This is a genomic window from Brevibacillus sp. (assembly GCF_003521185.1).
Classification (GTDB): Bacteria; Bacillota; Bacilli; order Brevibacillales; family Brevibacillaceae; genus Brevibacillus; species Brevibacillus parabrevis.
The window spans coordinates 1-42,930 of record NZ_DOTK01000028.1 but is presented as its reverse complement, the minus strand read 5'-3'; the positions used below and the strand labels follow the sequence as shown (position 1 = coordinate 42,930).

General features: G+C 51.2%; 37 protein-coding genes. 27 read left to right on the top strand and 10 right to left on the bottom strand.

The annotated features are described in order from the left end of the window. Positions 1 to 602: 602 nt before the first annotated feature. The 7 genes from DEP07_RS06790 (at position 603) to DEP07_RS06760 (ending at position 10,253) form a co-directional block, all read left to right on the top strand. Positions 603 to 1,010 (top strand): hypothetical protein, encoded by a 408-nt coding sequence (locus tag DEP07_RS06790; RefSeq protein WP_173600014.1) that lies wholly within the window; start codon positions 603 to 605, stop codon positions 1,008 to 1,010. Between the two features lie 359 nt (positions 1,011 to 1,369). Then, on the top strand, positions 1,370 to 1,909 hold the full coding sequence (locus tag DEP07_RS06785; RefSeq protein ID WP_122962727.1) for an RNA 2'-phosphotransferase: 540 nt from the start codon (positions 1,370 to 1,372) through the stop codon (positions 1,907 to 1,909). A 460-nt stretch (positions 1,910 to 2,369) separates the two neighbouring features. Then, on the top strand, positions 2,370 to 2,825 hold the full coding sequence (locus DEP07_RS06780; RefSeq protein WP_280648075.1) for a GNAT family N-acetyltransferase: 456 nt from the start codon (positions 2,370 to 2,372) through the stop codon (positions 2,823 to 2,825). A 294-nt stretch (positions 2,826 to 3,119) separates the two neighbouring features. Next, positions 3,120 to 3,539 carry a hypothetical protein gene (locus DEP07_RS06775; RefSeq protein ID WP_122962729.1) on the top strand — a complete coding sequence of 140 codons (420 nt, stop codon included), beginning with the start codon at positions 3,120 to 3,122 and terminating at the stop codon, positions 3,537 to 3,539. 14 nt (positions 3,540 to 3,553) lie between these two features. Beyond that, on the top strand, positions 3,554 to 8,524 hold the full coding sequence (locus tag DEP07_RS06770) for a DUF4132 domain-containing protein (protein WP_287102294.1): 4,971 nt from the start codon (positions 3,554 to 3,556) through the stop codon (positions 8,522 to 8,524). Positions 8,525 to 9,066: 542 nt separating this feature from the next. Further along, the gene (locus DEP07_RS06765; RefSeq protein WP_229049937.1) at positions 9,067 to 9,651 is read left to right on the top strand and encodes a matrixin family metalloprotease; all 585 of its coding nucleotides are present in this window, start codon (positions 9,067 to 9,069) and stop codon (positions 9,649 to 9,651) included. A gap of 17 nt (positions 9,652 to 9,668) precedes the next feature. Then, entirely contained in the window at positions 9,669 to 10,253 is a 585-nt protein-coding gene (locus tag DEP07_RS06760) for a hypothetical protein (protein ID WP_122962732.1), read from the top strand. Positions 10,254 to 10,320: 67 nt separating this feature from the next. Here DEP07_RS06760 and DEP07_RS06755 read toward each other — a convergent pair whose 3' ends face one another. Further along, positions 10,321 to 11,088 (bottom strand): sulfite exporter TauE/SafE family protein, encoded by a 768-nt coding sequence (locus DEP07_RS06755; protein WP_287102293.1) that lies wholly within the window; start codon positions 11,086 to 11,088, stop codon positions 10,321 to 10,323. A 172-nt stretch (positions 11,089 to 11,260) separates the two neighbouring features. Here DEP07_RS06755 and DEP07_RS06750 point away from each other — a divergent pair, with 172 nt between their 5' ends. Further along, positions 11,261 to 11,725, top strand: coding sequence for a hypothetical protein (locus DEP07_RS06750; RefSeq protein WP_063228442.1), 465 nt, complete (start codon positions 11,261 to 11,263; stop codon positions 11,723 to 11,725). A 103-nt stretch (positions 11,726 to 11,828) separates the two neighbouring features. Here the strand turns inward: DEP07_RS06750 and DEP07_RS06745 are convergent, their stop codons facing one another. Beyond that, positions 11,829 to 12,266, bottom strand: a complete 438-nt coding sequence (locus tag DEP07_RS06745; protein WP_122962735.1) for a Dps family protein — start codon at positions 12,264 to 12,266, stop codon at positions 11,829 to 11,831. Positions 12,267 to 12,381: 115 nt separating this feature from the next. Here DEP07_RS06745 and mobA point away from each other — a divergent pair, with 115 nt between their 5' ends. Then, positions 12,382 to 13,005 (top strand): molybdenum cofactor guanylyltransferase, encoded by a 624-nt coding sequence (gene mobA, locus DEP07_RS06740; protein WP_217364953.1) that lies wholly within the window; start codon positions 12,382 to 12,384, stop codon positions 13,003 to 13,005. Positions 13,006 to 13,042: 37 nt separating this feature from the next. Here mobA and fdhD read toward each other — a convergent pair whose 3' ends face one another. Further along, complete coding sequence (gene fdhD, locus DEP07_RS06735) at positions 13,043 to 13,840, bottom strand: formate dehydrogenase accessory sulfurtransferase FdhD (RefSeq protein WP_173596010.1); 798 nt, start codon at positions 13,838 to 13,840, stop codon at positions 13,043 to 13,045. 397 nt (positions 13,841 to 14,237) lie between these two features. Between fdhD and DEP07_RS06730 the strand changes: the two genes are divergently transcribed. The 5 genes from DEP07_RS06730 (at position 14,238) to mobB (ending at position 20,301) form a co-directional block, all read left to right on the top strand. Then, positions 14,238 to 15,512: an L-lactate MFS transporter gene (locus DEP07_RS06730; protein WP_173596011.1), complete on the top strand. Its 1,275-nt coding sequence runs from the start codon at positions 14,238 to 14,240 to the stop codon at positions 15,510 to 15,512. 52 nt (positions 15,513 to 15,564) lie between these two features. Next, positions 15,565 to 15,930 carry a DUF2294 domain-containing protein gene (locus DEP07_RS06725; RefSeq protein ID WP_122962739.1) on the top strand — a complete coding sequence of 122 codons (366 nt, stop codon included), beginning with the start codon at positions 15,565 to 15,567 and terminating at the stop codon, positions 15,928 to 15,930. Positions 15,931 to 16,122: 192 nt separating this feature from the next. Continuing rightward, positions 16,123 to 18,471 carry an FdhF/YdeP family oxidoreductase gene (locus DEP07_RS06720; protein ID WP_122962740.1) on the top strand — a complete coding sequence of 783 codons (2,349 nt, stop codon included), beginning with the start codon at positions 16,123 to 16,125 and terminating at the stop codon, positions 18,469 to 18,471. A 43-nt stretch (positions 18,472 to 18,514) separates the two neighbouring features. Next, positions 18,515 to 19,774 (top strand): molybdopterin molybdotransferase MoeA, encoded by a 1,260-nt coding sequence (locus DEP07_RS06715; protein ID WP_287102292.1) that lies wholly within the window; start codon positions 18,515 to 18,517, stop codon positions 19,772 to 19,774. A 2-nt stretch (positions 19,775 to 19,776) separates the two neighbouring features. Continuing rightward, positions 19,777 to 20,301 carry a molybdopterin-guanine dinucleotide biosynthesis protein B gene (gene mobB / locus DEP07_RS06710; RefSeq protein ID WP_122962742.1) on the top strand — a complete coding sequence of 175 codons (525 nt, stop codon included), beginning with the start codon at positions 19,777 to 19,779 and terminating at the stop codon, positions 20,299 to 20,301. 33 nt (positions 20,302 to 20,334) lie between these two features. Here mobB and DEP07_RS06705 read toward each other — a convergent pair whose 3' ends face one another. Beyond that, positions 20,335 to 20,877 (bottom strand): histidine phosphatase family protein, encoded by a 543-nt coding sequence (locus DEP07_RS06705; protein ID WP_217021853.1) that lies wholly within the window; start codon positions 20,875 to 20,877, stop codon positions 20,335 to 20,337. Between the two features lie 61 nt (positions 20,878 to 20,938). Further along, positions 20,939 to 21,598, bottom strand: coding sequence for a suppressor of fused domain protein (locus tag DEP07_RS06700; protein ID WP_217021854.1), 660 nt, complete (start codon positions 21,596 to 21,598; stop codon positions 20,939 to 20,941). 186 nt (positions 21,599 to 21,784) lie between these two features. Between DEP07_RS06700 and hmpA the strand changes: the two genes are divergently transcribed. Further along, entirely contained in the window at positions 21,785 to 23,002 is a 1,218-nt protein-coding gene (gene hmpA, locus DEP07_RS06695) for an NO-inducible flavohemoprotein (RefSeq protein ID WP_122962745.1), read from the top strand. A gap of 21 nt (positions 23,003 to 23,023) precedes the next feature. Here hmpA and DEP07_RS06690 read toward each other — a convergent pair whose 3' ends face one another. Next, a complete protein-coding gene (locus DEP07_RS06690; RefSeq protein WP_122962746.1) occupies positions 23,024 to 23,533 on the bottom strand; it encodes a Crp/Fnr family transcriptional regulator in 510 nt (169 codons plus the stop codon). A 268-nt stretch (positions 23,534 to 23,801) separates the two neighbouring features. Between DEP07_RS06690 and DEP07_RS06685 the strand changes: the two genes are divergently transcribed. From DEP07_RS06685 to DEP07_RS06655, 7 genes are all read left to right on the top strand, one after another. Then, the gene (locus DEP07_RS06685) at positions 23,802 to 24,743 is read left to right on the top strand and encodes an MBL fold metallo-hydrolase (RefSeq protein WP_173596015.1); all 942 of its coding nucleotides are present in this window, start codon (positions 23,802 to 23,804) and stop codon (positions 24,741 to 24,743) included. Between the two features lie 139 nt (positions 24,744 to 24,882). After that, a complete protein-coding gene (locus DEP07_RS06680) occupies positions 24,883 to 26,664 on the top strand; it encodes a M3 family oligoendopeptidase (protein WP_122962748.1) in 1,782 nt (593 codons plus the stop codon). Positions 26,665 to 26,885: 221 nt separating this feature from the next. After that, on the top strand, positions 26,886 to 27,848 hold the full coding sequence (locus tag DEP07_RS06675; protein WP_173596016.1) for a metal-dependent hydrolase: 963 nt from the start codon (positions 26,886 to 26,888) through the stop codon (positions 27,846 to 27,848). A 213-nt stretch (positions 27,849 to 28,061) separates the two neighbouring features. Further along, entirely contained in the window at positions 28,062 to 28,994 is a 933-nt protein-coding gene (locus DEP07_RS06670) for an ArsR/SmtB family transcription factor (RefSeq protein WP_274874951.1), read from the top strand. Further along, positions 28,987 to 30,228 carry an MDR family MFS transporter gene (locus tag DEP07_RS06665; protein ID WP_173596018.1) on the top strand — a complete coding sequence of 414 codons (1,242 nt, stop codon included), beginning with the start codon at positions 28,987 to 28,989 and terminating at the stop codon, positions 30,226 to 30,228. Before DEP07_RS06670 ends, DEP07_RS06665 begins: the two co-directional genes overlap by 8 nt. Before the next feature lie 435 nt (positions 30,229 to 30,663). Beyond that, a complete protein-coding gene (locus tag DEP07_RS06660; RefSeq protein WP_287102291.1) occupies positions 30,664 to 31,878 on the top strand; it encodes a bis-aminopropyl spermidine synthase family protein in 1,215 nt (404 codons plus the stop codon). Positions 31,879 to 31,996: 118 nt separating this feature from the next. Beyond that, a complete protein-coding gene (locus DEP07_RS06655; RefSeq protein ID WP_287102290.1) occupies positions 31,997 to 32,341 on the top strand; it encodes a DoxX family protein in 345 nt (114 codons plus the stop codon). 30 nt (positions 32,342 to 32,371) lie between these two features. Here the strand turns inward: DEP07_RS06655 and helD are convergent, their stop codons facing one another. The 3 genes from helD to DEP07_RS06640 form a co-directional block, all read right to left on the bottom strand. Continuing rightward, positions 32,372 to 34,738: an RNA polymerase recycling motor HelD gene (gene helD / locus DEP07_RS06650; protein ID WP_287102289.1), complete on the bottom strand. Its 2,367-nt coding sequence runs from the start codon at positions 34,736 to 34,738 to the stop codon at positions 32,372 to 32,374. Positions 34,739 to 35,018: 280 nt separating this feature from the next. Then, the gene (locus tag DEP07_RS06645; protein ID WP_274874954.1) at positions 35,019 to 35,618 is read right to left on the bottom strand and encodes a DUF6143 family protein; all 600 of its coding nucleotides are present in this window, start codon (positions 35,616 to 35,618) and stop codon (positions 35,019 to 35,021) included. 145 nt (positions 35,619 to 35,763) lie between these two features. After that, positions 35,764 to 36,138 carry a DUF423 domain-containing protein gene (locus tag DEP07_RS06640; protein ID WP_122962755.1) on the bottom strand — a complete coding sequence of 125 codons (375 nt, stop codon included), beginning with the start codon at positions 36,136 to 36,138 and terminating at the stop codon, positions 35,764 to 35,766. Positions 36,139 to 36,212: 74 nt separating this feature from the next. On the opposite strand from DEP07_RS06640, the gene DEP07_RS06635 reads away from it, so the two are divergent. The 5 genes from DEP07_RS06635 to DEP07_RS06615 all read left to right on the top strand — a co-directional run bounded on the left by DEP07_RS06635 (position 36,213) and on the right by DEP07_RS06615 (position 41,964). Beyond that, on the top strand, positions 36,213 to 36,362 hold the full coding sequence (locus DEP07_RS06635; RefSeq protein ID WP_173600004.1) for a hypothetical protein: 150 nt from the start codon (positions 36,213 to 36,215) through the stop codon (positions 36,360 to 36,362). Between the two features lie 279 nt (positions 36,363 to 36,641). Beyond that, entirely contained in the window at positions 36,642 to 36,869 is a 228-nt protein-coding gene (locus tag DEP07_RS06630) for a hypothetical protein (protein WP_173596021.1), read from the top strand. A gap of 375 nt (positions 36,870 to 37,244) precedes the next feature. Beyond that, positions 37,245 to 38,666, top strand: coding sequence for a SpoVR family protein (locus DEP07_RS06625; protein WP_122962758.1), 1,422 nt, complete (start codon positions 37,245 to 37,247; stop codon positions 38,664 to 38,666). A 139-nt stretch (positions 38,667 to 38,805) separates the two neighbouring features. Beyond that, positions 38,806 to 39,741 (top strand): 3-hydroxyacyl-CoA dehydrogenase family protein, encoded by a 936-nt coding sequence (locus DEP07_RS06620; protein WP_287102288.1) that lies wholly within the window; start codon positions 38,806 to 38,808, stop codon positions 39,739 to 39,741. 240 nt (positions 39,742 to 39,981) lie between these two features. Continuing rightward, positions 39,982 to 41,964 (top strand): methyl-accepting chemotaxis protein, encoded by a 1,983-nt coding sequence (locus DEP07_RS06615; protein WP_287102287.1) that lies wholly within the window; start codon positions 39,982 to 39,984, stop codon positions 41,962 to 41,964. Positions 41,965 to 42,078: 114 nt separating this feature from the next. Here DEP07_RS06615 and DEP07_RS06610 read toward each other — a convergent pair whose 3' ends face one another. Beyond that, positions 42,079 to 42,513 carry a hypothetical protein gene (locus tag DEP07_RS06610; RefSeq protein WP_281868977.1) on the bottom strand — a complete coding sequence of 145 codons (435 nt, stop codon included), beginning with the start codon at positions 42,511 to 42,513 and terminating at the stop codon, positions 42,079 to 42,081. Between the last annotated feature and the right edge of the window lie 417 nt (positions 42,514 to 42,930).

Below are 42,930 nucleotides of genomic sequence, written 5' to 3'. Positions count from 1 at the left end.
TCTAGTTTGGTGTTGACAGTCCAACGTCATCTCAAAAACGGAGGGGATGTCCACCCCGTATCAGTACAGCGGTGAGGCGTATCCGTTTATCATATCAAGTCAAAAATTGGGCGACGGAGGATATATTAGACGGGACACTTCCGATTTTGAAGGAGGCTTGTCTTATGTATGTGTAGAGTATGCGAAGAAGATGTGGGGATTCGAAGCACAGTGATAGGTTTAGCAAGCGTAAATAAATGAAAGCTTTAGAAACTCTAGACGAATAGGCTGCTGCTCGCTTGGGACCAACTTTCAAAGGCTTATTCCCACTGGAACGATGAGGTGGAATGAGCCTTCTTTGCATCCCAAATATCAAAGGAAGAATAGGTAATTTGTTAAACAAGTACAAGCAACAGCGAAACGTTGGGTTAGCGATTTTGTATCGGCCAACCGTTCCCCTTCAATATATTACTCAGCAATAGTTGATTAGTTTGGGGGAATGGAAAATTTTCCAAGAAAGAATTGCTTTCGAAAAATAGGTTACATGCCAAGCTATATTTAAAGATAGAGAAATAGTGGCATTGTATCTAAAATTAGGATAATTATCAGGATTGGAGGAAAACATGAATGTTGTAAATCCTCACTTCTTGGATGTTTTTTTAAGACCATTAATAGGTTTGGCTGATGACGACGAGGCGATAGCACATTATAAAGAAGTAGAGCTACAAACAGAGGAACAATATAAAGCAGTAATCAGAGAAACACTTGTTGAGCAGTTTAATAATCTTGAGGAAGTGGAAAAGAGAAAATCAAAACTAGCACTTAGCTACTACTTAACAAAACCAGGAATAGATTTTGAAAGTGTATTTGAATCACTGCTTCCACCATTTGACCTTCCGCCTAATGCACGAGATTTCTTTTTATGGCTTTGGGAAGAATTGTTTATTGGTGAAAGTTATGAGTTAGCTGATGCAGAATCATACAAGGTTGTCGCAGATATGTATGAGCCACTCCGCTCTACAAAAAACTAATCTATACTAAAAATTTTGGATGTTAGGAATAGTTGGCGACCATCTAGTGCCTGGCCCTAAACGAGTAATGAATAGCTCGGATGGGGCTTTTTTTACACTGATTCTATGAAATGAAGTGGCAATATGTTAGGGCTACCTTCGCTTCGGCATTGAGCGACCATGTCAGCTAAGCGAATTGAATACTGTGACTTGCAGCATGCAAAATTTGATAACCGAATGATTTGATCAAAAGGATTTTAGCTGACTCCAAAAGTATCTTACTCATGAAGAAGTACGTACTGTCCGATACGAATAAATAATGAATGATGGCTATTGGACTGTTTGATCACCAAAATTACTCCCCAAAAAGGAGGCCCCACATGGACCTGGACAAACTCAGCAAAGAACTCTCATACGCCCTCAGGCACGCCCCGCACGAATATGAGCTGGAACTGGATGAGAACGGCTGGGTAGACGTGCAGCAGCTATTGGAAGCATTGAGGGAAGCAAAGCGGTGGAGGGAAGTTAAGGAAGAGCATTTGTTTCAAATGATCGAAGCCTCCGCGAAAAAACGTCATGAAATATCGGGAGGAAAAATTCGGGCCTTGTACGGTCACTCCGTACCGCAGAAAATCTCGAAGGAGAAAAAACAACCGCCGGAAGTGCTGTACCACGGGACGGCGACACGGTTTGTAAGTTCCATCATGGAAAGCGGCCTCTTGCCAAAAGGCAGGCAATACGTACATTTGTCAGAGGATACAGAAACTGCGCTGCAAGTCGGGAAAAGAAGAGATGAAAAGCCTGTCTTGCTGAAAATTCACGCGAAAAAGGCATGGGAAGAGGGAACTGCCTTTTATTTTGGCAATGAAAAAGTATGGCTGGCGGACGAGATTAGCGCAAAATATATCACGATTTGCTAGGATGCTCCTGCTGATGCGCGAAAAATCCATCCAGAAGTTCCGACACGAAAAGCTTATTCCCACTCAAGCAACGAAGGGAATAAGCTTTTTGCGTGCTCATAATCAATAGCGAAAAGGGACAAGCGACCATGCCAGCAAGCCCTCAAGCAAGGGAAAAAGAACGGAGCTTCATTACCAGCAAGCAGTCTAAAAGGCAGAGGATAGCTGCCGAGACATGTTCCTGCTGCCAAACCAATGTAATGTGTGGCATTTTTTCTATTCATACGTCTTCTATTAATAGTTCGATTTAGCTTCCGGAACACCAGCCAGCAAGGCCCTTTTCAGCAAACAAGGAGCTATCATGCCAAAAAAATCCGAGGTTGATTAGCAGCACGAACGGGGCGGGATGATGAATGGAACTTCCATTTCGCAAGTGAAAGTAAATAAAAATAGAAGACACAGCAAGGAGAGAAACAAACTCATGCATATCCAGCAACTGCAAGCAGATCAGCCATACCTGTCCCAAATCGTGCGTTTATGGAATGACAACGCCCAAGAAACAGCAGATTGCTCGCTGAGCGAAGAAGAGATGGAGGCAATTGGGCAGCAGCTGGCTGATTACGTACAGTCTCCGTATGGAATGGTACACATCGCTGTTGACGACGAGCAAAAACTGGTTGGCTACGGCCTTGCTTCCCTCAAAAAAGACATGCTCACAGAGGACTATATAGGCCAAGTAGATGAGCTTTACGTCGTCCCAGCCTACCGAAAGCAAAAAGCGGGGCAAGCCATTTTTCATAGCCTGAAAAGTTGGTTGGAAAACCAAAACGTTGTGGCGATCCGGGTGTTTGTCGACGTGGATAACGCATCGGCGCAAGCGTTTTGGGAGCGCACAGGATTCAGCAAGGAATTTTATGTGATGTCGGAAGAGGAGTAAAAATGAAGGAACGAAACTCGCATAGCAGCATCGTAAAAAGGGACTTCCCCAGCAGGATTTGCAAAGACTGGGGAAGTCCTTTTTTTGACAGCAAGCTTTCCACAAAGTGCCTAATGTGAGGTGCTTTCTGTTCCCTCTAGGTCGATCGTTCCAATCCCGCCATTTCCCTATAGTTCGAACTAACGATTCTTGCTGGAAAGCACTCTATCAATTTGGAAAATCAAACCACAATTTAGTAGAATAGCTGTATAGAACATATGTATCCATAATTGGACCGAAAGGAGAACACCGCGTATGCGTCTGGCTGTCACAGTCAAAAGCATTGGCAAGCGCAAAAATGCCCTTAGCCGCATCCCGGTCGAGCTGCTGCCATCTCCCCGGACATTGCGGGAGCTGATTGCCGGATTGGTAGAGTGGAATATTCGGGGGCTGCTCGAAAAACAGCAGCAGGTAGCGCTTGTTCCTTACTTGACCGCCGAAGAAGTACAGGAGCAGGCGGAGATTGGCAAAGTGGGCTTTGGCGCTGTCTACAATGACGGGGTTCCAGATGTGCAGCAAGCTGTCGACACAGCGATTCTCGCTTTTGAAGACGGCTTGTATCGCGTGTTTGTTTGCGAGCGGGAAATCGAGGCATTGGATGAGCCGCTTGCTTTAAAAGAGGACGATGAGATCGTGCTGATCCGGTTCACGATGTTGGCTGGGAGATTATGGTGAGAGGGGAGCACCCAATGAGTCATGAAGAAAAAGAGCAAGCATACGAAGAATTGATCCAGGCTCGAATCCAGGCAATTGCGAAAGAAGATCGGGATTTCGCCCATTTGCTTGTCGAGCTGAGCAAACAGAGATACATCGATGAAGACAACATGAACGAGTGCAGAAGTTTTCTGCTGGAGCGGGCAGCGGGGGAGGAGAGCCGTCTGTTCGAGCCGCTCGTCCAAATCGTGGGACAGTTGCTGGAAAGCGAGCAGGCTGAGGTGTTGCGCCATATTGTAGTGCATGCCTCGGAATATCCGTTCGCCCAAGGCTATGCGCGTCGGCCGTTCCGTACAGCTGAGGCAGCGCCGAAAATGGGACTCATCGTTCAAAAGGCAATCGCGCTGATGGTCATGGACAGGGAGCAGTTCAAAATGTCGGATTATTTGACCACGACAGACTACTCTCCGGCGAGAAACTACCAGATTCGCCATGTTATTGGCGACGTGATCGGCTTCGAGTTGGACCGGGGCAACCAGCAAGTGCGCGAGGCACTCAAAGAGATCATTTACGGGGAAAACCAGACAGCGCTGCTCACTCACGAAATGATCAAAGGGATTGTCATGAGTCACCAGGAAGACATGTACCAAATGCTCGGGGAGCTGTTAAAAGCGGCTCGTCTGCAAGAAGGGCTGCGGCAGAGCATCGTCGAACGGATGGACGAGGGTACACTTGCGGCAAATTTGTACATGCTCAAGCTGATCATCGACGAAGGCTACATACGTTACAGTTCCGTAGTCCGGGCACTGGGCGTCTGGACGGGCATGTCTCTGGAAGCGGCCAATCAACGGGTGGCCGGACAGTTGATCGAGCAGGCGTACCGCGCTTTGACAGAAGCAGATGTGCGCGAGCAGTGGCTGGCGAGCAGCCATGCCAACGAGGTTTACATTGCGCTCTGGGCGACAGCCGTCCATGAGGAAAAAGACTTGTACGAGCAGATTGAGCGGTTGATGCGCGAGGGACAGCGTCACCAGAAGATCGTTGCGCTGTACGTGCTGGCGAACAGCCAAAACCGCGAACTGCGTCTGCGATTGGCTCGCGAGCAGCTTCATGAGACTGATCCCGAGCTGCAATACTGGGTACTGATGAATTACTGCTACCAATACTACCCGCTCTGGCGCAAGCCTGGAACAGAAGCGGACGGCCCGACGATTACGTTTGAGCAGGTAGAGGCGCTGAAGGACAAAAACGAGCGGCAGCGTGATTTTTCACTCTTGCTCGCGATGTTTGACGTAATGGAAAAAGAATACTCGGCTCCGTCCAAAGCTCTCGATTTTGTCCATATCCAGTACACGTCCGATTTGCCTGTGCAGAAAATGTTGTACATAACGGCATACGATATGGACAGCGACTGGATTGCCCAGCTCATCTCGCGCAAAGACAAGATGAGCCCTGACCAGCGCGGCGCCATGCTGTCCCATTTTATGAGCGACAAGGAGCGCCCGGCGCTGCGATCATTTATTTTTGAGAGCCTGACGGACAAAAGCATGAAAAACCGCGAGCACGCGCTGGAACAAGCCAAAGAAATGAGCCTCGCGGACGAGGAACTGCTTCCGATGGAGGAACTGTTGAAGCTCAAGACGGGTTCGCTTCGTCAAAGCACGATTGGGCTGTTGCTCAGCCAGCCGGAAGAGATTTTGAAGTCTTCCCTGACCAGACTGCTTTCGGCCAAAAATGAGTTGCAGCGACTGGGCGGACTGGAAGTTTTGACAGAAGTGAAAAGCGATGCTTCGCGCCAGGAGCAGTTTGAACGTTTGCAACCGTTGGCAGAGCTGATCGCTGAGCCGACGGCAAAAGAAAAAGCCGTTCTGGACAAGCTGGTGCAAACAAGCAGTGCAGGACGAGCGGAGGGCTTCGGGTTGTATGATCCTGAGCAGACAGAGCCGTGGTTGCTGGAAGAAAAGGACACGAGCACGTTTTCTTTTGAAAAAGACGCCTTCACGTTGTCCCTGAATGAAATCAAAGCTTTTCTGCAAGGGCTGGACGAACTCGTGCACAAGCATCGCGATGTGGAGTACGTGTCCGAATACTATTCCGGCTACAAAGACACGCTTTTGATCGGCACGAATTTGCGCGAGCTGTATCCGCATCGTTGGCACCAAACCGGGGAAGAACAAGGCTCGCGTCTGGAGTGCTACCCGCTCGCCGAAGAGTGGCGGGCCTATCTGCTGGAGAGCAAGCTGTCGGCTCATGAGCTGATGCAGCTTCACTACTATACGATACTGGAGCCGTTGGATCGGACGCTGGACGGCTTGTACAGCTATTTTTCCGACGAGATGGAGTACAGCGAATTGCAGAAGCACAAGCTCCTGGAAGGTTGGCGCAAGGAGTTTGTCGAGGAAGCTTATCCGCTTGCGAAAATGCTGGAGATTCAGGAAGCGTTCAAGGCTTTGACTTACAACAATCAGGTCAGGCAGTTGATTCAGGCTTTTTATCATGACAGCGACAAGCAGGAAACGTTCCGTTTGACCGATTCGGCTGTCCACAAGCTGATTGCAAACATGCGTCCATACGAGTCCAAAAACTCCACGGGAGTATTTGAGTTGCTGGCGCAGCCATGGCTGAACATGACCCGGACTCGCGTGTACGACGATGCGTCGTTCAAAGAGTTTTACCATACCGTATTCGCCTATGATCGGATGGTTCGCGACAAAAATGGCATGTCCTCTTACAATCTGGAAGAACGGCTGCGCGCTTTTGAAGCAGGGATGATTGGCGAAGCAGAGCTGTACAAGGCGCTGCTCGGCAGTGGCGACAGCAGCAGCTACCTGTGGACGATGACTTCCGGCAGGATCGATTCGCTGCAGGAGCGGCCGAAGGTGAAAGCTGTCCTCGATACAGTCGTGGATCGGATCGTCAGCATCGAGCTTGGTCGAGGAGACTTGGCTACAGAGGTGAGCTCTTTTGTGACAAGGCTTCAGCGATTCGAGGGCATGGACTACTGGGTGCGGCTTTTGGCCGGGCTTGACCAGGATGCTTTTGTCCGCGGCTACGTCTACAGCTACAATGGCAATTTGACGAAAAAGGAAGCGTTCAGCCATCTCCTGAAAAACTGCCACCCGCGCACAGGCGAAGATGCTGCCCTGCTCGGCAAGCTGCTGAAAGAGCACAAAGGCATTACGGAAAAGCGCCTGCTCGAAGCCGCCATGTATGCGCCGCAGTGGATTGATATCGTAGCCGAGCACTTGGGCTGGGAAGGTTTGCGCAGCGCGGCCTGGTACTTCCACGCCCACATCAATGAAAGCTTTTCGGCGGAAAAGGAGACGGTGGTTGCCCACTACTCCCCGATTACGCCGCAAGAGTTCAACGATGGCGCTTTTGATATCAACTGGTTCCGCGAGGCGTATGACACGCTCGGGGAAAAACGTTTCAAACTGCTGTATGAGTGTGCCAAATACATTTCCGCAGGGGCCAACCACAGACGCTCGCAGCTGTTTGCCGATGCTACTTTGGGCAAGCTGGAGCTTGCAAAAATGCGGGATTCAGCGGCAGACAAGCGCAACAAAGACCATCTGCTCAGCTACAGCCTGATTCCGTTGCGTGATGAGCGCGAGCAAGATTTGCGCCAGCGCTATGATTTCATTCAACAATTTTTGTTGCAAAGCAAAAAGTTCGGTGCGCAAAGACGGGCGAGCGAAGGAGTGGCAGGGCAAATCGCGTTGGACAACTTGGCGCGCAATGCCGGATACAGGGACGTTATTCGTCTGAAATGGGACATGGAGGCACGCAAGCTCGACGAAATGCAGGCGTATTTCGAGCCATATGCACTCGATGAAGAAACGACTGTCCAGCTCGTAGTGGATGAGGAAGGGCAAGCAGAGATCAAATCCATTCGCAAAGGCAAAGAGCTGAAATCGGTTCCTGCCAAGTTCAACAAAGCCGAGCATGTGCTTCTGCTGAAAGAAATGAAGTCCGAGCTGACGGAACAGTATCGCAGGGCGCGCCAGGAGCTGGAGCGTTCCATGGTGTCGGGCAATACCTTTACCGGCAAAGAATTGGCGAAGCTCTACGGCAATCCGGTTATTCGTCCGCTGCTGAGCACATTGGTGTTCAAGTGCGGGGATCATCTCGGCTACTACGAAGGGGAAATCGAGTCGCTCCGCGATCCGTCCGGCAAGCTTGTCGGCCTGACAGACGAAGAGGAACTGCTGATCGCCCATCCGGTGCATCTTTTTGAAAGCGGGCTATGGAGCTTGTTCCAGCGCGATTTGTTCGAGCGCCAGCTTCGCCAGCCGTTCAAGCAAGTATTCCGGGAGCTGTATGTACCGAATGCGGACGAGCTTGCTCATGTGACGCATTCCCGCCGCTATGCGGGCTATCAGGTGCAGCCCAAGAAGACGGTTGCGTTGCTTAAGAGCAGACAGTGGACGGTCAGCTATGAGGAAGGGCTGCAAAAAGTGTTTTACGCGGAAAATCTGATTGCCAGCCTCCAGGCGCTGGCGGACTGGTTCTCGCCAGCGGATACGGAAGCGCCTACGCTGGAACATATTCAATTCCTCGACCGGAAAACGTACAAAAATGTCGGGCTGGATCAAATTCCGCCTGTTCTGTTCTCGGAAGTGATGCGTGACGTCGATCTGGTCGTCAGCGTTGCTCATGTCGGCGGCGTCGATCCAGAGGCCAGTCTGACGACGATCGAGCTTCGCCGTGTCATCGTAGCCGAATCGCTGCGCCTGTTGAAGCTCGGCAACGTGCGGCTGGAAGGCAACTACGCCCGCATAGACGGAAGCCTTGGCGAATTTGCTGTCCACTTGGGCAGCGGCATGGCGTACAAACAGGCGGCAGGAGCGCTGCACGTCGTTCCGGTTCATTCCCAGCACAGAGGACGCCTCTTCCTGCCATTCCTGGACGAAGATCCAAAGACAGCGGAGATTTTGTCCAAAGTCGTCATGCTTGCGGAAGACAGCAAGATCAAAGACCCGCAAATTTTGATGCAGTTGCGTTAGTTAACAATCTTTATAGCAATTCAGCGCATGCAGAGAGCCCCAAGAGCAGCATACTTGGGGCTCTTTTGTTGTAAAAGGATTGAAAGTGCGTGAGCTTATTACAAATTAAGAGAATATTTCTCGAAAAAATTACCTAGTTAGTAAGTCTTAGATAATTAGTGTTGAACGAGGGTTTCGTAAAAGGCCGCTTGTTTTGTATTTAATATATATAAAATAGTAATCTGAAGCTTTTAATACAAGGATATCTAATCGAATGACCACTGCTTGGGTGAAGATAACAGTTATGTATTACTCGATTGTTTAGTTCACAAAAACGTAACAAATGTTACCGTTTTGTGAAGAAATAAACATTTTTCATCCTTTAATGTAAAAATAAGGTATTTTGTTGGTTTCTGATTTATATGCTTATTCATTTAGTGATAGAGAGGAGTGAAAAGGTTACATGCTTGAACACTGGAAGGCAGTGTAGTGCATTTTTTAACTAGGGAAATATCATTTCAAACTTTGTGGGTAGTTATGGAGGTAGAAAATCAGTGAAGAAAATGAAACTGTTATCATTATTACTTCTAGCAACTATATCTTTGTTATCAACAAGTGCTGCAGCCCATGATGATCGTTGCAACGATTCTAGTTGCCACGTGTGGCGAGGTGGATTTAATACTGGGGATAAGGTCAGCGATTTGAAGTATTGGTTGGACTCCTCGGTTTCTAGTAACAACTATACTTCTATTTTAGATTTTGGAGCCTCGTCATGGAATGATATATCAGCAAATGTTTCACTTTCCAAAGTATCAAAAAAAGATGATTCACAGGTCAGGGCATATGTTTCTTATTATTCTCAATTTTGGGATGGACAGTGGGAGCCTTATTATACTGATTCAAAAGGAAAATTAAGTTTTGATAGCAATAACTTCGAAGATTGGAGCGTAGGAAACATTAGACTTAATTTGCAACAAATAGGAACAAGTTCTTCTAGTTTTAAAAAGAAAGTTGCTGTGCATGAATTTGGTCATTCTTTAAGTTTGGCACATAACAATGATGATGTATCAGTCATGAAACCAGGAGACCTTTCTTTTAATGTGCCTCAAAAAGCAGATAAAACCCATTTGAAAAATAGGTGGAAGTAATTTGGAGGGAAATAAACATGTTTGGAAAAATTGTAATGGCTTTAACAGCTTCGCTTGTAGCTGGATATGTCTACCTAGACAATCAGGTAGAAGTAAGAAACTCCCATGCATCCGTTACAGTGTATGAGAGTGTGAAGGATTTGGAAGAAGATGCTGACCTGATTATCATTGGGGAAGCAACTAATAAGACAGAAAACTATATAAGGTATCACGAAGATGGGGAAATTGATGATTATTCGACGAAAAGAATGGTGAAAGTCGAAAAAATATTTAAGAACCAATTGGATGAGAAAATTGCTGTCGGTGATGAGGTCGAAGTTTGGGAACCTAGTATCATCGTGAAAGATGATGTCATTGGAAAACAGCAGCGGACGATTGAAGGCTATCGGCTTATGCAAAATAAAAAGAAATATGTTTTATTTCTAAAGAAAAATACTTACTTTAATAACTTGGCTCCCTTAGGGGTTATTCAAGGTAAGTTTCCTCTCGATGAAGCAAGAAAAAGTTTACACTCTGTATACAAAGACGAATTTCAACATTATAACTTCCCTGAGTTTGACAAGTTGCAGAAAGAAGTTTCAAGTAAGTACAACATTGAATAACACAAGAAAAAGCTGTTGAAGTTGTTCAACAGCTTTTTCCTATTTACTAAAAGTACAACTACAAATTTCACAAAATTTTAATCCCACTAATAATAATCACAATAGAAATAACCCATCGCAAAAACACAGTCGGCACCTTGCAGGAGAGCCTGCTGCCGATGATTACTCCGGGGATGGAGCCAAGCAACAGCTGCATTACAATGAACAGATCAACCGTACCAAAGCTCATGTGGGCTAGACCTGCTGCACTGGTCAGGAAAAAAGCGTGGGCGATATCCGTGCCGACGACTTCTTTTCCGGAAAAGGCGAAAAAATGCATCAGGGCGATGGCGAACAGCGATCCGCTGCCGATGGAGGTCAGGCCGACAAGAAAGCCGAGGAGTGCGCCGACGGCAATCAAGACGAGACGTTTTTGGGCGAGAGGTTTTTGCTGCCACGTATTGAGCTGCGGCTGGCGGCGGTTCAGCAAGCTTTTGAGCAGCATGGCGATCGGTATGAGAATCAAGGCAAAGCCCAGTATCTTTTTAAAAATCTGATCGGCGGAAGTGACGTACAAATGAATCCAGTTCATCACATGGACAGCTGCGATAGCGCTGGGGATGCTGCCCAACGCGAGGTACATCACGATGGAAAAATGGACGGTTTTTTGTCGCCAATGCTGCCATGTGCCAAAGATTTTTGTGATGGCGTTGTACACCAGGTCTGTGCCTACGGCGACGGTCGGCTGGATGCCTAAAAAAATCAGGATAGGGGTCAAAAGGGCAGCTCCGCCAACTCCGGTGAGCCCGACAAGAAAGCCCACCAACAGACCGACAATCGTCAGATGAAAGTCCATCCCGTGCATCCTTTCCTTGTCGCTGCTTACATTCAACCTCTATCTCTAAGATAAGCAAAAGCCCAGTATTGGTGAGCCTAAATTCTCATTTTCAAGGGGAGAGAATTATATTATCATTGGGTATACATTCCACAAAATTCTACTTTTTACGAAAAGGGGAATACATAACGCAATGTTTAATGAACGGAAAGCGTTGCAGATGACATTACAGGCCATGCTGGAGCAAAGGATGGTTTTGCGCCGTCAATACGTAGATCAGGACAAGCAGCTGGGAGCAGACATCAAACAGCTTCTCAACCGGATTCGGGAAATGGACATGGAAGCCGGGATTGAAGCGGTTGAAGCATCTGAAGAAGTAGCGGTGGCTGCAGAGGAACTTCCAGCTGACATGGCAAAACGCATCAAAGTAAGAAAGACGCACATTCGTCATAATTATCAGGAAGTGGCGGACTATATTGAGAACATTTTGCGGGAAAACATGTCGCCCATGTCGCTTGTTGACCTCTGTTCGATCCTGAAAGAAAGACACGATGTTGAATTTGCCAGCCCTTACATCGGTGTACAGAAGTCATTGAAGTACCTGCCGCAAGTAAAGGTGGAAAAAGACGGAAGAAAGCTGATTTTTTCATTGGCCTAATACATTTTTGCGTACACAGCAAAAAGGCGACGTGCTAGCACGATCGCCTTTTTCTGTGAAAAACGTCTCAACGTTTTTCATGGAGTGAGAGTATTTGTATCGTTTACTGGAGGAATGCTTTGAGCATCCAGATATGTTTTTCCAGGCCGCTGCGGATGGACAACAGCATGTCTTCTGTTGCTTCGTCGCCTGCTTGCTCGGCAGCTTCCATCGCCAGTTTCAGTTCGTCTGTGAGAACCGAGAAGTCACGGGTGATGATTTCCACCATTTGCTCGGCGGTTTCATTGCCTTCCGCTTCCGCGATGCTCGCTGTGTTCAAACATGCAGCAAGGGTGCCTACAGGTTTGCCGCCAATCGAGAGAACGCGCTCTGCCAAAGCATCAATATGTCCGGCAGCTTCGGTGTACAGCTCTTCAAATTTCGCATGCAAGGTGAAGAAGTGAGGCCCTTTTACATTCCAGTGGAAGTTGTGCAGTTTTGTATACAGGACAGTCCAGTTCGCAACTTGTTTATTCAAAACGTTGAACAGTGTGTTTTCCATAGTGATGATCTCTCCTCTTTTTTAAATTAATTCCTTGTTTATAATTATTATAAACTAATACTCGTTATTGTCAAGCTTTTCATCCTGAAATCTTCGAGAAAGCAGGGAAAAAATCATGCAGCCAAGCATACACGCCGTCATTTTGGCGGGGGGAAAAAGCAGCAGGATGGGCGTGCCCAAAGAACAACTGCCATGGCGAGAGGGAACATTTCTGACCGAGCTGGTCAAAGAAGTAGCAGCGGCAGGCATGCCTTGCCTGATTGTTTCCAATGAACCGGAGCGTATCCCGGCAGAGGTGGCGGGACGTCCTGGCGTGCGGGTCACCCCTGATCTGGTGCCGTCCGCAGGGCCAGTGAGCGGGTTGGTGACGGCGCTGCGGCTGTGTACGGAAGAGGTACTGCTTGTACTGTCCTGCGACCTGCCGTTTATGGATCGTGAGCAGATTGCGCGACTGGTTGCTTGCGCAGACGATCAGGAAGCGGGCTGGGAAGCCGTCATTCCGTATGCGCAAGACAGGCTGCATCCGCTCTGCGCCTTGTATCGAAAAAGCACGCAGCCTGTCTGGGAACAAGCGCTTGAGCAAGGAGAGTTGCGGCTGATGAAGACGATCCAGAAGCTGGCGGTTTTACAGGTGCCGGATGGTTGGCTCGATCCGTGGGCGCTGTTCAATGCGAACACGCCGGAAGAGTACGACATCGCCTGCCGCGAAGAAAAGCGCAGAACAACAGGACAGCAGTAGGCGCAGCTTTGCTTTGTGCGGGGGCGGACGAAAATGTTCAGGGTAAAATAATCCGCTGCGGCTGCGTGTACACATTCATTTTGTTGTGACGAATGAAGCCGACAGCGGTTATTTGCAGCTCATCTGCCAGTTGCAGCGCCAGATCGGTCGGAGCTGATTTGGACAAGATGATGCCGGCTCCGATCTTGGCTGCTTTCAACAGAACTTCAGACGAGAGACGGCCGCTGAACACGAGAATTTTGTCGGTCGTAGAGATGTTTTCCCGCAAGCATTTTCCATATATTTTGTCCAAGGCGTTGTGGCGGCCGATATCTGAATACTGTAGCAAGATTTGTTCAGGCGAGCAGAGGGCCGCATTGTGCACGCCTCCCGTTTGCCGATGGATGTCAGAGGAGGCTTGCAAGTCCTCCATGAGCCTGATGCACTGATCTGGAGTGACGGAAGTGGTGCCGCTGGCAGGCTTTGCCGTGCGGGCATCGCTGAAAAAGTAAAAAGATTGCCGGCTTTTTCCGCAGCAGGAAGTAATTCTGCGCTTCGAGTAAAAGCTCTGCGACAAAATCGTCGCTTTGTGCAAGTCTACGTAAGCTATGCCTTTTGCTTCATCAATTGTGATTTGTTTGATCTCTGCAAAGCTTTGGATCGCGCCTTCCGCAGCCAGAAAACCGACGACCATCTCTTCCAGATCGGCAGGCGTACAGACGATGGTAGCAAACTCTTCCTCGTTCAAAAAGATCGTGAGCGGGTATTCCGTGACGATTTCGTCGTCTTCCCAGACGTGGTGGTCAGCCGTAATTTTTAGGACGCTTCGGCTCGTTGTTTTGCTAAGCTCCGACATGATAACCTCCTGTGTGCATATAGTCTTAATGGATAGAAAAGCGATAAATAGATTTATAGAGAGGAAAATATTGTCTAGTGAGCGCTTACATGGTAGTATACTATGTAGAACTTTAAGTGTCATAATATTTCGTTCTTTCAGTAATCAGAACGATCCACAAAGCGAGATGGCACGGAACAGCGAACCTGTCACCGAACCTTTCGCAGCGATTTGCCAACCGAATACGAGGGCACGTGCTTGTTGATGCTGATGTAGCGTTCCTGCTGATGATTAACTGCTGTGTTTCATTGAACCGTTTGTTTCTGCATGCTTTGCATGTTGGGAACACAAGGGCTTCGATGAAATCAGCAGTTTTTCTTTTTGCTTTTCCAAAACCATTCTAAAGGAGATGAGTTCGATGGAGCAACAAGTGAAAAACCGCTGGCTGATTGCGCTGGCTGCGGTGGGAATCCATATCTCGATTGGATCGGTGTATGCATGGAGCGTATTTACCAAGCCGCTTACCCAGCAATTTGGCTGGGAACTGCCGGATGTGCAGTTTACTTTTAGCATCGCCATCCTGTTTCTCGGGCTGTCGGCTGCTTTTCTCGGCCATTACGTCGAAAAGCACGGACCGAGAAAAGCGGGAACGCTGGCCTCGATCTTTTTCGGAGTGGGCATCGTCGGCTCCGGGCTTGCGACCCAGTTAGCCAGTTTGCCGCTGCTGTACATATGCTACGGAGTGTTAGGCGGTATCGGGCTTGGAGTCGGTTATATCACTCCGGTGTCTACTTTGGTCAAATGGTTCCCGGATCGTCGCGGACTGGCGACGGGGTTGGCGATCATGGGCTTCGGTTTTGCTTCGATGATCGCAAGCCCGATCATGAATGCGCTGATTGAAAGTGCAGGAATTGCGAACACTTTTTACGTTTTGGGCATTGTTTATTTCATCGTCATGTTTGCTTCTGCACAATATTTGTCTCCGCCGCCGAAAGACTGGGTTCCCGCAGGCTTTTCCACAAATGGCGAAGCGGGCGACAAGCCGATCAAAAAAGATTTGTGCCAGCTGACGGCCAACGAAGCGATCAAGACGCGGCGTTTTTACTGGCTCTGGCTGATGCTTTTTATCAATGTGACTTGTGGAATCGCTGTCATTTCGGTCGCTTCCCCGATGGCGCAGGAAATGGTCGGCATGTCTGTGCAGACCGCTGCCCTGATGGTGGGGCTGAACGGCTTGTTCAACGGGGGAGGACGGATTGGCTGGGCTTCGCTGTCTGATTACATCGGCCGTGCCAACACGTATACAGCTTTCTTCGCGATCCAGATGGTGCTGTTTTTCCTTTTGCCGAACATGAGCAATCCGTTGCTGTTCATGGTTGCGATGTTCATCATCATGACGTGCTACGGCGGCGGGTTTGCATCGATTCCGGCCTACATTGGCGACTTGTTCGGCACAAGGCAGCTGGGCGCGATTCACGGCTATATTTTGACGGCTTGGGCGGCAGCCGGGCTGGCAGGCCCGATCTTTGCCGCATGGGTTCGGGAGACGACGAAAAGCTACACCGGGACGATGAGCGTTTTTGCGGCGATGTTCATTGTCGCCCTGTTCATTTCCCTCTTAATCCGAGTGGATATTAAAAAATTGAAGGAACAAGCCAAACAAAGAGAAAAGTCTGTTGAATTGGCTAGTTGATCAATGGTAAAGTCATAGTAGAGAATGATTGGAATAAAGGTGAGTAGCGTCGATGAATAAGTTCGAAGCAGAGTTCAGTAATCTGGTCAGAGCTTTCCGCAAGCGACATATGGGAAAGGGACCGAGCAAGATCAGCACCACGTTTTGCAAAAACTGGGCGATCTGCGAGATGGAAGGCAATCTTTCGCCAGTGGAAAAGTTCATTGCCACTTCGAAGGATGGAAAGCAGACATTACGAGCTGCCAGAACCGAAATGGTCAAGGAAATGTATCGAAAACATCAGCCAGTTGATATGGAAGCGTTTCTAGGAGCCAAGCTCGTCGACCTGTTCGTTGACATCGACATTGAACGTGACTTTGGGATGTCCATCTTTGTATTTGATCAGGACATCGAGAAAAAATGGAAAAACGAACCGTAAGTCTAAACGAAGCAGCGTTCCTGTTCACCGGTTAGACAACGCGGACTTCGCCAGCAAACACGACGTTGAGACTAGGTAGCGAACCTGCCGTAGACAACCACCGTGAACACGCTCTTATCCTTCGGGACAGGGACGGTTTCATGGTGGTTTTTTAGTCTCGCGGGTGATAGACAAGAGGGGAGCGGAAAAGCTATGGGCAAGACGAAGCATAATGGACCGGTCAAATTGGATACTTCTTTGAAGCCTTCCCTGTGGGCTTCCATGATGCCCATGGGCCTTGGCAAAATCAAGCCGCATCACATTCTCGACACGATGAAGGTCGTGTACGACAACCGGGACAATCTCGGCTACGCGTACCGGATTTTGACCCAGGGCGTGTGTGACGGCTGCGCGCTCGGCGTATCTGGCTTGTACGATCAGACATTGACAGGCCCGCATTTGTGCACGACTCGCCTGAACGTTCTGCGGCTTAATACAATGCCTGCGATGGAGCCAAAATGGCTGGAAAATGTAAGCGCTCTAAGAGAGCTGTCCAGCGTCGAGCTGCGCAAGCTGGGCAGAATCCCGTATCCGCTGTCGCGCAAGCCGGGGGAGAACAAATTCACGCGAATCAGCTGGAACGATGCCCTGGACAGAATCGCCAAAAAGATCAAGGGAATCAGCCCGAAGCAGCTGGCCTTTTTCCTGACCGCACGCGGAATTACGAACGAGGTGTACTACACAGCGGCGAAAATGGCCCGTTTTCTCGGAACGAACAACATCGACAACGCCTCGCGGATTTGCCATTCGCCGAGCAAGACAGCATTGAAGCGCTCTATGGGGATCGGGGCGTCCAGCTGCAACTATCAGGATTGGATCGGCACGGATGTGCTCGTCTTTTTCGGTTCAGTCCCGGCCAACAACCAGCCTGTTTCGACCAAGTATATGTACGCAGCGAAAAAGGCGGGAACGAAAATCATCCTGATCAACCCGTACAAGGAACCGGCCATGGAACAATACTGGATTCCTTCCGTGCCGGAGAGCGCCGTGTTTGGCACGAAGCTCGCGGACGACTTTTATCAGGTCAACATCGGCGGCGATATCGCCTTCATGAATGGCGTCATGAAGCACTGGTTTGAGATGGAGCAAGCCAATCCAGGATCGGCTATCAATCACGAGTTTGTCCGCGAGCATGCAAACGGCATCGAGGAGCTGCGCGCGCATCTGCAAAATCAATCGTGGGAAGCATTGGAGAAATCATCGGGTGTCAGCAAAGAGCGCTTGAAAGAATTTGCGCTGTTGCTCGCCAACTCCAAATCCGGCGTGTTTGTGTGGAGCATGGGATTGACACAGCATCGCTTCGGGACGGACAATATTTCTTCCGTAGCCAATCTGGCGATCTTGCGCGGCTTTTTCGGACGCAAGCATTGCGGCGTCATGCCGATTCGCGGTCACTCTGGCGTGCAAGGCTCCGGGGAGATGGGAGCGGACCCGTTCAGCTTGCCGGGCGGAGATTTCGATGAAAAAAGCTGGACGCGAATCGAGAAGCTGTGGAATTTTCCAATTCCGAAATGGCAAGGCGATATCGTCGGCGTCTCGCTGGAAAACGCCTTGCTGCCGGATGGACACGAGCGCAAGACCAGACTGTTTTACACGAGCGGGGGCAATTTTCTGGAGACGATGCCCGACCCTGATTTCATGCGGACGTGTCTGGAAAGTGTGGAGTTGCGCGTCCATCAGGACATTATTTTCAACACGTCTACGCTTGTGGATGCCAAGGAAGAGGTCATTGTGCTTCCGGCGATGACGCGTTATGAGCAGCCGGGCGGCGGCACCTCGACCAGCACGGAGCGGATGGTGTACTTCAGCGCGGAGATCGAAGGGCCGCGAATCGAGGAAGCCCGGCCTGAGTGGGAGATTTACGTGGATTTGGCAGCTCGCGTCCATCCGAACAAAAAGCACCTCATGCACTTCGCGAGCGCCGCGGAAATTCGCGCGGAGATCGCCAAGGCGAATCCGAACTACGAAGGCATCCAGCACTTGAAAAACCGCGGGGATGTGTTTCAGTGGGGGGGAGCCTGGCTGTGTGAGGACGGTGTGTGTCCGACACCGGATGGCAAAGCGAATCTGCTGCCGATCGACATTCCTGAACTGCACAAGCCGGACGGGCACTTCTACGTGACGACTCGCCGGGGCAAACAGTTCAACTCGATGATCTACAGCAACAAGGACCCGTTCAACAACGCGGACCGCTACGATATTTTGATCAATCCGCAAGACGCTCGGGAGCTGCGCATTGCGGAAGGCGAGAGCATTGTTGTGTATAATAGCTATGGAACCTTCCAGGGACGTGCCAAGTTTGAAGAGACGAAAAGAGGAAACATTCAGGTGTACTGGCCGGAAGGAAACGTGCTGATTCCAAAAGGGGTATACGAAGCCTATGCGGGCATCCCGGAATACAATACAGCGGTCAAGATCGAAAAAGCGGATACTTTTACCGCAAACAAAGATTTAAAATACAAGGAAAGACCAGTAGAGGATTTGGATGTAAACGTCGGCTGATTATAAGCCGCGTGCTGGGCGGTCATGACTAGGAGGACGGACGATGCGTTTTGCGCGACAAACCATTTCGGTACAGGAAGCGGTCGACAAATGGCTGGCGGTGTTGCCGACGCTGGCGACAGAGCAGGTGAACATCGGAGAAGCGTACGGGCGGATATTGGCTTGCGATCTGCATGCGACACACGACTTGCCGCACTTTGATCGCTCGCCGCTCGACGGCTATGCAGTCAAGGCAGCGGATACGGTGACTGCTTCCGTGGGAAGTCCGGTGGCTTTGCGCGTGATCGAGACGGTAGCCGCAGGCCAGGTGCCTGCCCGGGAAGTGACGGCAGGCTGTGCCACGCGGATTATGACCGGAGCGATGATGCCGGAAGGTGCCGATGCTGTGATCATGTTTGAACAGACGCAAAATCCGGGGGAACAGTCTGAGCAGGTCTGGATCAAGCGAGCGCTTCAGCCAGGAGATAACGTTTCCCGCCGCGGCGAGGAAATGGCGAAGGGAACGGTAATCGCGCAGGCAGGTGAACGGATCAATGCTGGCACGATCGCGATTTTGGCTACGTTCGGCTTTTCCCGGGTTGACGTTTTTCGCAGGCTGCGAGTGGGCCTTTTGTCCACGGGCAGCGAGCTTTTGGGCGTTGACGAGCCGCTTGTTCCAGGCAAAATCCGCAACAGCAACATGGCGATGCTGTCTGCTTTGGTAGCGGAAGCAGGAGGCGTCCCTGTCTGCTTTTCCGGCATGAAGGACGAACTTGCGCCAGCAAAGAACAAGATTAGCGAGTACATGCAGCAAGTAGATGTGCTCATCTCCAGCGGAGGCGTGTCGGTCGGCGATTACGACGTGATTGCACATCTGGCTGATGACCCTGATGTAGAGCTGTTGTTCAACCGGGTAGCGATGCGTCCGGCAAGCCCTACGACCAGCATGCTCGTGGCAGGCAAGCCGCTTCTGGCGCTGTCGGGGAACCCGGGCGCCTGCTTTCTTGGCTTCGAGCTGTTCGGGCGGACGGCGATCCGTCAGCTTGCCGGGGAAAAAGGGGTAAAGCCGCCGATAATCCAGGCAAGGCTCGCCGTTCCGTACGAAAAGCCTTGCCCATACCCGCGCTATTTGCGGGGGAAATTAATGGAACAGGACAGCGTGTTGCTGGCCGTGCCCGATTTCAACGACAAGGCAGGCAACCTGGGAACGCTGAAAGACAGTGAATGCTTCATTGTCATTCCGGCAGGCGGCAGTGGCAAAGCGGTGGGAGAGCTGGTAGATGTGCTGACCCATGCCGCCCCTGCGTGGAGAAAGGACGGATAGGAATGGACGAGCGGAGACGGGTATTGCAAATTGTCGGCTATTCCAACAGCGGCAAGACGACGTTGTTAACGAGACTGATTCCACTTTTGGAGGGTACAGGCTTGCGGGTCGGGGTGGTCAAGCACGATGGCGGACACGATTTCGAGTGGGATCAGCCGGGAAAAGACACATGGCGCTACCGCGAGGCCGGAGCTTCGCTCGTCGCGATTACCTCGAAAACAAAGACGGCGATGATCGAGCAGCGCCCCTTGGAGCTGCCTGTGCTCGTCCAGCGACTGACAGAGGCGGGAGCTGATCTCGTTTTGATCGAGGGCTTCAAGCGCGAGCACTTTCCCAAGCTGGTGCTGCTGCGGCGGCCAGAAGACGAAGAGTTGCTCCAGTCCGTCTCTCACCTGGTTGGGGTCGTGAGCTGGTCAGCCGATCGCAAGGAAAATGTACCGTGTTTTCACGTCGATGACGTAGAGAGCATCGCCAAGTTTGTGAGAGAGCGAATACAAAAAGATCATCCCGACGAATATAAGGGATGATCTTTTTTCATGGGCAGATGGGCAATTCGTTTGTCAACAAGGAGGCTTTTCAAAAACGTACAGCTCCCCGTTTTTGGCAATCTTGAATTTCGGCCCTGCAAAGCCGCGGCGAATCAGTTCTTCTCGCATGAACACCATGAGGGCAGCGTGGCTGACGATGAGGACATTTTCCGTGTGGTTTCCAAAGGCGTGATCAAATACTTCGCTGATCCGGAAGCGAGCACGCTTGATTTCCTCGCGCGTCTTGCGGTCGAAGTACATCGACAGCCTGATCCATACCGCCCACATGAGAAAAGGAAGCCGCAGACGCTCGGAAAAGGCTGGCGGGGGAATTTCGATTAGCTCGACCATTGGCGTAATCGGCCCGGGAAAAATCGTTTCCGCCGTTTTGACCGCTCTCGGGAGCGTACTGACATAGCACTTGTTCCATTCGATTCCGCTAAGGTCGGTGCTGCCAGATTCAATGTCTGCCTGATCGTACGTTCGGAACCACTCATTCACTACGCGGCCGGGAATGAATGCCCCTTTTGGGTAAGCTTGTTTGACTTTGAAGTGTCTCACTAAACCGACTTTCACGTGTGCCGACTTCCTTTCTTTCTATCAACCAGCAGGCCAGAGGAAACAGAGCGGTCATGAATTACAAGTAGGACTTGCTCCGCGCCATATCCGTCACCAAATACGGATTGTCGGCCTTCATCCGCTCGATCAAAACCTCAGCTTGGGAAGGGTCTTCCTTCAACACTTCCAGCTCTCTTTGCGTGATGCCGACAAGCTGGACAAAATCCACCCGACCGTGCACAGTGTCGATTCCATCTACTTCTGTATCGGCGGCAATCAGAAGGGCGGTGATGGCAGAGTCTGTGCCGATCCGCAAAGATTGTCCGTTTCCGGCGATGTATTGGCCGGGTTCGAAATAGCGCTTCTGGGTATATGTATAGCGGGCCAGATTGGACAGCATGTCAATCGCCCACATGCATTCTTCATTGGATTCTGCTTTGAGCTTGATCGTCATTTCGTAGCCCCATTGGCTCCACTCGCTTCCATACGCCTGTTCGTTTGTGTACAGCTCCGTCATGCCGTAGGTCAGCAAATGCTTGAAGCCGTGCGACGATTCATAAATGCTGTAGCCATCCAGGTACTCGTCACCGCCAAACATGGCGCGGCTCACCATATTTGTGCCGTAATGGGCAGGCTCCTGACCAGGGTACAGCTTCTGAAAAGCCTCATCAAGGGCATCCCAGCCTGGTGCCCAGTCATCTTGCTCCGAGGCGCGTCTTTGATATTCTTCCAGCGTCATATCGGTCCACTCCCTTAATTTTCCTAGATTTACTATATCGCAGGAGTTGCGCGAGAGGTACCCTTTTCCCAAATTCCTTGTCACAAATCGTTGCTTTTTCCTGTGATTATAATCACACGAGCGAAAACAGCTGCTCCGTTACACTACATACATAAGCAAGACGTTGAACTTCAAGGAGGGTTTTGTATGTTGAACCAAAAAACCATCGACATTATCAAATCGACCGTGCCTGTACTGGAAGTGCACGGCACTACGATAACCAAACATTTTTACAAACGGATGTTTGCCAGCCATCCAGAGCTGTTGAACATTTTCAATCACGCCAACCAAAAACAGGGCAGACAGCAAACGGCACTGGCAAATGCGGTGTACGCGGCTGCTTTGTACATCGACAAACTGGAAACGATTTTGCCGGTAGTGAAACAAATCGCACACAAACACCGCAGTCTGGGAATCAAGCCTGAGCATTATCCGATTGTCGGGGAAAACTTGCTTGCGGCAATCAAAGAAGTGTTGGGGGATGCCGCCACGGACGAAATCATCCAGGCATGGGCAGAAGCGTACGGGGTCATCGCGGATGTGTTCATCAGCGTGGAAGCGGAAATGTATGACCAGGCAGAAGGACAGACTGGCGGTTGGGCAGACTTCCGGGAGTTCATCGTCCAGCGCAAAGTAAAAGAAAGCGACGTCATCACATCCTTTTACCTGGTGCCAGCGGATGGAAAAGCGATCGCAAGCTACGAGCCTGGCCAGTACATCAGCGTCAAGCTGGATATACCCGGAGAAGAAAATACCCACATTCGCCAATACAGTCTCTCCGATGCGCCGGGCAATCCGTATTACCGCATCTCGGTGAAACGCGAGGACGCGATTGGCGATAAACCTGCCGGAAAAGTATCCGTCTATTTGTCGGAGGATATCAAAGAAGGCGATACGCTTCGTATATCCGCTCCGGCTGGCGATTTTACGCTGGATCAGCAAGACGACAGACCTGTTGTACTGATCAGCGGCGGCGTGGGCTTGACTCCGATGATGAGCATGCTGAAAACGCTGGTGAAAACGTCCCCGACTCGTCCGGTTACTTTTATTCACGCAGCGCAAAACGGCAACGTACACGCGATGAGAAAGGCCGTGGAGGAGCTGGCTGCCGAGCATTCGCAAGTAAAAGCGTTCTGGTGCTATGAAAAGCCGACAGAACAGGATCGCGCTGCACACGCTTTCCATAAAGAAGGCTACATCGACTTGCCATGGCTGCAAAGCATCGTAGCTGACAAAAACGCCAACTTTTATTTCTGTGGTCCCGTTCCTTTCATGACAGCAATCAACCGCGCTTTGAAGGAGTGGGGCGTGGACGCGGCAGACATCCATTTCGAATTTTTCGGCCCTGCCGGTACACTGGACTAAAGCAGAGGCGCTGGCGCGGTTTTACTTCTTATGGCCTGATTGGGCACGCAATAAACGATTGACTGTCTCCCGGCGCAATCCGATGAACTGGCCGATCTCGTCCTGGGTCAAGACTTCAGACAACGAAGCGACGGGAACAAACGACTGGAACCACAACTGGAGCTTGCGCAGTCTTTCTGCCGGGGAGACTTCCGACAACTGGTCGATGCGCTGCTGCATCATGCGCAGCTTGCCCTGGAGTTGCAAAGCGATCTCCCTGCATTTCTGGTGATCCGCCTCCAGCTCCCGGTACCAGTCTGTTGCGGACAGCACCTCGACTTCACAGGAGACAAGCGCGACGGCTGTTCCGTAGTAAGGGTTCGGGCTAAGCAGCGAATGATGCGGGATTGTCTCGCCTGGAACAATGATGTTCACCAGAGTGAGCGTCCCGTCTGCGTGCACCCGGTTGATTTTGAGCAATCCGCTTTTCAGATGGAAGAGCGGTCCAGTTTCTCCCTGGCGGAACAGCGTCTCGCCTTTATGTAAAATCATGGGCTTTTCCTCCTTCGGAAACGATCAATAAGGCAGTAGCAGTATACCACAATCAGCCCCGCAGGCACCTGCTTTCCTCGACTGGACGGCAGGTGCTTTTTGGTATGTCGCGGCGTGTTTCTTTCTGATCTGGGGCAAAAGCAAGCGGAATGGACATGCGCGGCTTTTTGCAAAACCGGCAGTTTCCGGCACGTTTTGCCCTTGCGTCCCTGACGGACCCCTTTGCTATAATGAGACCACAATCACGTTATGACAAAGGGGTTCTTTGATGCATATGACGATCCTCATCTGGTTCGGCTCCTTTTTGGGAGTGCTCGTTTTAGGCTTGATTGGCTATATGGCGTACCGCTACTGGTATCACATGGGGCAGCTTCCCAAGCCAGCGTTTCAGGAGCTTGACGCAAAGCCTGAGCCTGCGAACTGGTCAGAAGATGAGGTGACGATTACATGGGTAGGCCATTCGACGATCCTGCTGAATGTGTACGGAACCAAAATCTTGACTGACCCGGTATTAGGCGAAAAATTGGGACTTCGCGTCGCAGGGCTGCTTCATTTTGGCCCGAAACGCTTCACTCCGCCTGCTCTTGACTTCGACGAGATTGGCACCGTCGATTTGATTTTATTGTCTCATGCGCATATGGACCATGTCGACCTGCCAACACTGCGACGATTGGCGCATCCTGCTACGCACGTCATTACTGCGGCGAACACGGGCAAACTGCTCAGCGGCATGCCGTTCGCTTCCTGCAAGGAGCTTTCCGCGCAGCAAAAAGCGACGACCAAAGACGGCGTGACTATCACGGCGATTCCCGTCAGACATTGGGGAAACCGTTTCCCGTGGAACCACGACTACGGCTACAACGGCTACATCATCGAGAAAAACGGCGTGCGCATTTTGTACCCGGGCGACACGGCGTACATGTCGATGGAGGATTTGCCTGAAAAGTTTGGACCAATTGACATCGTGTTTATGCCGATTGGAGCCTACAAGCCGGATTCCTACCAGGCCGCACACTGCACACCGGAACAGGCGTGGCAAATGTTTCAGGAGAGTCGCGGCAAATGGCTGGTGCCTATCCACTGGAATACATTCGTACTCTCGCGCGAGCCTGTGGAAGAGCCAATGCAGCGTTTGCTTGCGGCAGCAGGCGAGGAAAAACAGCGAATTGTTGTAGAAAAGCAGGGGGAGACGTTTACCTTGCCTGTGTGATCAAGCGGAGCGACTGCTTTTTACGGCAGTCGCTCTTTCCGCTAAATTCATACATATACGGGCGAACTGCATAAAATAGAAGGAATCATCCCGTTGTTATAGAAATTATTTTATCAAGAGTTTTTGAGGAGGGATACATATGTCACAAGCATTGCCACAACGTTGGGATTTGGATGTGTTGTTTTCCGGTGGAAGTGAGTCCGCTTCGTTCCATGCATTTTTGGAGCAACTGGAAAAAGATATCGCAACTTTGAAAGGCCGGGTCGAGGATGCGGCCCTGAACTTGCAGGAAAAAGCTGCGTTTGTCGATGTCGTTGCCGAAGTGCAAAGCATTGCCGTGCGGGTGAGACAAGCAGGCGCTTTCATTTCTTGCCTGACAGCGCAAAACGTGAAGGACGAGGGCGCCAAGCTGCTCGGCGGACGCGTGAAAACGATCTCTGCGGCATTCGGCGCTGTTTTGACGCGCTGGGATGAGCAATTGCTGCGCATTGACGAAGCGGCATGGAACGCGCTGCTTGCAGACGAAGAATTGCAACCGCTTGCTTTTGTGCTGAACGAACGCCGCCGCCGCGCCCAGGAAAAGCTCACTCCTGAACAGGAAGTGCTGGCGAGCGATCTGGCTGTAGACGGCTATCACGCTTGGCAAGATTTGTACAACGCGGTAGTAGGGCGCATGACGATTGAAGTGGAGCTGGACGGGGAGACGAAACAGCTTTCCGTAGGCCAAGCCTCCAACCTGATGAGCCATCCGGACCGCGCTGTGCGCGACCAAGTGTTTGCCAAATGGAAAGAAGCGTGGGGCAAGGAAACGGAGCTGTGCGCACAAGCCCTCAACCATCTCGGCGGCTTCCGTCTGGCTCTGTACCGTCACCGCGGCTGGGAGTCCGTACTGCGCGAGCCGCTCGATATCGGGCGCATGCAGGAAAAGACGCTCGATGCGATGTGGCAAGCGATCGACAATCGCAAAGACCGTCTGGTGGCCTACCTGGAGCGCAAAGCCAAGCTGCTTGGCGTTGAAAAGCTGAGCTGGTCCGACGTCTCCGCGCCAGTTGGCAACGTGCACAAAAAAGTGTCCTATGACGAGGCAGCAGCCTTGATCGTCGAGCACTTCAACCGCTTTAATCCGAGCATGGCGCAATTCGCCGAGAAAGCTTTCAAAGAAGGCTGGATCGAGGCGGAAGATCGCCCTGGAAAACGTCCGGGCGGATTTTGCACCAGCTTCCCTGTGAGCAAGCAGTCCCGCGTGTTCATGACGTATGCCGGAAGCGCAAGCAACGTGTCTACGCTGGCCCACGAGCTGGGGCATGCGTATCATCAGCAAGTGATGTGGGATTTGCCAGCGCTCGCGCAAAACTACGCGATGAACGTAGCCGAGACAGCTTCGACGTTTGCGGAAATGATTTTGGCTGACGCTGCCGTGAAAAATGCTGCGAACGACGAAGAGCGTCTCGTCCTGCTCGAAGACAAGCTGCAATCAGTCGTCGCGTTCTTCATGAACATCCACGCCCGCTTCCTGTTCGAGAAAAACTTCTACGAGCAGCGCAAAAAAGGTCTGGTCAGCGCAGCCGAGCTGGATCGGATCATGGAAGAAGCGCAAAAGCAGGCGTTCAAAGGCGCACTGGCGGAATACGAGCCGCACTTCTGGGCTTCCAAGCTGCACTTTTACATCACTTCGTACCCGTTTTACAACTTCCCGTACACCTTCGGCTATTTGTTCAGCCTGAGCGTGTATGCGCGTGCTCTGGAGGAAGGCGAAAGCTTCGCGGCGAAGTACGATGCGCTTCTCCAGGATACGGGCCGTCTGATGGTCGAAGATTTGGCGAAAAAGCATCTGGGCGAAGACATGACGACCGTCGAGTTCTGGCAAAAAGCGGTCGATCTGGCTGTGGCCGATATCGACGAATTTCTGCGCCTGACCTAAACAGCGGGCAAGCTGCCTGTCCGAGTATGAACAGCACCGCGATTGTTGGATGTACACGACAATCGCGGTGCTGTTTTTTTATGCCTGCCGCCGATTCGTAGAGATCTTGTAAAGATGCGCCGGCAAAACTTCGGATAACTTTTACCTGGGATTTATGGAATCGTCGCGTTCATTTTGTACAGTGAGAGGGAAGGGATAGCCATGCAAAGGGAGGTATCATCATGGACACTGCCAGTCATCTTTTGCTTGGGGTCACGCTTGCGGGCCTCGCCCAGCTCACTCCTGCCGTTGCGCACGATCCTGGATTGGCGCAAGCGGTAATGGTCGCGACGGTAGTCGGGTCACACGCGCCCGATTTTGACACAGTGGCCAGGCTTCGCGGGATCTCTTTTTACATCCGTTTTCATCGGGGGATCACTCATTCTATCCCCGCCCTGTTCATTTGGCCGCTGCTCATTTCGCTCCCTGTGGCCTGGGGCTTTGGGCAAATGCAGCACATCGGAATATTGTACGGCTGCACGCTTGCGGCTGTCGTGCTGCACGTCTTTTTGGATATGCTGAACGCGTACGGTGTGCAGTGTGTCCGACCGTTCAGCCGCAAATGGGTTCACCTGGATGTGCTGGCGATTTTTGAACCGTTTCTGTTCGCCATTCATTTGGCGGCTGCCATCTGGTGGCTCGGCTTCCAGGGAGACGCGACCGTGTTGTTCCCGGTTGCGTACGTCTTGACTTTTGCTTACATTGCTTTGCGGTGCTGGCAGCATCAGCGGCAAGTCAAGCGTGTGAAAAGCGCCTTGAATACAGCGGGCGTATGCCACGTATTGCCGAGTCTGCATCCGTTTCACTGGCGGTTTGTCATCGAAGCCGAGCAGCGGTTTTATACGGGGAGAATCGAGTACGACCATGTGCTGCTCGAAGACGTATACTCCAAGCAGTGCCGCGACGAGATCATTCAGGCTACGGTCGGTGTGGACGGCGTGCGCGCTTTTCTCGGATTTGCCCAGCGCATCCACGTCACCTGGAAAGAATCGCAGGACGGATATGAAGTTACCTGGAGCGACGTCCGCTTCTGGTACAACCGGAAACTGCCGTTTGGAGTAGATGTCGTGCTGGATCGCGAGCTGAATGTGGTCGATCATCGCCTGGGCTGGCGCAAAAAAGCGTGGGACCCGCCGTTTGTCTAAGCCGTCTAACTTGTTTAACGTAACCAGGCTAAAGTCAGGTTTGTCATCTACTCCGCCGGAGATTCTGGCGGGGTTTTTTGTTGGGGAAAATAGCGGGTGTCAGGTTTAATCTGTACTTCGGAAAAAGCTCGCGGGAGACGGGCCTTTTCAAAAACGAGCGGAGATGCTACACTAATAAAAAATCTGATGTTCGATGGTGATCGAATGAATAAAATGTATTCTATTAGAATCGAATGGTCTGCTGCCTATGAATGCATCATCAGCCTGTATGCGTACATTTACGAAAAGGAACGAAAGCATTTGCAGCTTGGCGTCTCCTGGAAGGAAGAAACGAAGCAACAGCTGCCCACAGCGTTCGCCCAAGAGCTGGAGGATGAGCGCTGGGAGGTGCTGCACAGACTGGTGCTATTGGTCGCGCAAGCCCCGGAGAAAAAGTCGGTGGCGGACTTTCTCGGCTGGCTGGAAAAGCTGCCTCCCGGAGAAATTTACGAGCTGCTCGCTCCATGGGTAGAGACGATCCCGCTCAATCTCGGTGAAATCCGCGATCATAGCGTGTCGCTTTTGGCGCGATGGAATGAGCATTATTTTTCCCGGATCTCGCCAGCCATTGTCACGAGTCTGGAGCGAAGCGCGGCGGAAATGACGGAGTTGGCGGGAAAAATGACCGCGATCGAGCTGATCGACCATGCGTCAAACGGCATCTGGATCGAGCCTATGCCCGATTTGCAAGAGGTCGTGCTCATCCCGCAATATCACTGTGCGCCTACGTCCGTTCTCGATTTTTACCGCGGACTTGCCACGTGCTTGTATCCGGTCAGAGATGCCGGACAAACCGAGCCGCAGCCATTGCTTGAGCTTCTGCCGCTTGCCCAGTGTCTGGCGGATGAAAAAAGGCTGCACATTTTGCGGTGCCTCGCTGAAAAAAAGAGTACGCTGGGAGAGCTGCAAGAGCAGGTGTCGCTCGCCAAAAGCACGGTCCACCACCACGTCACGGCGCTTCGCCGGGCTGGACTGATTCGCGCGCACTATAACGGCAGCACAACGATTGCAGCCTACAGCTTGCGCGAGTCATTCGTCGATCGTCTGCCTGTGCTGTTGCGTTCCTTTTTGCACAGGGAGGGAGCAAGGAGAATGACCGATGAATAAGTGGAAAAAAGTTTGGGAGGCGTATCACCCGATTGTGCATCTGCTGATGGCGGGCACGGTGTTCGTCAGCCTGACGCAATCGATGAGCATGCCGTTTCTGGCGATTTACTTGAGCGAGACGACGACGCTGACGCCTGCCTACATCGGGTTGATTATCGGCGCGGGGCCTTTGGCGGGCACGGTTGGCGGCTTCCTCGGCGGGATTTTGTCGGACTTGTTCGGCAGGCAAAAGCTGATGATTTTTTCCATGGTATTGATGGCAGCAGCTTTCGTCGGTTTCGTCTTTTTCGGCAATCCGCTGGTGCTTTTGCTGATCAGTTTGTTGATGGGTTTGTCGGCGTCTTTTTACGGAACGGTGTCGAAGGCGATGATGGGCGATTTGACGGAGGAAGGGAAACGGTTTCGGGTGTTTTCCAACCGCTATTTGGCGATAAACCTCGGAGTGGCTATCGGGCCGATGCTGGGAGCGTTTTTAGGCATTGCGGGCAGCGGGATTGCTTTTATGCTTACGGCGTTCTCCACGCTTTGTTTTGCGGCTGTGCTTTGGATCGTGTGCCAAAAGTATCGCGTCTCAGATGGCGCTGCTGGCGGGCAGGCGACAACAGAGAAAGCGAGCTTGCAGCAAATCTGGAGCATCTTGAAAAAAGACGTGGCTCTGCTGTCTTTTGTCGTGGGCGGAATTTTGCTGGTGACGGTTCATGGGCAAATGTCTGTTACGTTGTCCCAGTATTTGCGTGAAAACATAACGGAAGGCGTCGCCTTGTTTGGCGTGTTGATGAGTGCCAACGGCTTTACCGTGCTGCTGTTGCAAGTGCCTCTGACGCGACTGGTTGAGCGTTATTCCTTGTTTTCGCGGATTGCAGCGGGAGCGGCGCTGATGGCGGTCGGAGAGCTGGGCTTCGCCTTTTCGGCTACGTGGAGCTGGTTCGTAGCTGCGATGATCGTCTTTACGTTGGGAGAAATTTTGATCGTGCCAGCCGAGTACGCGCAGATCGACCAAATCAGCCCGGCGAATATGCGCGGCACCTATTACGGAGCGCAGAGCGTCAGCATGCTCGGCAGCTTTCTCGGGCCGTGGGCGGGCGGAATCGTGCTGCACGCATACGGCGGGCCGACGATGTTTGTCATGATGGGCGCGATTGCCATGGTCAGCTTGGTCTTTTACTGGTTAGGCCGCCGCCTTCATGAGCAGCGAAGCATGCAAGAGAGTGTACAAGTGAAAACTGTCAGCTAGTCAAACAAAAAGAGTATTGCCTGTATTTGTAAAAAGGTATATACTGGAACTCAAATCTTTTCACTAGGGGAAATGTTGATGTCGGCGTTTGTGCTTAACTAATCCAATTGGATAAAGTTCTCCCATTTTTTCGCAAAAAGTCATCTAGCAAGTGGTTTGTTTGTGATGGGAACAGGGAGAGCTTCATTGGTTAAGAACAACGGTCATCGACCTGCCCAATCCGATCAGTCGCCGGAACCGTGCTCTTTTTGCACGGTTTTTTTGCATCAGCGGCTACGATTTTTTCTGCGCACCCAAGGCAGAGGGGAACCATGTGTTCTTCGCTGCTTTTTTTCATGCAAGTGGGTGTGTCCGCTTGCGGTCATCACTTTGCTCCTCAGATAAAGGGGAAGCACTATGACCGCTTCGGCGCAGGGAGAGGGAGGCATATCCCTAATGAAAAGAGGCGTACACATGCGCAACTATCGCAACTATATAGAAGAAACGTATCGTCAAGTTCAATTGCAGGAAGGGCCGCAAGTGATTGAGCAGTTCCTGCTGCATTGTTATTTTCAGCCGGGCTTGCCTGGCAAAGAGTTGGCGCGAAAAGTCATGCTGCCTGTTCCGGTGGCGACTGCAATCAAAAAAGAACTGATCAAGGCCGGGGCGTTGCAAGCGAGAAACGGCTTGGCTTGCACGGAAGACGGCTTGGCCTACGTGGAAAATGGACTTGGGTTCGGCGGGCTGGACCGGACTTTGTACAATAAGCTGATGCAAGACGAGTCGGCCTGGAAAAACGAGCTGGCGGACGTGTACAACGAGTTGGAGAGCATCTTGTCCGAGCGGCCGCAAGTGAATGTGCAGCTCGATCAGGCAAAATGCACGGCAGAGACGAGTTTGCGCCGGGCGCTGCTTTGTCTGCGGAACCATGCGCTTGTCGGCAAGAAAGTATTGTGCGTGGGCGACGACGACTTGGTCAGCGTGTCGCTCGCCCTTTTGCTCAAACGCTTGTTTCCAGGAAAAGCGGGGGGCGCAGGCAAGATTGAGGTTGTCGATATTGATCAGCGCTTTTTGCAATATATCAGGGATGTAGCGCAGCAGCGGAACTTGGCGATCCAATGCCATCACGCCGATTTGCGCGAGCCGCTGCCTGCGCGGTTGCATCGTCAGTTCGATTGCTTTTTTACCGATCCGCCGTATACGCTGCAAGGGATGTCCCTGTTTTTGTCACGGGGAATCAGCGGTTTGCAGCCGCGCAAAGGACTGCCTGTTTTCTTGTCTTTTGCGCACAAGTCGCCCGATTTTACGTTGCAGATGCAGCAGCAGTTCGTGCAGGCGGGATTGAGCGTCCGGGAAGTTCTCAGTCATTTTAACGAGTACGAGGGGGCACAACTGCTGGGCGGAAAAGGCCAGATGATCGTGCTCGTCACTACCGAGCAGACGGCTCCAATCGTGAAGGAAGCGTACAGAAAGCCGCTGTACACCGGAGAAGAAGTGCGTTCGCAGCGGCTGTATCGCTGCAAGCGCTGCGCTCAGGTGGCCAAGGTTGGGGCCAACGAGCGGGTGAAGACGATTGAAGCTCTGAAAAGCAAAGGCTGCCCGCGCTGCCGACAGACGAGGTTTGAACTGATCTCTCGCTGTAGCGTCGATCGTCATGCTGATCATGATTGATTGCCCTGTGGCTCGGTTCGATCGCAGAGCTGCCCATAGGTGCGCTGACCGAACGTCATGCCGAGCACGACTGATTGTCCCGCGACTGGCATATGGTAGTGGTGAGGAGGGGCGAGCTATGGCTTACGAGAGAGCGTTCGTTGTTTTGCGGATGGCGACTGGCGTGCTGTTTTTGCTCCATGGTCTGGCGAAGCTGCAGCGGGGGATGGGGGCGGTCAGCGAAATGTTTGGCGATCTCGGCTTGCCGGGGTGGCTTGCTTTTCTGGTGCTTGCCATCGAGCTGATTGGCGGACTGGCCTTTTTGCTGGGGATCGGAGCGAGCTATGCGGCGTGGGGACTGGCAGGAGCGATTGTGACGGTGAAGTGGGAGAAAGGGTTCATCGGCGGGTATGAACTGGATTTGATTTTGCTTTTGGTCGCAATCTATGTCGGCCTTAAACCGACAAAAGCAAGACCCGGTTAAGCCAGAGTGGCGCAGCCGGGTCTTTTGTGATCAGTTGTCCGTTTCCAGATGCTCGTAGCTGCTCGCGGATACGTGGTCGAGCAAGAACGTTTTTGCATCGCGGTAGTAAAGATGCAGCTCGTGCATGGCGCGTGTGCAAGCGGTATAAAACAGCTTGCGTTCGCTTTCCCGGCTGTAGCTCTTGGCAGAAGCGTCGTATAGGATGACGGCATCGAACTCGACCCCTTTTGCCAAGTACGACGGGATGACGAGATTGCCTGTATCGTAGGACAAGGTAGAGGTGGTAATCAGACGAATCGGCAAAAGCGCAGCGAGACTCTGATGCGCTTTCTCGGCTTCCGCAGCTGTTTTCGTAATGACGGCAATCGTCTTGTGGCCGTTTGCCGACAGCTTTTTCACCCGCTCGACAATCTGCTGTGTAAGCTCGGCGTCGCTGTGTACCTTCGTCACGGTCGGCATCCGGCCATCCCGGTTGAAAGGCTCGATCTGCTCGCCGCCTGCGACCAGCTGCTTCGTGAACCGGACAATCGGCAAGGTAGAGCGGTAGCTTTTCGTCAGCACGAATGTTTCTGTCTCTTCTGGTTCAAAGAGCGAGGAGACTGTGCCGAAGCTTTCGTCGTGCGCAGCATGCGCGTAAATCGCCTGATTCCAGTCGCCGAGCACGGTCATTTTGGCGCGCGGAAACAAGTTTTTGATCAGCGCAAACTGAAACGCCGAGTAATCCTGGGCTTCGTCGAGAAATACATGGCGGACGAGATTGTTCGTCTGCTTGCCTTCCAGGCACTCCTGCAAGTACAAATAAGGCGGAATGTCTTCCTGTGTCAGCTTGCCTTGATCCAAGCACTCCAGGGTCAGCGAACAGATCGCGGGCCATGCAGCTGAACTCAGGGACGGCTCATCCGACAGCAACTGGTCGAGCAGCGCCTGGTCGGCATACATTTGGCGATAAGTAGCCTGTATATCAATAAATTGCAGCGAAGCAATCGAGTCGCGAACCGGCTGAAAATGCTGTTTGACCACCCGCTTTGCCAGCAGCTCCTGCTCGCGGTCGAAGTCGTCGAAAGAATCGTCGCGAAACTGCTTTTTGCGGCGAAGCTGCTGATAGGCGGCTACATAAGCATCTTTATCGAGCAATTGCACCTCGTCCTCGACCCACGGTTTACTGCGCTCGCGCCGTTCCAGCTGTTTGACTTCCGCGAGCAAAGCTCGTGCCACCAGAGCCATCCGGTTCGGGATCGGCAGAGAGGTGTCATGGGAATAAAACAGCTCCTGTATGTGCGCGGCGGAAATAAGCGTGCCCTGGCGAAACGAAATCGGACGGAACACGATGCCTCCTCGCATGAGGCGATCCGCGTACTGATTCATCACGCGCAGGAAAGGCGCGGACGATTTGCAGCGAATCGCCGCAAGCCTTGCCTCGTAGTCAGGTTCGTCATGGGCGGTAAGCACGTATTCCATTTGCTCCAGCGAATTTTCCAGGGAAAAGGAATCGCCAAGCCGATGCTGGGCGTACTCCTGAAAAGTCGTTTGCTGCATGTTTTCCTCGCCCAGCTCGGGAAGAACCGTCGAGATGTAGCTGTTGAACAGCGAGTTGGGGGAAAACAGGACGATCTGCTCTGCGGTCAAAGTCTTGCGATAGCGGTAGAGCAAATAGGCGACCCGTTGCAGGGCGGCCGAAGTCTTGCCGCTGCCGGCTGCCCCGGAGACGATCAGCAAGCGGCTTTTTTCGTTGCGAATAATCCGGTTCTGGTCACGCTGGATCGTGGCGACGATGCTTTTCATTTGCGAATCGGCTTGCTTGCCCAACACTTCCTGAAGCAGCTCGTCGCCGATGGTCACGCCAGTATCGAACATGTGAAGCAGTTGCCCATCGCGGATGATATATTGCCGCTTGCACGTAATCTCTCCTGAGACGACCCCGCTTGGCGTGTCATAGTGAGCCGGGCCGGGGGAATAGTCGTAGTACAGGCTGGAGATCGGTGCCCGCCAGTCATAAATGAGAAAATGCTCGTCGTTTTTGTCCAGTAAAGAGGCGATTCCGAGATAAATGCGTTCTGAACCAGGCTCGGTTTCTTCGTGAAAATCAATCCGGCCAAAATAGGGAGAGTGCATCAATCGCTGCATGGTACGCAACTGATTCTGGGCATGACGCTGGCTGCGCTCCCGCTCCGACAATACTTCAGCTTGCTGCTTGATGCTGACGTACGTCTCGATCGCCTCGGTGGCATCCTCGAAGTTGACGGTCACATCGTCCCAAAAATGCTTGCGGATTCCGACGATATCTTCACTTACGACTTGTACCTGCTGTTCGAGGTCGGTGATCCGGTTGCTGATTTCAGTGATGACTGTCTCAACCCGTTGCTGTTCGTTTTGCCTTTCTTGATCAGTAGCGCTCATGGTACCGCTCCTTTTTCGTTCCCCTTTTTTGATCTGAAGGTTTGACAAGGATGCTGCAATGTGGTAAGATTATATTGGAGATAGAATGATAGTTGTTTCGAAAAGTCACCTACAGACCAATTCCCATTGTAGCAGAGGGTCTATAGGTTTTCAACATGTAAAAAAATAGTAGCCGATACGACGAAGACGGGGCGATGCCTGTGTCTTCGTTTTTTTGCTTTCAGGGGCAGTTATGGTTATGGAAAAGAGGGCGGGGAAAAAGCGAATGGCTTTTTCCCTCCTATAACGGGTGCTCCCACCAGTTCATGTAAACATAAAAAGCCGGTTGCTCGCCTGTATCCGGGACGCGAATCGTCAAGGCCATTCCCGGGCCGATGATCCACTGGCCGTTTGGTTGCTCGCTCGCTGTCGCCATCGGCGGGACGATGCGGATCGAGGCGAAGACTCCATCTGGATGGCCGGGTGGATGGTCTGATCCGTACATGATCTGCCCTTGAGCCGCGGGACAGGCAGCAAGCTGGATGTAGCCGGACGTCACTTGCGCCGATGCTTTGGCTTTGGCGATGCCAGCTGCTTTGCCAAACCAGATGTGCGCTTCGAGAGGGCAAGCTTGCGGATTCGTGATCAGCCACTGGTTTACGTATAAAAGCACGCCAGAGCGAAGCGGATTGACCAGAGAAGCGAAGCCGTGCTCGCCGTCTTGAGCGACTATTTTTTCCGATTGCCCGAGGAAGTGCTTGCATGGATCGGAGATTGGCATCGTGTATGGGACGGGCATGTTGCGGTTCAGCGGCGCAGTGGGCGGAGGTGTGGGAAAGGGAAAGTAGCCCATCTGCATGTAAATATCAGGCAGGCCGTAATAGTAGGAGGAGTTGGTCATGTTCTTTTCTCCTTACCGATTCAGTAGTGCCAGCCCTACAGCATATGGCATTCGTCTATCCGGGGTGCGGCGCTGCTTCTTTTACAGAGAAAAACGCCCAAACAGCGAGCGTTGGGCGTACGATGACGTCTGAGGTATGGAGCGGTTACGATACGGCTTTCCAGGCGTGGAAGGCAAGCAGTGCCCAGCCAGCGAGAAACAGGACGCCGCCGATCGGGGTAATCGCCCCGAGCACTTTGATCCCGGTCATGGCCAATGTGTAGAGACTGCCGGAAAAGATCACGGTTCCGGCTGCGAAGCACCATCCCGCCCAGACAAGCCCGGAAGAGTCCGGATACCATTTGAGCAGCAAAGCGACGAGCACGAGTGCCAGAGCGTGAGTCGTCTGGTACGTCACTCCCGTATGAAAAATGCCAAGCGAATATTCATCCAGCTTTTCTTTCAGGGCGTGGGCACCGAATGCTCCAAGCGCAACCGAAAGAAAACCGCTGACACTGCCGAGCAGCAAAAACAGCTTCATGCGTCATTCACTCCTTCAGATGATCGAAATCAGGCACAAATATCCATTATTATTGTACCGCACAAGGATGAGCTATGCCCAATTGCAATTTGATGAACAGTGTGTTGGACGGCACGTTTTTGAACGGGCTGAATCTGGTGGTGGACGGCATTGGCCTGATCGCTATGCTTGTTTTCTCCGGCGCGCTTATTTATTCGGGCGTACGTGACTGGTTCCAAAAATAAGGACGACACGCAAGCGTGAACAAAGCGAAGGCGTCTACTGGATGGGGGCGCTTTTTTATGGGGGAACAAGTTCTTGCCAGCCTGGCGATTTAGAAGCATATTGATTCAAGCGTGGGCAAAGCAAGTAAGCTAGTTGCCTTATCTAACATCGCTGCGTGCATTACATATTTGTGATATAGGGCTAGAGAAATAGACATATTGGAAATTTTGAATTAATATATTCTGGAAATGAGGATCGCTTGAATTATGTTCATTTGACCGAATTAGGAGGAGCAAAAAATGGCAACTCTTGAAGATGTAGTAAGCGTTTTGGTGGAAATACTAGGTGAGATCAAGGTTTTAAATGAGCGCGTGGATAAGATCGAGGACTATCTTATTGATATGACAGTTGCTGTTGAGTCGATTAAGAATATTACAGAAAGCATAGACGATAATGTCCATACTATAAAATTAGATGTTGATTCAATCGACAATACTGTTCAAAATATTGATATTTCCGTCGGCTAAAGGCATTGAAGGACTTATTGAAAACTTATCGGGAACGTTTGACTGATCTGACAACGAGTAGCAAAAGCCTCAAATGAATGACACTCACTCAAAAGAAAAAGAGATGGCTAAGATTGAGAGCGTACTTGAACAATTAATGAGACAAAAATGCAAAGAGTGTGAGAGAGCATAACATATGAGGGATATGAGGGCTTTTAAGTATCAAAGAATAAAGAATAACCAAACTGATGAAGGCGTTTCCTCATAAGGAGACGCTTTTTTGTTGTCAAAACACTTCCCTGCCACTCCAACCGTTTTTTCCAAGAACCGTGGCGTCTTTTCTCCACTTGCCCCATATACATAAAGTAGGCTTTGGCGAATGGAGGGGGAAAGGCAATGACAGGCGACGAGCGCAAAGAACTGGAGCGATCCATTGACGAGATCACGGAGATAGCCAAGGGGTTCAACCTTGATTTTTATCCGATGCGATACGAAATATGCCCGGCAGACATCATCTACACGTTTGGCGCGTACGGCATGCCGACCAGGTTCTCGCACTGGAGTTTTGGAAAGAGCTTTTACCGGATGAAACTGCAATACGACCTGAACCTGAGCAAAATTTACGAGCTGGTCATCAACTCCAACCCGTGCTATGCGTTTCTTCTGGACGGCAACTCACTGATCCAAAACAAGCTGATCGTTGCCCACGTGCTGGCTCACTGCGACTTTTTCAAAAACAACATGCGCTTCTCCAATACGAACCGCGATATGGTCGAGAGCATGGCGGCGAGCGGCGAGCGGATTCGCCAGTACGAGATCGAGCACGGCAAGGAAGCGGTCGAGAACTTGTTGGATGCGAGCCTGGCGATACAGGAGCATATTGATCCGAGCTTGCTGCGTCCCAAGCTGAGATGGAAGCGGGAAGGGGAAGAGCCGCAGAAAAAAGCGAAGTATGAGCGGACATCGCCTTACGATGACCTGTGGGGACTGGACCGCAAAGAAAAAGTGGAAGCTGATCCCGCCAAGCAAGTGCGCAAATTCCCGCCGGCTCCGGAAAAAGACTTGCTGCTGTTCATCATGGAGTACAGCAACGTGTTGGACGATTGGCAACGCGATGTGCTGACGATCATCCGCGACGAGATGCTCTACTTCTGGCCGCAGATGGAGACGAAGATCATGAACGAAGGCTGGGCGACCTACTGGCATATGCGCATTCTGCGGGAGATGGAGCTGACGGAGGCGGAGACGATTGAATTTGCCAAGCTGCATTCCTCAGTCATCCAGCCGTCGACGACAAGCATTAACCCGTACCATCTCGGCTTGAAAATTTTTGAGGACATTGAAAGACGCTGGGACAATCCGACGCAGGAAGAGCAGGAGCGCTTTGGCCGCAAGCCGGGCGAAGGACGCGCCAAGCTGTTTGAGGTGCGCGAGCTGGAATCCGACATCAGCTTTATCCGCAACTTCCTGACAAAAGACTTGGTGAGCGACCTCGACCTGTACATGTTCGGCAAGCAGGGCAACGACTGGGTCGTAACGGAAAAACAGTGGGAGCAGGTGCGCGACGGTCTGGCCGGGACGCGGGTAAACGGCGGCTTTCCATATGTGCTGGTGCATGACGGCGACTATTTGCGCTCAGGAGAGCTATTGCTCAAGCACCACTTCGAAGGCTTGGAGCTGGACGTGAAGTACGTCGAGAAGACGCTGCCTTACGTCTACACCTTGTGGGGAAAAAATATCCACCTAGAGACAGTCGTGGAAGATCGGCAAGTCATGTTCACCTATGACGGCAAAAAGGTGCATCGCAGGTTTTTGTAAAAAAGGCAAGCCGTACGTCCGGGGATGATCTAGCCGGGGGTGCGGCTTTTCTGCTTGCTGCCAGCAGGATTTGGTCCGCCCGTTGTGGAAATTTTCGCAAAGCAAAAGCGATCTACCTACTTCCCGGGAGGTTCTCCACATGATAAAGCACGTAGCAGTAATCGGATCAGGTGTAATGGGGCATGGCATCGCCCAGCTATATGCATTGGCGGGTTTCTCTGTTTCGCTTTACGATTTGCAGGAGGAACTATTGCACAAAGCAAAAGCGAGCGTGGAACAAAGTCTGGACTTGCTGAAAAAAGAGGGAGTCATTACGGATCAGGACAAGTCCTCTGCACTGGAGCGGATTGTGCTGACTACCGATTTGCAGCAAGCGGTGGCTGAGGCCGATGTGATTACAGAAGCTGTGCCGGAAGTGATCGAGCTGAAATGGCAGCTGTTCTCCCAATTGGAGCAGTTTGCCAAGCCGGAGGCGATTATCGCTTCCAATACGTCTACTTTCTCTATCGCGCGGCTGATCGAAAAGGCAAAGTTGCCGCACCGTTTTATCATCACTCACTTTTTCAATCCGGCGCAGCTCGTTCCGCTTGTCGAGATTGTGCGCCACGAGCAAACGGCAGAGGAAGTTGTCACAGCGACAGTCAAGCTGATGGAACGAATCGGCAAAGCTCCCGTGCTGCTGAAAAAAGATGTGCCTGGCTTTATCGCCAACCGCCTGCAAACGGCGTTGATGAGAGAGGCGTTTCATTTGCTGGAGGAAGGCGTGGCGAGTGCGGAAGACATCGATACGGTAATGAAAGCAGGCATCGGCTTTCGCTGGGCGTTCGTCGGGCCGATCGAGACGGCTGATTTTGGCGGGCTGGATACGTGGCAGCGCGTCATGGACAATTTGGCGCCGGAACTGGATCAATCTATTACGGCTCCACAGATTATTAGCGAGCACGTGAACAAAGGCGAGCTGGGCACCAAATCAGGCGCAGGCATCTACTCGTACGAGCACGTCTCAGTCGCGGACAGGCTGCACGCAAGAGACGAGCAGTTCATCCGGCTGACCAAGCTGAAAAACGAGCGATAAACAATAGGGCAAAAGCAATCAGGAAAAAAGTCGGGGGATATCCCGGCTTTTTTTCTAGCCATTTTTTCGCCCGGAAACGCATGCTGCTGCCCTTTTACAGGCAATCCCGGGTATCAAAGCCGACAAACTTTATCGTCTTTTTACTAAAAAAGCATTAGGCAGTTACCGATATTAGTCATTAGGACTTATAACGATTGTCCTTTTTTATCCAAATTCAACAAGGAAAGAAGATGAACAGACTTGAACGTAAGACAGCTAGAATGGATCAAAAGCTTCAAAACCAAGTTGATTGTGACGTTTCTGTTGATCCTGATTATCCCTTCCCTCGTGGTTGGAGCCTTGTCTTTCCAGGAGGCCAAGCAGGAAATTGAGAAGCAGATCATGACAAGCGCGAATGAAAATGTTTCTCTCGTAAATTCGATCATCTCCAATACGTTTGAGCCGAAAATGAAAGACGCTGACTACTTGGCGAAAGTGATCAACAAGAGCATGTATGCAGCAAAAGACAACTCGGAGGCTGTGAAATTCCTCGATATTTACATGGGGATGAACCCGGAAGTAGCGAGTATCAGTTTAGGGACGGAAGACGGGAGTTACATGCGCTCGCCCAGACAGGAAGTGAAGGCAGACTTTGACCCGCGTACCCGCGACTGGTACAAAATCGCGATGGCGAGCAAAGGCAAGGCGATTATTACCGCGCCGTACATTTCCGCCGTTACGGGTGAAGTCATCGTAACGATTGCCAAAGCGACGGATGACGGCTCTGGAGTCATCGGCATTACGCTCGGCATTGAGCAAATCAAAAAAGTGGCCAGCAGCGTGAATATCGGCACGAACGGTTACGTGATGGTGTTGGATGGGACTAAGAAGTACGTTGTGCACCCGGAGGAGACTGCGGGAGAGGAAGCAAAAGAAGAGTTCTATCATAACTTGTACCAGGCGGAGACGGGCCAGTTCTCGTATTCGTTTCAGGATCAGCCAAAAGAAATGTACTTTATGACCAATCCGACTACGGGCTGGAAAGTAGCTGGTTCGATGCTCCGCTCGGAAGTGGATGAGGCTGCCCGCCCGATCTATACGCATACGCTTTGGACGATTGCGGTTTGCTTGATCGTGGGCGGGATGATCATTTTCGTGATTTTGCGTTCGATTATTGCAAGCATTCGCGAGGTGAAAGAGCATGCGGTCCGGGTCAGCCAAGGCATTTTGACCGATTCCATCGAAGTGCGCACGAGCGATGAGCTTGGCGAGCTTGGCCGCGCGTTCAACATGATGCAGGAGCATTTGCGCACGCTCATTTCCGATGTGGAAGCGCGAGCCGAGCAAGTTGCCGCTTCGTCCGAGCAGTTGACGGCAAGTGCCCAGCAGACAAGCATTGCTACGGAGCAAGTGACGAATGCGGTTCTGGAAGTGGCAGGAGGGGCGGAAAAGCAGACCGCAGTCACGGAGCGCAATGTGCACTCTCTCCAAGAGGTGTCGGAAGGAATCGTCCAAATCACGCAAAGTGTCCAGGTTCTCGCGGATATCGCTACGAAAACGACGGAGCAGGCGGATGAAGGCGGAAGCTCGGTGCAGCAAGTCGTAGGGCAAATGAACTCGATTCATGCTTCCGTGGAGAAATCCGATCAAATGATAAAATCGCTGTACGACCGTTCCAAAGAAATCGGCTCGATCTCGGAAGTCATCAGCGGCATCTCCCAGCAGACCAATTTGCTGGCGCTCAATGCCGCGATCGAAGCAGCCCGCGCTGGCGAACACGGAAAAGGCTTCGCCGTCGTCGCGACCGAAGTGCGCTTGCTGGCAGAGCAATCCCAGGAGTCAGCCAAGCAAATCGTCGAACTGATTGCAGAAATTCAAAAAGAGACGAGAGCCTCGGTCGATAACATGGAGAAAGTCAGACAGGATGTGGCTGAAGGCTTGGCTCTCTCTACGGAAACGATCCACAAGTTTGAGGAAATCGTCCAGAGTACCCGCCAAACGAATCCGCTCATCGACGAAGTATCAGCCATTGCGGGACAAATCGCAAACGCGGTGCATGAAGTGACGACAGCTGCGAACGATCTGGCGCAGATCGCGAGAGGCAATGCCGAAACTGCCGAGGAAGTAGCGGCTTCCTCCGAAGAACAGCTCGCCTCCATGGAGGAAATTTCCTCGTCGGCGCAAGCGCTGTCGGTGTTGTCCGAGGAATTGAAAGTGTTGATTAACAAGTTTACGTATGAGTAAAGGCAAAATTTCCAGGTAGGGAGATAGAAGCTCAAAATATACGAAAAGAAACAGGCCCTTTTTAAAAGCTGCCTGTTTCTTTTTGTGTATGGTTCGAAAAATGACAGCTCAAAACTAATAAACAAAATACAACAACAAAAAGATAGAAATGGATACGACCAGGCCACCTATCGCAGTTGTGTAAGAAGCAGTGCGTTTAGTAGAAAGCTGAGCAAGATAAAAAAATATTGAACCGCAAATCGTAATTCCAAATGTAATCATTTTGAACGGCAATAAAAACGAAAGAACGATGGAATACGCCAATCCAAGTAGTGCGAATAAAACGATATTAAGCAATACGTTGTGTGACTTTTTTCTTGATAAATTCAAATATAGTGCCAATCCAAAAAGTGCTCCGACAAAATTTAATACAATAATGTAGCCTTGAAGTATATAGTATGTACCGCTATCATCTACTGGTACTACTCCTTCTCTACTTACTACATAAAAATAAAGTAGAATACTTGCAACGAATAATGAACAGCCTGCACCTTTAAAGTAGGTTAGCACTATTGCACCTCCTTGGTATTATTTTATATAAAAATGGTATTATATTACATTTATTACAATAATAAATAATCTTGTTTACCTAAATAGAAAAGTCCTCCTTTAACCACAGTGTAATTGTCCGAAGAAAAACAGCAACCGACAATAAGCAGACTAAGAAAATCCAGCCGGGACAAGACGCGTGGGAGAAAATCAGCTGAGTAGCCAGCCGTTAGCCATCAAGCCGTTTCTAAAACAGGCTCAGTACAGTTTAAGAGAGCGTAAAAAGTTTTGTGTAAATGGTTAAACTTCCCATTAAGGAGATGATCATTTATGCAAGACAACAGAGACATGACGATCAAGTAGTTAGCGAAGGATTAAGACGTACACGCCATGCTTAAAGATTTGTTTCGTGACACCATCCAGCAGTTGTTTGAAGCA

Excerpts from the sequence above, each read along its gene's own strand:
- DEP07_RS06700 (WP_217021854.1), bottom strand. The coding sequence starts at position 21,598 with ATGACGCTGGAAGAATATCAAAGACGCGCCTCGGAGCAAGATGACTGG.
- hmpA (WP_122962745.1), top strand. The coding sequence starts at position 21,785 with ATGTTGAACCAAAAAACCATCGACATTATCAAATCGACCGTGCCTGTA.
- DEP07_RS06665 (WP_173596018.1), top strand. The coding sequence starts at position 28,987 with ATGAATAAGTGGAAAAAAGTTTGGGAGGCGTATCACCCGATTGTGCAT.
- DEP07_RS06750 (WP_063228442.1), top strand. The coding sequence starts at position 11,261 with ATGTTTAATGAACGGAAAGCGTTGCAGATGACATTACAGGCCATGCTG.
- DEP07_RS06745 (WP_122962735.1), bottom strand. The coding sequence starts at position 12,266 with ATGGAAAACACACTGTTCAACGTTTTGAATAAACAAGTTGCGAACTGG.
- DEP07_RS06720 (WP_122962740.1), top strand. The coding sequence starts at position 16,123 with ATGGGCAAGACGAAGCATAATGGACCGGTCAAATTGGATACTTCTTTG.
- DEP07_RS06755 (WP_287102293.1), bottom strand. The coding sequence starts at position 11,088 with ATGGACTTTCATCTGACGATTGTCGGTCTGTTGGTGGGCTTTCTTGTC.
- fdhD (WP_173596010.1), bottom strand. The coding sequence starts at position 13,840 with ATGTCGGAGCTTAGCAAAACAACGAGCCGAAGCGTCCTAAAAATTACG.
- DEP07_RS06790 (WP_173600014.1), top strand. The coding sequence starts at position 603 with ATGAATGTTGTAAATCCTCACTTCTTGGATGTTTTTTTAAGACCATTA.
- DEP07_RS06770 (WP_287102294.1), top strand. The coding sequence starts at position 3,554 with ATGAGTCATGAAGAAAAAGAGCAAGCATACGAAGAATTGATCCAGGCT.
- DEP07_RS06660 (WP_287102291.1), top strand. The coding sequence starts at position 30,664 with ATGAAAAGAGGCGTACACATGCGCAACTATCGCAACTATATAGAAGAA.
- DEP07_RS06760 (WP_122962732.1), top strand. The coding sequence starts at position 9,669 with ATGTTTGGAAAAATTGTAATGGCTTTAACAGCTTCGCTTGTAGCTGGA.
- DEP07_RS06655 (WP_287102290.1), top strand. The coding sequence starts at position 31,997 with ATGGCTTACGAGAGAGCGTTCGTTGTTTTGCGGATGGCGACTGGCGTG.
- DEP07_RS06675 (WP_173596016.1), top strand. The coding sequence starts at position 26,886 with ATGGACACTGCCAGTCATCTTTTGCTTGGGGTCACGCTTGCGGGCCTC.
- DEP07_RS06685 (WP_173596015.1), top strand. The coding sequence starts at position 23,802 with ATGCATATGACGATCCTCATCTGGTTCGGCTCCTTTTTGGGAGTGCTC.
- DEP07_RS06640 (WP_122962755.1), bottom strand. The coding sequence starts at position 36,138 with ATGAAGCTGTTTTTGCTGCTCGGCAGTGTCAGCGGTTTTCTTTCGGTT.
- helD (WP_287102289.1), bottom strand. The coding sequence starts at position 34,738 with ATGAGCGCTACTGATCAAGAAAGGCAAAACGAACAGCAACGGGTTGAG.
- DEP07_RS06670 (WP_274874951.1), top strand. The coding sequence starts at position 28,062 with ATGTATTCTATTAGAATCGAATGGTCTGCTGCCTATGAATGCATCATC.
- DEP07_RS06630 (WP_173596021.1), top strand. The coding sequence starts at position 36,642 with ATGGCAACTCTTGAAGATGTAGTAAGCGTTTTGGTGGAAATACTAGGT.
- DEP07_RS06730 (WP_173596011.1), top strand. The coding sequence starts at position 14,238 with ATGGAGCAACAAGTGAAAAACCGCTGGCTGATTGCGCTGGCTGCGGTG.
- DEP07_RS06715 (WP_287102292.1), top strand. The coding sequence starts at position 18,515 with ATGCGTTTTGCGCGACAAACCATTTCGGTACAGGAAGCGGTCGACAAA.
- DEP07_RS06780 (WP_280648075.1), top strand. The coding sequence starts at position 2,370 with ATGCATATCCAGCAACTGCAAGCAGATCAGCCATACCTGTCCCAAATC.
- mobB (WP_122962742.1), top strand. The coding sequence starts at position 19,777 with ATGGACGAGCGGAGACGGGTATTGCAAATTGTCGGCTATTCCAACAGC.
- DEP07_RS06680 (WP_122962748.1), top strand. The coding sequence starts at position 24,883 with ATGTCACAAGCATTGCCACAACGTTGGGATTTGGATGTGTTGTTTTCC.
- DEP07_RS06725 (WP_122962739.1), top strand. The coding sequence starts at position 15,565 with ATGAATAAGTTCGAAGCAGAGTTCAGTAATCTGGTCAGAGCTTTCCGC.
- mobA (WP_217364953.1), top strand. The coding sequence starts at position 12,382 with ATGCAGCCAAGCATACACGCCGTCATTTTGGCGGGGGGAAAAAGCAGC.
- DEP07_RS06785 (WP_122962727.1), top strand. The coding sequence starts at position 1,370 with ATGGACCTGGACAAACTCAGCAAAGAACTCTCATACGCCCTCAGGCAC.
- DEP07_RS06765 (WP_229049937.1), top strand. The coding sequence starts at position 9,067 with ATGAAACTGTTATCATTATTACTTCTAGCAACTATATCTTTGTTATCA.
- DEP07_RS06635 (WP_173600004.1), top strand. The coding sequence starts at position 36,213 with ATGCCCAATTGCAATTTGATGAACAGTGTGTTGGACGGCACGTTTTTG.
- DEP07_RS06775 (WP_122962729.1), top strand. The coding sequence starts at position 3,120 with ATGCGTCTGGCTGTCACAGTCAAAAGCATTGGCAAGCGCAAAAATGCC.
- DEP07_RS06620 (WP_287102288.1), top strand. The coding sequence starts at position 38,806 with ATGATAAAGCACGTAGCAGTAATCGGATCAGGTGTAATGGGGCATGGC.
- DEP07_RS06690 (WP_122962746.1), bottom strand. The coding sequence starts at position 23,533 with ATGATTTTACATAAAGGCGAGACGCTGTTCCGCCAGGGAGAAACTGGA.
- DEP07_RS06625 (WP_122962758.1), top strand. The coding sequence starts at position 37,245 with ATGACAGGCGACGAGCGCAAAGAACTGGAGCGATCCATTGACGAGATC.
- DEP07_RS06645 (WP_274874954.1), bottom strand. The coding sequence starts at position 35,618 with ATGACCAACTCCTCCTACTATTACGGCCTGCCTGATATTTACATGCAG.